The sequence below is a fragment of the Sedimentibacter sp. B4 genome, assembly GCF_000309315.1.
Lineage (GTDB): Bacteria > Bacillota > Clostridia > Tissierellales > Sedimentibacteraceae > Sedimentibacter > Sedimentibacter saalensis.
Map to the genome: position 1 here is coordinate 1 of NZ_CANG01000018.1, position 57614 is coordinate 57614.

Annotated in this window: 46 protein-coding genes and 2 pseudogenes; 8 read left to right on the forward strand and 40 right to left on the reverse strand. The window is 31.3% G+C overall.

What is annotated here, in order from left to right; translation table 11 throughout:
- A partial coding sequence (locus BN358_RS03180; RefSeq protein WP_019227886.1) for a hypothetical protein occupies window positions 1-200 on the reverse strand: 200 nt, incomplete at its 3' end.
- A 345-nt stretch (window positions 201-545) separates the two neighbouring features.
- On the opposite strand from BN358_RS03180, the gene BN358_RS03185 reads away from it, so the two are divergent.
- On the forward strand, window positions 546-746 hold the full coding sequence (locus tag BN358_RS03185) for a cold-shock protein (protein ID WP_019227174.1): 201 nt from the start codon (window positions 546-548) through the stop codon (window positions 744-746).
- 42 nt (window positions 747-788) lie between these two features.
- Here BN358_RS03185 and BN358_RS03190 read toward each other — a convergent pair whose 3' ends face one another.
- Both BN358_RS03190 and polC read right to left on the reverse strand, forming a co-directional pair.
- Window positions 789-1277, reverse strand: a complete 489-nt coding sequence (locus BN358_RS03190) for a dCMP deaminase family protein (protein ID WP_019227175.1) — start codon at window positions 1275-1277, stop codon at window positions 789-791.
- 85 nt (window positions 1278-1362) lie between these two features.
- A complete protein-coding gene (gene polC / locus BN358_RS03195) occupies window positions 1363-5709 on the reverse strand; it encodes a DNA polymerase III subunit alpha (RefSeq protein WP_019227176.1) in 4347 nt (1448 codons plus the stop codon).
- A 237-nt stretch (window positions 5710-5946) separates the two neighbouring features.
- Here polC and BN358_RS03200 point away from each other — a divergent pair, with 237 nt between their 5' ends.
- Entirely contained in the window at window positions 5947-7626 is a 1680-nt protein-coding gene (locus tag BN358_RS03200) for an NAD(P)/FAD-dependent oxidoreductase (RefSeq protein WP_019227177.1), read from the forward strand.
- A gap of 110 nt (window positions 7627-7736) precedes the next feature.
- Here the strand turns inward: BN358_RS03200 and BN358_RS03205 are convergent, their stop codons facing one another.
- Window positions 7737-8012, reverse strand: coding sequence for a hypothetical protein (locus BN358_RS03205; protein ID WP_019227178.1), 276 nt, complete (start codon window positions 8010-8012; stop codon window positions 7737-7739).
- A 137-nt stretch (window positions 8013-8149) separates the two neighbouring features.
- Here BN358_RS03205 and BN358_RS03210 point away from each other — a divergent pair, with 137 nt between their 5' ends.
- Window positions 8150-9010 carry a LysR family transcriptional regulator gene (locus BN358_RS03210; protein WP_019227179.1) on the forward strand — a complete coding sequence of 287 codons (861 nt, stop codon included), beginning with the start codon at window positions 8150-8152 and terminating at the stop codon, window positions 9008-9010.
- Window positions 9011-9389: 379 nt separating this feature from the next.
- On the opposite strand, the gene BN358_RS03215 is transcribed toward BN358_RS03210, so the two are convergent.
- The gene (locus tag BN358_RS03215; RefSeq protein WP_019227180.1) at window positions 9390-12341 is read right to left on the reverse strand and encodes a stalk domain-containing protein; all 2952 of its coding nucleotides are present in this window, start codon (window positions 12339-12341) and stop codon (window positions 9390-9392) included.
- A 370-nt stretch (window positions 12342-12711) separates the two neighbouring features.
- Here BN358_RS03215 and BN358_RS03220 point away from each other — a divergent pair, with 370 nt between their 5' ends.
- A complete protein-coding gene (locus BN358_RS03220; protein ID WP_019227181.1) occupies window positions 12712-13143 on the forward strand; it encodes a DMT family transporter in 432 nt (143 codons plus the stop codon).
- Between the two features lie 73 nt (window positions 13144-13216).
- On the opposite strand, the gene BN358_RS03225 is transcribed toward BN358_RS03220, so the two are convergent.
- The 23 genes and pseudogenes from BN358_RS03225 to BN358_RS03335 all read right to left on the reverse strand — a co-directional run bounded on the left by BN358_RS03225 (window position 13217) and on the right by BN358_RS03335 (window position 36902).
- Window positions 13217-15127 (reverse strand): OPT family oligopeptide transporter, encoded by a 1911-nt coding sequence (locus BN358_RS03225; RefSeq protein WP_019227182.1) that lies wholly within the window; start codon window positions 15125-15127, stop codon window positions 13217-13219.
- A gap of 28 nt (window positions 15128-15155) precedes the next feature.
- Window positions 15156-16613 carry an aminoacyl-histidine dipeptidase gene (locus BN358_RS03230; RefSeq protein ID WP_019227183.1) on the reverse strand — a complete coding sequence of 486 codons (1458 nt, stop codon included), beginning with the start codon at window positions 16611-16613 and terminating at the stop codon, window positions 15156-15158.
- A gap of 331 nt (window positions 16614-16944) precedes the next feature.
- Window positions 16945-18405, reverse strand: coding sequence for a PLP-dependent aminotransferase family protein (locus BN358_RS03235; protein WP_019227184.1), 1461 nt, complete (start codon window positions 18403-18405; stop codon window positions 16945-16947).
- A 187-nt stretch (window positions 18406-18592) separates the two neighbouring features.
- Entirely contained in the window at window positions 18593-19579 is a 987-nt protein-coding gene (locus BN358_RS03240) for an ornithine cyclodeaminase family protein (protein ID WP_019227185.1), read from the reverse strand.
- A gap of 61 nt (window positions 19580-19640) precedes the next feature.
- Window positions 19641-20765: an aminotransferase class I/II-fold pyridoxal phosphate-dependent enzyme gene (locus BN358_RS03245; RefSeq protein WP_019227186.1), complete on the reverse strand. Its 1125-nt coding sequence runs from the start codon at window positions 20763-20765 to the stop codon at window positions 19641-19643.
- Between the two features lie 775 nt (window positions 20766-21540).
- Entirely contained in the window at window positions 21541-22719 is a 1179-nt protein-coding gene (locus tag BN358_RS03250; protein WP_019227187.1) for a macrolide family glycosyltransferase, read from the reverse strand.
- A complete protein-coding gene (locus BN358_RS03255; RefSeq protein ID WP_019227188.1) occupies window positions 22712-22939 on the reverse strand; it encodes an AbrB/MazE/SpoVT family DNA-binding domain-containing protein in 228 nt (75 codons plus the stop codon). The genes BN358_RS03250 and BN358_RS03255 overlap by 8 nt, the downstream gene beginning before the upstream one ends.
- Before the next feature lie 499 nt (window positions 22940-23438).
- Window positions 23439-24440, reverse strand: a complete 1002-nt coding sequence (gene hypE / locus BN358_RS03260) for a hydrogenase expression/formation protein HypE (RefSeq protein ID WP_019227189.1) — start codon at window positions 24438-24440, stop codon at window positions 23439-23441.
- Window positions 24441-25517, reverse strand: a complete 1077-nt coding sequence (gene hypD / locus BN358_RS03265) for a hydrogenase formation protein HypD (RefSeq protein ID WP_019227190.1) — start codon at window positions 25515-25517, stop codon at window positions 24441-24443. It lies immediately after the preceding gene.
- A 22-nt stretch (window positions 25518-25539) separates the two neighbouring features.
- Window positions 25540-25752 carry a HypC/HybG/HupF family hydrogenase formation chaperone gene (locus BN358_RS03270; protein WP_019227191.1) on the reverse strand — a complete coding sequence of 71 codons (213 nt, stop codon included), beginning with the start codon at window positions 25750-25752 and terminating at the stop codon, window positions 25540-25542.
- Between the two features lies 1 nt (window position 25753).
- Window positions 25754-27091 (reverse strand): Sua5/YciO/YrdC/YwlC family protein, encoded by a 1338-nt coding sequence (locus tag BN358_RS27400; protein WP_232233020.1) that lies wholly within the window; start codon window positions 27089-27091, stop codon window positions 25754-25756.
- A gap of 34 nt (window positions 27092-27125) precedes the next feature.
- Window positions 27126-28028, reverse strand: coding sequence for a Sua5/YciO/YrdC/YwlC family protein (locus BN358_RS27405; protein ID WP_232233021.1), 903 nt, complete (start codon window positions 28026-28028; stop codon window positions 27126-27128).
- The gene (locus BN358_RS03280) at window positions 28018-28278 is read right to left on the reverse strand and encodes a hypothetical protein (protein WP_019227192.1); all 261 of its coding nucleotides are present in this window, start codon (window positions 28276-28278) and stop codon (window positions 28018-28020) included. The genes BN358_RS27405 and BN358_RS03280 overlap by 11 nt, the downstream gene beginning before the upstream one ends.
- A 54-nt stretch (window positions 28279-28332) precedes the next feature.
- A complete protein-coding gene (locus BN358_RS03285; RefSeq protein WP_019227193.1) occupies window positions 28333-28779 on the reverse strand; it encodes a hydrogenase maturation protease in 447 nt (148 codons plus the stop codon).
- Window position 28780: 1 nt separating this feature from the next.
- On the reverse strand, window positions 28781-30190 hold the full coding sequence (locus tag BN358_RS03290) for a nickel-dependent hydrogenase large subunit (RefSeq protein WP_019227194.1): 1410 nt from the start codon (window positions 30188-30190) through the stop codon (window positions 28781-28783).
- Between the two features lie 14 nt (window positions 30191-30204).
- Entirely contained in the window at window positions 30205-31023 is an 819-nt protein-coding gene (locus BN358_RS03295) for a hydrogenase small subunit (protein ID WP_051008315.1), read from the reverse strand.
- 71 nt (window positions 31024-31094) lie between these two features.
- Window positions 31095-31538, reverse strand: coding sequence for a cytochrome b5 domain-containing protein (locus BN358_RS03300; protein ID WP_019227196.1), 444 nt, complete (start codon window positions 31536-31538; stop codon window positions 31095-31097).
- A gap of 542 nt (window positions 31539-32080) precedes the next feature.
- Window positions 32081-32872: a bifunctional 2-polyprenyl-6-hydroxyphenol methylase/3-demethylubiquinol 3-O-methyltransferase UbiG gene (locus BN358_RS03305; protein ID WP_019227197.1), complete on the reverse strand. Its 792-nt coding sequence runs from the start codon at window positions 32870-32872 to the stop codon at window positions 32081-32083.
- 28 nt (window positions 32873-32900) lie between these two features.
- Window positions 32901-33245 carry a hypothetical protein gene (locus tag BN358_RS03310; RefSeq protein WP_019227198.1) on the reverse strand — a complete coding sequence of 115 codons (345 nt, stop codon included), beginning with the start codon at window positions 33243-33245 and terminating at the stop codon, window positions 32901-32903.
- Between the two features lie 92 nt (window positions 33246-33337).
- Entirely contained in the window at window positions 33338-33970 is a 633-nt protein-coding gene (locus tag BN358_RS03315; RefSeq protein ID WP_019227888.1) for a CPBP family intramembrane glutamic endopeptidase, read from the reverse strand.
- Window positions 33971-34079: 109 nt separating this feature from the next.
- On the reverse strand, window positions 34080-34778 hold the full coding sequence (locus BN358_RS03320; RefSeq protein ID WP_019227200.1) for an aspartate/glutamate racemase family protein: 699 nt from the start codon (window positions 34776-34778) through the stop codon (window positions 34080-34082).
- Between the two features lie 188 nt (window positions 34779-34966).
- Window positions 34967-35667: pseudogene (locus BN358_RS27410) on the reverse strand (IS1595 family transposase).
- A 449-nt stretch (window positions 35668-36116) separates the two neighbouring features.
- Entirely contained in the window at window positions 36117-36902 is a 786-nt protein-coding gene (locus BN358_RS03335) for an EFR1 family ferrodoxin (RefSeq protein ID WP_019227201.1), read from the reverse strand.
- A 141-nt stretch (window positions 36903-37043) separates the two neighbouring features.
- Between BN358_RS03335 and BN358_RS03340 the strand changes: the two genes are divergently transcribed.
- Window positions 37044-37409 carry a helix-turn-helix domain-containing protein gene (locus tag BN358_RS03340; RefSeq protein ID WP_019227202.1) on the forward strand — a complete coding sequence of 122 codons (366 nt, stop codon included), beginning with the start codon at window positions 37044-37046 and terminating at the stop codon, window positions 37407-37409.
- Window positions 37410-38294: 885 nt separating this feature from the next.
- Here the strand turns inward: BN358_RS03340 and BN358_RS03345 are convergent.
- From BN358_RS03345 to BN358_RS03355, 3 genes are all read right to left on the reverse strand, one after another.
- Complete coding sequence (locus BN358_RS03345; RefSeq protein WP_019227203.1) at window positions 38295-38840, reverse strand: aminotransferase class I/II-fold pyridoxal phosphate-dependent enzyme; 546 nt, start codon at window positions 38838-38840, stop codon at window positions 38295-38297.
- Between the two features lie 782 nt (window positions 38841-39622).
- Window positions 39623-42703, reverse strand: a complete 3081-nt coding sequence (locus BN358_RS03350) for an ATP-binding protein (RefSeq protein ID WP_019227204.1) — start codon at window positions 42701-42703, stop codon at window positions 39623-39625.
- Between the two features lie 166 nt (window positions 42704-42869).
- Window positions 42870-43655 carry a hypothetical protein gene (locus BN358_RS03355; RefSeq protein WP_019227205.1) on the reverse strand — a complete coding sequence of 262 codons (786 nt, stop codon included), beginning with the start codon at window positions 43653-43655 and terminating at the stop codon, window positions 42870-42872.
- Between the two features lie 1077 nt (window positions 43656-44732).
- Between BN358_RS03355 and BN358_RS03360 the strand changes: the two genes are divergently transcribed.
- On the forward strand, window positions 44733-45515 hold the full coding sequence (locus BN358_RS03360; RefSeq protein WP_019227206.1) for a sugar phosphate isomerase/epimerase: 783 nt from the start codon (window positions 44733-44735) through the stop codon (window positions 45513-45515).
- A gap of 402 nt (window positions 45516-45917) precedes the next feature.
- Here BN358_RS03360 and BN358_RS03370 read toward each other — a convergent pair whose 3' ends face one another.
- Genes BN358_RS03370 through BN358_RS03385 form a run of 4 tightly spaced genes read right to left on the reverse strand, consistent with a single transcriptional unit; the run spans window position 45918 to window position 53830 of the window.
- The gene (locus BN358_RS03370) at window positions 45918-50381 is read right to left on the reverse strand and encodes a hypothetical protein (protein ID WP_019227208.1); all 4464 of its coding nucleotides are present in this window, start codon (window positions 50379-50381) and stop codon (window positions 45918-45920) included.
- A gap of 12 nt (window positions 50382-50393) precedes the next feature.
- Window positions 50394-51101: a DUF6063 family protein gene (locus BN358_RS03375; protein WP_019227209.1), complete on the reverse strand. Its 708-nt coding sequence runs from the start codon at window positions 51099-51101 to the stop codon at window positions 50394-50396.
- The gene (locus BN358_RS03380; protein WP_019227210.1) at window positions 51091-52722 is read right to left on the reverse strand and encodes a hypothetical protein; all 1632 of its coding nucleotides are present in this window, start codon (window positions 52720-52722) and stop codon (window positions 51091-51093) included. The genes BN358_RS03375 and BN358_RS03380 overlap by 11 nt, the downstream gene beginning before the upstream one ends.
- Window positions 52709-53830 carry a Wadjet anti-phage system protein JetD domain-containing protein gene (locus BN358_RS03385; RefSeq protein WP_019227211.1) on the reverse strand — a complete coding sequence of 374 codons (1122 nt, stop codon included), beginning with the start codon at window positions 53828-53830 and terminating at the stop codon, window positions 52709-52711. Before BN358_RS03385 ends, BN358_RS03380 begins: the two co-directional genes overlap by 14 nt.
- A 282-nt stretch (window positions 53831-54112) precedes the next feature.
- Here BN358_RS03385 and BN358_RS22745 point away from each other — a divergent pair, with 282 nt between their 5' ends.
- The gene (locus tag BN358_RS22745; protein WP_019227212.1) at window positions 54113-54277 is read left to right on the forward strand and encodes a DUF4258 domain-containing protein; all 165 of its coding nucleotides are present in this window, start codon (window positions 54113-54115) and stop codon (window positions 54275-54277) included.
- A gap of 90 nt (window positions 54278-54367) precedes the next feature.
- Window positions 54368-54598: a type II toxin-antitoxin system MqsA family antitoxin gene (locus BN358_RS03390; protein ID WP_019227213.1), complete on the forward strand. Its 231-nt coding sequence runs from the start codon at window positions 54368-54370 to the stop codon at window positions 54596-54598.
- A 245-nt stretch (window positions 54599-54843) separates the two neighbouring features.
- Here the strand turns inward: BN358_RS03390 and BN358_RS27415 are convergent.
- The 5 genes and pseudogenes from BN358_RS27415 to BN358_RS03410 all read right to left on the reverse strand — a co-directional run.
- A pseudogene (locus BN358_RS27415) lies at window positions 54844-55028 on the reverse strand (IS256 family transposase); the annotation flags it as partial.
- 60 nt (window positions 55029-55088) lie between these two features.
- Window positions 55089-56153, reverse strand: coding sequence for a hypothetical protein (locus tag BN358_RS03395; protein WP_019227214.1), 1065 nt, complete (start codon window positions 56151-56153; stop codon window positions 55089-55091).
- 1 nt (window position 56154) lies between these two features.
- Window positions 56155-56922, reverse strand: a complete 768-nt coding sequence (locus tag BN358_RS03400; protein WP_019227215.1) for a hypothetical protein — start codon at window positions 56920-56922, stop codon at window positions 56155-56157.
- Window positions 56923-56975: 53 nt separating this feature from the next.
- On the reverse strand, window positions 56976-57179 hold the full coding sequence (locus BN358_RS03405; RefSeq protein WP_019227216.1) for a hypothetical protein: 204 nt from the start codon (window positions 57177-57179) through the stop codon (window positions 56976-56978).
- Window positions 57180-57293: 114 nt separating this feature from the next.
- Window positions 57294-57560 carry a hypothetical protein gene (locus BN358_RS03410; RefSeq protein ID WP_019227217.1) on the reverse strand — a complete coding sequence of 89 codons (267 nt, stop codon included), beginning with the start codon at window positions 57558-57560 and terminating at the stop codon, window positions 57294-57296.
- Window positions 57561-57614: the final 54 nt, after the last annotated feature.

Below are 57614 nucleotides of genomic sequence, written 5' to 3' on the forward strand. Positions count from 1 at the left end.
CCGCCAAAACCTCCACCGAATGATCCTCCGCTGTGTCCTCCAAAAGAACCTCCGCTTCTTCCGCCGAATGAGCCACCTCCAAATGACCCTCCGCTTCTTCCAATGCTTCCAAAACCTCCGCCGCTTCGGCCTCCACTGGACCTGCTTCCTCCAAAGGAGCCTCCTCCGCTTCTTCCGCCAGAACCACCACTTCTACCCAAAAAATTACCTCCTCAAGAAATTACCTAACTATTAATTATAATATAACTCTATTTAAATTATACTATAAATATAGATGATTACAAGTATTTTCCTATTATTCATAATTATGAATAATAAGGAAGACCTGTAACTGAAACAGCTTTTACTTATTAAATATTTTGAGTAAAATATTTTTTGAACTATTGACAAACAAAAATATTAATGTTATATTAAATAAGTATTACAGATGTAATTATAGATTTCACATGTTTTTAGAGATTATATATAGCATTGTATATAATTTGTGAAAATATGTGAATTTTTTAAATTTACAATGGAGTATAATAAAAATTAGGAGGTACCTCATGAATAAAGGTACAGTAAAATGGTTTAACGCAGAAAAAGGATTTGGATTTATAACTGAAGAAAGCGGAAAAGATGTATTTGTTCATTTTTCAGCTATCAAAGGTGACGGATTCAAGACTTTAGAAGAAGGTCAAAAAGTTAACTTTGACATCGTTAAAGGTGACAAAGGCGAACAAGCTGCTAACGTTACTAGAGCATAGTAAATATGCAAAATAAAATCAGGAATTTAATTCCTGATTTTTTTATTTAAAGTTTAAATTTAAACAGTCAATGTCTGTTTCAAACCTATAAAATTCTACTCCAGCACTGGTTAGCATCCTCTTTGAAGCTTTTACTATGTCTGTATCTGAGTATTTGTCACTTAAATAAACAATTTGTTTTATCCCTGACTGTATAATGGCCTTGGCACATTCATTGCACGGGAACAATGTTGTGTAAAGCCTACTCTCTTCCAGATTTGCACCTCTGCAGTTTAGTATTGCATTCAGTTCAGCATGGACTACATAAAAATATTTTGTTTCCATTGAGTCCCCTTCCCGAGTCCAAGGATATTCGTCATCAGAACAAAATCTTGGCAGTCCGTTGTATCCTACGCTTAAAATCCTGTTTGATCTGCTGTCAACTATGCATGCTCCAACCTGTGATGAAGGATCCTTGCTTCTTTTTGCTGAAAGAAGGGCTAAACCCATAAAATAATCATCCCAGCTTATATAATCATTTCTTTTAGTCATTTTTTTCTTCCTTTTTTTATTTGATAATATAATTTTATTATTATTGTATAAATATAGCGCAGTTATTGCCTGCGCTACATTTATTTTATATTACATCCAAAAAGCTTAACTGATCGCTTTCAGGAAGTCCTTTCAGACAGCCAAACTTTTTAAGAAGTTCTATGGCAGCATTTCCTATTTTCGCACTTTTTCTTAAATCATCAATTGACTTTAACTCTTCTTCTCCATGAGCAGCATTGAAAATTCCTTCTGCTGCAACTGTTCCCATACCAGATATGCTGTTTAGGGGAGGTCTTATGCCTCCTTCTTCAAGCTGAAATTGAGTTGCATGAGATTTGTACAGATCAATTGGTAGAAATTTGTACCCTCTCTCGTACATTTCCAGGACCAACTCCAGGTCATCATACATATCCTTATCTTTATTAGATGCATCATTGCCGAGAGCATCAATTTCCTTTAATTTTTCTTTAACAACCTCTTTGCCGTTTATCATGAACTCTGCATCAAAAGCTTTAGCCCTTATGGAAAAATAAGCTGCATAATAAGCCTCAGGTATGTGCACCTTAAACCAGGCGATTCTGAAGGCCATCATTACATATGCTGCTGCATGTGCCTTAGGGAACATGTATTTAATTTTCTTGCATGAATCAATGTACCATTCAGGAACTTCATGTTCTCTCATGAGCGATTCATATTCAGGCCATTTGGGTTCCTTGAGAGCTTTACCTTTACGCACGGTTTCCATGATTTTAAATGCTGCATTAGGCGGCAGTCCTTTTTTGATAAGGTAGACCATTATATCATCTCTGGTACAAACTGCCTCACTTATGGTCGTGACGGTTCCAGAATCTATGAGATCCTTGGCATTTCCAAGCCACACGTCTGTACCGTGTGACAGACCTGATATACATATTAAATCCATGAACGTCTTAGGCATTGTGTCAAGAAGCATACCTCGTACGAACCTTGTGCCGAACTCCGGTACTCCGAAAGTCCCCACCTTTGAATTAATTTGCTGAGGCGTAACTTTCAATGCTTGAGTTGATGAAAACAATGACATAGTTTCTTTGTCATCCATCGGTATGGTTTTAGGGTCTACTCCTGTAATATCCTGCAGCATTCTTATTACCGTAGGATCATCATGGCCAAGTATATCAAGCTTAAGAAGGTTCTGGTCAATTGAGTGATAATCAAAATGAGTTGTTATTATATCTGAATCAGGGTCATCGGCCGGATGCTGCACAGGGCAAAACTCAAATATTTCACGTCCCTTTGGTACAACTATTATGCCTCCCGGATGCTGGCCGCTGGTCCTTTTAATACCGGTACATCCCTTGGATATTCTTATGATTTCTGCCTTACTGACTGTTTTGTTTTTTTCTTCGAAATATTTCTTTACATATCCAAAGGCAGTTTTGTCTGCAATTGTTCCTATTGTTCCTGCCTTGAAAGTTGTGCCCTTTCCAAATATGACCTCCGTGTACTTGTGTGCTTTTGCCTGATACTCACCTGAAAAATTCAAGTCTATATCAGGCTCCTTGTCGCCGTTGAAGCCAAGGAATGTTTCAAATGGAATATCAATGCCGTCTTTTGAAAGCATTTCTCCACAAACAGGGCATACTTTGTCCGGAAGATCAAAACCAATTTTAATTCCTAAATCAGTGAAATCTGAGTGCTTGCACTTTGGGCATCTGTAATGAGGCGGAAGGGCATTTACTTCTGTAATACCCGTCATATATGCAACAACCGATGAACCGACAGACCCCCTTGAGCCAACCAGGTATCCATCTTCATTAGATTTCCATACAAGTTTCTGTGCAATTATATACATAACGGAAAATCCGTTTTTTATGATTGAATCAAGTTCCTTGTCAAGTCTTTGCTGAACTATTTCAGGCAGCGGGTCTCCATAAAGCTCATGAGCCTTTCCAAAAGCTATGTCCTTTATGGTCTGTTCGCAGCCTTCAATGTGAGGAGGACATTTCTCCGATGAAATAGGGCTTATATTCTCACACATATCTGCAACTATGTTTGTGTTCTTTACAACAACTTCATATGATTTTTCTTCTCCAAGGTAATAAAATTCCTTTAACATTTCCTCTGTTGTTTTCAGGTATAAAGGCGCCTGGTAATCAGCATCCTTGAATCCCTGTCCTGCTTCAAGTATACGCCTGTAAATTTCATCTTCAGGGTCCATGAAGTGAACATCTCCCGTAGCAACAACAGGCTTATTAAACTTTTCGCCTAAAGCAATTATTTTTCTGTTTATGTTTCTCAAATAATCTTTGTCAGGTACCTGTTCAGTCCTTATGAGGTAGTCATTGTTCCCTATTGGCTGTATTTCAAGATAATCATAAAATTTAGCTATCTTTTCTATTTCTTGTTCTGGTTTTCCTAATAATATGGCCTGATAAAGCTCTCCTTCGCTGCATGCACTGCCTATTATCAAACCTTCTGAGTGTTTTTCAAACATGCTTTTCAATATTCGAGGTTTCTTGTAAAAATAATCCAAATGCGAATAAGACACAAGCTTGTATAAGTTTTTCAGGCCAGTATAATTTTTTGCCAATATTATTGCATGATAAGTTTTAAGCTTTTTGTAAGATTCATTTCTTGATTGTTCATCAGAAGCATATTTGTCTATGTCATCCAGTGATTCTGCTCCTCTTTTAACAAGCATTTCAAGCATCACATTAAAAACCTTCACTGTTGTCTCCACGTCGTCAAGTGCCCTGTGAGCTACATCAACCTTTATTCCAAGATTTTTTGCAATCCTTCCAAGCTTGTATGTTTTGTAATCGGGAAACAGTTCATGCGCCAAAGATAATGTATCTAAATAAGTAAAATCAAAAGCGTATCCTAGTTCCTTGGCATTATGTTTTAGAAATCCAATATCAAATTCTGCGTTATGGGCTACAAGCACGCTTCCCTCAATAAAGTCAAGCATTTTTGGAAATACCTTATCTATAGTTTCTGCGTCACTTACCATGTCATCTGTTATGTTTGTAACCTCAACAACCCTTGCAGGAATAGGCTTTTGTGGATTTACAAAACAGCTGAATTCATCTACTACCTTTCCGCCTTGTATTTTCATGATACCTATTTCAGTTATTTTTTCTGTAACAGGAGAAAATCCTGTAGTTTCAAGGTCAAGCACACAGTATACAGTGTCGATTGATTGCCCCTTGCAATTAGTAACGGACGGCTTTTTGTCAGGAGCAAGATAAGCTTCCACCCCATATATTATTTTCATGTCAGGATTATCTCTTCCAAGGAGCTTATGAGCTTCTGGAAATGACTGAACAACACCATGGTCAGTTATGGCCATGGATTTCATCCCCCATTCCATTGCTCTTTTTATGAGATCAGCAGCATTTGTCATGGCATCCATCTGGCTCATCTGTGTATGCAGGTGAAGTTCAACCCTCTTCTGTTCAGAATTATCCATTCTCTTGACTTTTTTGATACCTTCAGTTTCAACAATTGTATTTGCAATGAGCTCAATTTCTCCTGAAAATTTACTGAATCCTGAATTACCGTAAATTTTTACTCCTTTAGCTTTTTTAAGCCTTGGCACAACTTCAGCATCTTCTCCGGGCTTCAAGAACATCTTGCACGTCATGGAACTTGATCCATCATACACATCAAAAGAAACAAGTATTTTTCCGCTTCTAAGTTCCTTTGCTTCAAGATTTGAAATTTCTCCTTCTATGGCAACTCTTCCTTCGTCAGGAGTAATATCGATTATTTTTACAATAGGATCTTTGAGGTTTATATTTCTTCCAAGTATGAGCTGCGGATTTGTCTTTTTCCCTGAAGTCTCAGCTTTTGCTTCCTGTTTAAATTCAGGAGTTTTTTTAGACTGTGCAGGAGCTGATACTGCGGGAGCAAATTGAGCTTCCCTCTGAAGTTCATACATTTCCTTTGCAAGAGCATCTTCCTGCTGCCTTATGAATTCCTCCTGACTTACTTTGTCCACAAAATTAATATGATATGGAGTGCCGTAAAGTTTTTTTATAGCTTCATGAATTTTTTTATCGTAACCTTTGGCTTTCAATATTTCGGACACAGCCGATTTAAATTTAAATATAATAGTATTATCAGCTATTTCATACTCACTGTCTTTAAGAACAGCCTTTAATGCAGGAAACTTGTCCGATATCATGAAAACAATATTTTTAAGCTCATCTTCAATGGGCTTTTTGTTTGTTTCATCAGAATAACTTACAATTATTTTAGAATCGCTAAGTGCAAATCTTCTTTTAATAAAGTCATTGAGTGATTCCAATTCTTTTACTTCAATATATTTATCAGATTTGATTTTCAATTCGAGGGATTTTGTTTTTTTGCTGAGAACAACCCCTTCAACCAGAGCAAAGCTCAAGTTGCCCACGGCTTCATAATCACCAAATATTTCTTTAATTTTTTTCATTATACAACCTTCTTAAAAGTTCAATATTTTATATTATATAACATAGATTAATGATTTGTACATAGAAAAAACGTCTCATATTTTCAAATATCGAACTGGTGTTTATAATTTTTGTTGATTTTATCCTGCTTTAGTTTTATCTAATACTGAATTTAATGGCATTAAACTTTTTTTATGCAATATATATAATATATGAAATTTGTTGAAATTTATATTGTTTTTAAGGGGGAAATTTTTATGTCTGTTCAAGATTCTTTTTTTAATCCAACTGATGAACAGCGACACCAGTTGTTTCAAAATTCCTTAAACCGTTCCGGCAGATCTGAAGACTTTCAAAATATTTTAAACCTTTTAAGACCTCCCCATGACATTTATCAATATGCAAGGCCATTGACTCTTAAAAATTTAAAAATTGGGATCATTGGCGCTGGGCTGTCAGGACTGGCAGCTGCATATGAACTGAGAAAGCTTGGTGCAAATATTACTATATTTGATGCAGAATCTAACAGGATAGGCGGAAGAATTTATACTTCTTATTTTAATGACTCCAAGAATTTTTATGCGGAATTAGGTGCCATGAGAATTCCTGTATCTCATGAAACAACCTGGCATTATATTAATTTGTTCAATTTGGAAACTGAATCACTGTCTTCGCCCCGATCAAACAACTTTATCTTTGTAGACAACACAAGGGTAAGACGGGATTTTTCAGGTCAAAGCATTACTGACAATATATATCCTTATTACAATTTGACTGAAAGTGAAAAAAATACACCATGGAATGAATTAAGCGATTATGCTGCAGAAACAATGCTGGACAGTCTCACCCCAGAAATGCGAACCGAAATACTAAAAATTCAACCTCAGTACTCTGTAGAATATTCAAGAATCACAAAGCTTAGCAACAGACAGGTTTATGAACAGCTGGGATTGAGTCAAAGTGCCATAAACTTAATATCAGCAGTTGAACCCTTCACAGCAGCTCTTTTAAACACAAGCCACGATGAAACAATGAGCAGCATATATTCCTTTGATTTTCTCAATACTTACAGAATAAAAGGGGGCATGGTAAATCTTCCCATGGCATTCTTCAATTCACTCAACAACACTAATCCTCCTGAATTTCAATATGACCCTGGTATTTTAGGAAATGTCGCCATAAAATTAGGGTATGTTGTAAATGGAATTATAAAATCTTCTGTTAACAAAAAAGTAAATATCATTTATGATGATCCAAACAATGTAGAATTAATGGATACCTTTGATTTTGTAATATGTGCGGTTCCTTTTTCTGTATTGAGAACATTTGAACTTTCACCATATTTCAGTGAATTGAAAATGCAGGCAATCAGAGAACTTAATTACATTGATGCTCATAAGACAGCTTTTTTATGCAGGAAAAGATTCTGGGAAGAAAATGCGCCCTACGGCAACATTAACGGTGGAATATCTTTTACAGATCTACCCATACAATCGGTTATCTACCCTCCTGACCACATAAGGTGCCTCAGTGAAGGATTGTGTTCTGCTGATTCCCCAGGAGTTTTAATAGCCTCTTATAACTTAGGTCAGGACGCTACAAGAATCGGCGGTCTTAATATTTACAGAAAACTTGAAACAATACAAAAGGATGTTGATAAGGTTCATGGTCTTCCAGATGGATTTTTAAATACGTTAATACAAAGTTACAGAACGGTTCACTGGAACGCAGAACCTTGGTTCAGAGGAGCTTTTGCAGTGGCATATCCCGGTCAGAAAGTAAATTTTCTATACAATATGCTGCAGCCTGAATATGACAGCAGGGTATTTTTTGCAGGAGATCATGTTTCTGTAAAACCCGGATGGATACAGGGAGCATTATATTCAGGTAAGTTTGTTGCCAATCAAATTGCAACACAAAGCCGTCTTACAGATTAAACCATATCAATAATGTGGCATATACACTACAAATTTCATAAAATTTTAAAGGACGTTAGTTTTTTATACACAAGTAGCGTCCTTTTATTTTTAAAATTATTTTATAATTACTAACCACCACATCTAAGAAAGTTCAGCTGAAAGGCAGCAATAAAACCATCAAACTTATCCTCTTCTACTGCAATTGATACTAATACATTCTGAATTTTTAAGGCTTTATATTCAGAATGTGTATGAGGTCCAACTGTCGCTTCCCAAAATGGTCCTTTGATTTTTTCATCATCTTCTAAAGTGCCTCCTATTTTGAGAAAGTAATCTATAAACTCATTTCGGTTTATTCCGCCAAATTTAACGGATAGAGTTTTTATCTTAACACGTCCTTTCAATAATTTAATTAATATTAATTATACACATGCTTTCTTGCTGTGTAAAGCCGGATGCTTTATTAATTGATTAATCTAAAGTAAAATAGTATAATTTCATCAGTATTCATAACTAAAAGTTATTGTTAGGAGATTATTAAATGGATGAAAAAGATTATGAAATTCTTCTTGAATTATATGAAACTAAAAATATTACTAAAGTAGCACAAAGGCTATTCTTATCTCAGCCTGCTTTGACAAAAAGATTAATAAAGATGGAAGCTGAGTTAAATTGCAATTTGCTTGTACGTTCAAAAAAAGGTGTTATATTTACGCCCATTGGCGAAACTATTATATCTTACATAAAAACTATTTACAAAACTACTGTTGAAATGAAAAATCATGTAAATATTAATAAAGGTTTCATAGGCGGAACGTTGAACTTGGGATGTTCAGTGAATTTTTCTCATTACAGATTACCAGGGGTATTAAAAGCATATACTCAGCTATATCCTATGGTAAATATTAATATAACAACAGACCAAAGCAAAAACTTATACAAAATGTTGATGAATGATGAAATTCCAATTGCCATTGTCCGAGGAGATTTTAAGTGGGATGAAGGAAAAAATCTATTGTTTAAAGAACCCATGCTAGTGGTGTGCAACGAAGAAAATAAAGATAAACCGCTTGATTCATATCCATATATTAACCGAAGCACTGATGCAAGATTGAGTCTGGAGCTTCACAAATGGCTTGAGGAAAATAATCTTCCAGGCAATACTTCAAAGATTTGTCTTGATAATTTAATATGCTGCATGCAAATGGTACGAAACGGTATAGGATGGTGCATACTTCCTCAAATTTGTTTAGATGAATTTGAAGGACACACTGAAAAACTATGTTTTAAAGATGGAGCACCTTTAGAAAGAAACACATACGTATTCTATAAAAATTCATATTACGAACTTCCGCAAGTTCAGCTTTTCATTAAACATTTGACAGACAACTGTAGTCACTAAAATCTAGATTTTTATGCTGAAGCGTATGTAACAAAAAAATTTAAAAAATTTTTATATTTTATGTTTAAACCAAAAATCATCGGGTATATATATTATACAACATCGGTTACTATAATTCTAACAGAGTCAATACAATTACCAGTTGTAATGGTTAAATCGTGGTCTAGCCCGTTAACAGTTAGATTATATAAAGCGGCTAAACCTTACAAGAGTAAAGATATTGGTAGGGTAGTAATTAAGTAAATTGCATGTTGAATATTTACCGAGAGGTATTGAATGGGTATCCAAGAAAATAAGTAGCGCCTGGTATCTAGTACAAGATATTCAGGCGCTGCTTAATTTTTTGTTGATTATTTATTTTCTAATGCTTTAATAAAGGCTACCTTATAATGGTTATTATCTTATTTATTTCATCATAGTCAACTGTTGCTCCCAATGTCTCACTGACAAAGCGTAAAGGAACAAACGTCCTGCCAGGTGGCTGTATGATTGATTTACCGTCAAGTGTAACTCTTTGACCATTAACTTTAGCTTCTTTTTCTCCAATAGTAAGTACCAATTCTTTATCTTTGTCTTTTATATTAACCTGACGTGACGCGTTTAGCCATTCAACGTTAGCACCTAGAGCCTCGCTTACAAAACGTATACCAATATGGGTACGGTTTGTGCTCGTATCAATATAAGGTGCTGCATCCAGCACGTATGGCTGACCGTCAATAGTAGCCTGTGTGCTGTCTATAGTGAGAGTAATAATCTTCTGTTTTGGGCCTAATTTGACAATGTTTGTAAATTCTCGGCTGGAGGTTCTTCCTTTATTATCTGTAACAGTAATCGTGAATGTGAAATTCCCCGGCAGTATTGGTGTGCCGCTAAATGTACCGTCCTTCTCTAAGCTCAATCCCTTAGGCAGTGAACCTTTAGTTACATTAAATTTGTATGGACTGCTTCCTCCTGTGGCTGAGAACTTATGTAAAAATGGTTTTCCGGGAGTCCCATCAGGTATTTTAGACCAAGTAACACCTAATGGTCTGTAATGACTGCCTCCCCCGCCGCTGGAAGAAGGGGTGCTGTCATTAATTGTTATAACCATGTCTTGGTCTGTTCCTTCGCTAAAGTCGAAAGTTAAAGTCATGTATCCGTTTGCCTGCAGCTCCAGATATGATTTATTAATGTTTACTTTGCTTTCGTTGACAGAATAATCTGTTCCTTCTGCAAGAATAATGGCGCCGTTTTTAATAGCACTTATGGTAGTACTTTGTGAAGTTATGGTTACTACAATATCCTTATAATTTTCTGAACTGCTATATTTGTCAAAAATAGCAGATGTAGGAGAAATAGTTGAATCTGTTGGTTTTTTTACCCATTTTGCATAAACGGTTATGTCGTCAAGAACTGCTGTATTAGCTAAAAATACTGTTCCCCATCCTTCTCCACCATCCACACCTATTCCGTCATCAGCAATACCGTTACCGGTCCACCATCCAGAAAAAGTATACTCTTCTTTTGTAGGTTCATTTGGCAGACTGCCTACAGATGTAGCAGGTTCTTTGACATTTATTGTTGCTGGATTAGCTTCAGTATCTCCGCCGTTTTTATCAAATATGACTGTATAAGTATCAGGTATATTGGATGCGCCTGAATTATTGATAAGAACTATAACATTTCCATCATCACAATTTGTCATAGCAATGTCTAACATGCTATCATCATTAAAATCGCCAGTAGTGAGACAAAGTGGCTGCTTACCAATGTTAAAATCCTGTTTAGATAAAAATGAGTAGTTCCAGCTATTAGCAAGAACTGAAATGTTATTACTATACCTGTTGCTTGCTGCTAAATCCAGATAACCGTCTTTATTGAAATCGCCTGCAACGGAATCTATTGGTCCAAGATTCAGCGGGAATTTAACCCAATTTTGATTAGTTGCAAAATTGCCTGTGCCATCGCCAAGCAGTACTGATGCATATTCATCGTAATCAGAGAAATCTAACATATCATCAAAATATAAGAATGCTATATCAATATTTCCATCTTTGTTGAAATCTGCAGCTGTTGCACCGCCAGCTGAATAACGCTTACCCCCGCTTATAATTTCACCGATGTCTGATATTGTCTTTGATGGACTATCAGGATAGAGTCCGGTACCGTCACCAAAACGAATCTGCATAGAACTAACTACGAAGCGATCACCAAAAACCACAGCCAAATCCTGTTTTCCATCATTATTAAAGTCTGCTGCAATGATTTCTTCTGGATGTCCAGGTGCGTATATTACCTGCGGTTCAGTGAAACCTGCAGCTCCGTTGTTTAAGTAAATAAATATTTTGCTTTGGTTCCAGTCGGTAGTTGCAACATCAGTATCGCCGTCATTATCAAAATCTCCCACAGCAGAATTATATCCTGAGCCGCAGGTAATCCGTTCTGAAAACTTACAGTTTCCAACAGCCACAAATGCGTATGTTCCTTGACTGCTGCTGATGATAAGATCATCTAAATTATCTCCATTTAAATTACATGCAATAACAGAAGTCGGCGCATAACCGGCAGGTGAGACAACGCGAGCTGCAAAAGTACCATCACCGTTACTTGGCAAAACAGATAAATTGCTCTCATTGGAGTTGACAGCAACTATATCAAGAAAATTGTCATTATTAAAATGACCTGTAGCAATGCCAGTAGGTATACCGCCTGAATAATACAATTTAGGTTCTTTAAAACTTACAGGAATAGGTGCAGCCATTGTTCCATAAGCAGAAAAAGCAATTTGAATGTTGTTTTGATCATTAGCCAATTCAATCTCGCTTAATGGAATCTTCAGTTCGTATACCTTGTGATCATAATTAGCCCGTTCAGTAGTTATAAAGGCCGGAGTACCCCAAACAGTATCTAAAAGAGAAACTTTAAACACTTTAACACCATCTTTAGTTTTTATATAGGCTTTAACATAATCTTCATTGCCATCCATTGTATTGTCAGGAGTCACATCAAAAGTTATGTAAAGGTTTTCCGAATCGTTCATCAACCATGTATAAATAGTTCCGGCAGGATGTCCGCTGGCAGGGACTATATACTCAGACAAAAATGTTTCTTTATCAGAAACTTCAGTTATATTACCATCAACGTTTATACTGCCATATGAAGTATTTAGCATGTATGTGTAAAATTCTGACTCATTTGTTATTTCGTGATACATATTGGTTAATGGAAAGTGAAAAGGTGTTCGATTTACATCAGATGAATCGACTGCTTCCGCAATTGATGAATACGCAAAAATTACTAAAAAAAGTGTAATAGCAAAAATCTTAAACCACGATTTTTTTGGTTGATTCATTTTTTATACCCCCCATTTTATTACTAAATTTTTTTGAAATTATAATCTGTTACAATGAATACTTCTAGTCTTAAACCTCCTTTCCATTAATATCTTGATAAAACAAAAATAAACAGCCGGTGACGCTGTTAGCTCACAAATGAAAAACGTACAAATAATTTCATTTGGTCATTGCTTTCAAAATATTTATAAATTGATTAAATCATTTTATAATAACAACACAATATAATATTGCTGAATCTTGTATAATATTAAAATTATTATTTGACTATTTTCGATATTGATAAAGTAATGTAGAGAAAGAATTTGTTTTTGTTTAAACTAACTTTTTGTGGAATACTAAACAATATCATTTATTAAGGAGATTAGTATGGTTGGTATTTTAATTGCTTTGCTGGCTGGATTATTAATGAGTGTTCAAGGTGTTTTTAATACTCGTGTAATGGATTCATCAAATATGTGGGCTACAAACAGTTGGGTGCATTTAACAGCCTTTGCTGCAAGTATAAGTATATGGTTCTTCGCAGGCCGCGAAAACTTGTTTTCAGTGTTTAATGTCAGCAACAAATTATATTTATTTGGCGGTGTCATCGGAGCATTTATTACATTCACTGTCATTAAAAGCATATCGAGTTTGGGACCGGCATATGCAACAATGTTAATTTTATTGGCTCAACTTGTTATATCTTGTTTAATAGAAAGTTTTGGATTGTTCGGTACTGAAAAGATGTGTTTTGAATGGAGCAAATTAATTGGTGTAGGTTTAATGATTGCAGGCATTGTTGTATTTAATAAACTTTAAGAAATTTCTTAATGTAAATAAAAATAAAAACTCCTCAATTTGAAGAGCTTTTATTTTTATTTGCTCAAATTTATTAACTTGCTTTGCTTTTTATTATAGGAAGTATTGTCGATATTACAAGGACTGCTAATAATAAAAATGCCATACCATTAGTTTCAGCGAAGCCACTTGGTGCAGTGCCTTTTATAACACCAGATACTTGAAGTATTATCCCCACAAGGCCTATTATGGAACCGCCTGCAACAAGCCCGGAAGATAAACTTATGCCATTTGAAATTTTAACATCTTTTTCTTTTTCTGATTTTGAAGTTCTTTCTATTAATAAGCGAACAATAGCACCAATTAAAATTATAGAAGTGGTGGATATTGGCAGATAGAAACCTATGGCAATTGTCATTATAGGAAGATTTAATAAAAACAACACAATTCCCATAACAGTACCTACAATTATCATAACCCAAGGCAGCTCACCAGATATAATACCGGCAGTTAAAGTTGCCATTAAGTTAGCTTGAGGCAGAGCAAAGGTGACATCATCACCAGTCAATGAAAGTTGGCTTGACAACAACAGTATAGTACCAATAACCACTGCAACACCAACTATTGATGCTATTGAAAAGTACTTTTGCATTTCATTTTTATCTCCTCCTAATATAAAAGAAACTTTTTGTGATTGACAGTAGCCACCTGCAATAGCAATTGCAGTAACTATGAATGTACCAAATAAAAGTAAAGATTTGTTATTTTCAGGACTTACCCATCCCAATGCAACAAACAATAAAGTTACAAGAACTAAAGAAGCTATGGTCATACCTGAAACAGGAAGATTTGAAGTTCCAATAGTACCTGTTAAACGACCGGAAACAATGACAAATAGCAATGATAAAAATAATGATAAAATTGAAGCAACTATTGCCATTAATATATTTCCGTCAGAAATTAAGAAACCTGCTAAAAATCCAACTATTATACCACCTAATAATATCAGTGTTCCAATAAATGAACTATCAGCATTATTTGTAGATTTAGCACTGAGGGTTTCTTTTATGGAAGAAATTATAGTTGGTATCAGCCTTATAGCCCCTATTAAACCACCAGAAAGCATCATACCTGCACCAATATATTTTACATAACTGCCGGATATATTTGAAACGTTCATAGCATTAATTGCAGTACCTGGATCATTCCATACAAATGCATTGCTTTGACCAAGGGCAGTAAAATAACCTATTAAAGGTAAAATGCCGAAGTTAGCTAATATTGAACCAGCAAACATAGTTAGAGAAACTTCTAATCCAACTATGAATCCTATACCTAATAACAGAGGGTTAACTTCAATTTGAAATTTCCACTTATAGAAAGATTCATTTACATAGTTTATAACATTGTTAGCCACATTTAAAAAGGAACTTGTTACGGCAGTTATAATACCACCAATTCCAAATCCTATTCCCATGAACTTTATTGACTCACCGGCACCTTCAGAAGCAACAAGTGTTTCTGATATAGCCATTGACTCAGGGTACATTAATTTTCCATGTTCTTCTACGATTAAATATTTATGAACAATTGAAGCAATTCCAATACCAAATAGAACTCCACCTGTTCCAACTACAAAACCTTCTAAAAAAGAAACATTTGAACCTATTAAAAGAACTGCCGGCAATACAAATATTATACCGCTGGCAACGGATTCTCCGCCGCTAGCCATACCTTGTATTAAATTTTTCCCAAGGAGCCCCTTCTTTTTAGAAAATGCTGATATAAAAGCTGAGCCTATAATAGAACCCGGTATACCAGCAGCAACTGTAAGACCCGATTTCATACCGGAATATGCAGTAGATGCTGCAAATAATACAGCTAAGATTATCCCTATTATTAAAACTGCAGCATTCCCACCTATTTTGGAACCGCTGGATATATAAGGCACATAATCTTTGCCGGGCACATTTCCATATGCATCTTTAGACAATTTTTTATCCATTAAATACCTCCGTTATTTAGTTTTGAGTTTATTTTATATTTTTTAATACTTCCAACAAATATTCCCACGTTCTTCGAACTGAAGAAATGCTCATATTTTCATTTGGAGTATGAACATCATATAGATTTGGTCCAAAGGAAATTGCATCTAATTCGCCAAATTTTTCTGCAAAAAGCCCGCATTCAAGACCGGCATGTATTGCTGAAATGTGAGGCTTTTTACCGTACATTTTTTCATATACATTTTCAAAGACTGTTCTAATTTTTGAATCTGGATTATATGCCCATTCAGGATAATTGGATTCGCCGATTACACTACCGCCGTTAATTTTAGCAGTTACTGATAATCTGTTATATAATTCATTTTTTAAACTTCTGACAGAACTTCTGATTGAGCTTATGAATTCTACTCCGTCTTTATAAGTTGTAACAACTCCAAGATTTAAGGAACTTTCCACTAAACCTTTAATATCCATGCTCATTGAAGTAACGCCGTTAATAATTAAGTATAAATAGCTAACTACATTTTTAGTTGATTCTTTTGAAAACATTTGTGAAGGGGAATTTTGTAAAACTTCAAATTTTATTCTTATATCTGGATCTGAAGTTCTCAATTCATTTTTAAATATTTCTTCACACTCAGATATTTTCTTCTCGACTATGACTCTATCTTCATTCCTTACTAAAATAACTGCATCAGTCTCACGTGGAATTGCATTGTGCTTTGACCCCCCGTTCAATGAACTAAGCCTAATATCTATTTCAGATAAAATACTCATAAGTACTCGACCCATTAATTTATTGGAGTTTCCTCTTTCCTTGTCTATTTCCATTCCGGAATGACCACCCTTAAGGCCTATAACCCTAATTGAATAAGGTACAAGATTTTCATTTACTGATTCAAACTTAACAGGAATTGATGCTTTAGCCGTAACCCCGCCGGCACAACTCACTAATAATGTACCTTCTTCTTCAGAATCAATATTAATCAGCGTCCTGCCTTTTATGTTTTTAGGATCTAGCGCCATAGCTCCATCCATTCCTGTTTCTTCAGAAGTGGTTACAAGTAATTCTATTGCCGGGTGTTGATATTCATTAGAAGCCAGGATTGCTAACCCCATTGCTACTGCAATTCCATTATCAGCTCCTAAAGTAGTACCGGTAGCATATACTCTATCCTCTACTATTCTTAATTTAAGCGGATCCTTTGTAAAATCATGTTCTACATCAGAATTTTTTTCATTTACCATATCCATATGTCCCTGCAAAACAACTATAGGACTGTTCTCATATCCTTGTGATGCTTTCTTTCTGATAACAACGTTTAATGCAGCATCTTGAACATATTCCAGATTATTATCCTTAGCGAATGATACTAAGTAATCACTGACTTCTTTTTCATTTCCTGAACCTCTAGGAATTTGTGAAAGCTTTTCAAAATATTTAAATACATCAACAGGTTGTAAATCTTTAAGTACTTCAGTCATAGATATTATCCTTTCTAACTATTGTTGTTTCAAAATTAATTCATATATATATTTACCATAAATCTAATTACTAACCATATTAATAGGAATTTTCAAATATAAATTCCCAATTATCATTCTAATCTCATAATAAATTGCTTGATAAGGCTGAAATAAAACCTTTATAGTTCTTATTAAAATAAAAGCAAAACATTTTTATATGAGTATGAGAAATTGTAATGCTATGGTTCTTATGTCCACATAAAAAACTCCTCAAATTTGAGGAGTTTTTTATATCCATAACTTTGTATGGGGGTGGATTGTACCGATTTATTATTTTACTGCAATAAGACTATTGCTTTGTTAAATTCCTAACCAAAATGGATAACTTTTTTATGTTACCCATAATATCTTTTTCATCTATATATGAGTATGATAGCCTAAGTGCGTTGTTTTTATTAAAATCATAGCTGCTGCCTATATTTAAAAGTATTCCTTCTTTTATAGCTGCTTGAAATAATTTTTCCATAGAAATCTCTCGTTTCAAAACAAGCCAAATATAGAATCCTCCCTTTGGGGTTTCCCATACCGCTAATTCTTTAAAGTACTTATCAAGGGCTGATATCATTAAATCTCTTCTATTCTTTAATGCAATTTTAGTTTCCTTTAAATATTGGTAGTAATTAGCATTGGATAAAATCTCTTTTAATATCCATTGAGATACAGAACTTGCTCCATAGTCTGTCTGCATCTTAACATCACCTAAACGATTGACTATTGATTCAGATCCAACCAACCAACCAATTCTAAGTCCAGGTGCTAAAACTTTAGATATAGTTCCCAAATAAATAATCATTCCATGTTCATCCATACTTTTTAATGGTTTAGGAGGTTCATTTTCTAACCAAATATCGCCATAAGCATCATCTTCAATGACCGGAATCCTGTTATCTATACAGAATTTAAATAATTCTCTCCTTCTTTCCACAGACATAACAATGCCAGTTGGGTTATGAAATGTTGGAATAGTATATAAAATCGCATCTTCTATGTTTTTTCTTTCCTTGGCAATTTTCCAATATTGAATCCCATCATGATCCATATTTATACCCAAAAGTCTCATTCCTACTGATTGAAAAACCTGCAGTGATTTTATATAGGAAGGTGACTCGGTATATATGGTTAATCCTTGTTTAAGTATACTAACTGAGATTAATTGAAGAGCTTGCAAAGACCCTGATGTAATAAGAATGTTGGATGGCTTACATTGAATACCTTTATCCCTTAACTTCTCAGATAAAATTTCTCTTAATTCCAGTAATCCTAAGGGTTCCAAATAGTTCAAGGATGTGATTGACTGAGATAATCTTACAAAAATATCCTTCATCATTTTTGTAGGGTATAATTTAGGAGACAATTCTCCGGTTCCCAATCTAACTATGCCCTCCTGAAACTCCATATGATTGATCTCTTGAATTGTAGGGAGGTTCTCCTTAAAGTATCCAGATTTCACGTAACTTCCCCAATTGCCTTCGCTTGATGAAATCATTAGTGACCAGGTATTACTTGCGATAACGGTACCCATACGACCTTTTCCGTCAATTATACCATAGCTCTTCAATATGTCTAATGCTACTGATATTGTACTTCTATTTACCTTGAATTTTTCAGCGAGTATTCTTTCAGATGGTAAATAATATCCAATTGCCCAATCTCCATTTGATATCTTCCTTGATATATAGTCCACTATTTGTTGGTACACAGGTTCTTTAGACCCTTTATCTGGAATCCAATCCACAATAACTTTTTTCATCCTTACACCTTTTTACACCTAAATATAATTTACTCTTGCTGTAATAACAATCATTAATCTCGATACCTCTACCCTTTTATATCCTTTAGCTAAATTTTTTGATAAAATTATGTTTTACAATATAAATTAAAAACATAATAATTAATACCACTATTTTGTTCTATTCCACTTTGCGTATAATTTTTGTTTAAATAAATTCAAAATATTCTCCTAAACCATTTTTCTTAGCAATTTCATATACTTTTACTGCTGTAACATTATCTTGAATTCCCATTCCTGTAGTGTCAAAGATTGTGATTTCATCATCACTTTCCCTTAATGGCTTTTCTCCAGCAATAAGCTGTCCTATTTCTGCATAAATATCGGTTTCTTTAATTACCCCAGATATAATTGCATTTCTGGTTTCACCCCTACTAACACATTGTGCGATACTGTCATTTACAATTTTCGCTCCTTTAAATATTTTAGGATCCCATTCATTTTTTCCAGCCATATCTGCACCTACCGCTACAATATGCATTCCAGGTTTAACCAAAGATTTATGTACTATATATTTTCTTGTTGGTGTTGTAGATATTGCTATATCAGCATTTTTTATAGCCTCTTCCGGGGTAGCACATATGATTACTTTTACATTAGTATTCTCTTCTACGTCCGCCTTATATTTAATGAGTTCATTTTGATACTCACTGTAAACTCTTACTTCCTGAATATCCATTACCTGGCATAATGCATAGATTTGCATTCTTGCCTGACCACCGCCACCGAAAACTGCTACCGTCTTAGAGTTTTTTCTTGCTAATAATTTTGATGAAATCGCTCCTGCAGCACCTGTTCTAATCCCCGTAATCAGGCTACCATCCATAACGCAAAGTGGAACGCCGGTTTTACCATCAAATAATAGTATAGTACCTATCATCGTAGGTAGATTGTTGTTTTTTCCGTTATTATAAAATCCTGAAGCAATCTTAACCGATATGCTTTCATTTAATTTATTATAGCATGATTTTATATCAGTTTCACCGTTATTTTCCGGAATTTCTATGGATACAATTTCAGGTTGTTGCACTTGCCCTGCGTTATATGCTATGTATCCTTCTTCAACTGCAATGATAACCTCTTTTAGAGATAATACCTCTTTTACATCTTTTATACCAAGCAATAAAGTCTTCATGTTTCCTCCTTTAATGCATAAATAAGCTTGACGCCAAGCTTATTTATGTATTGAATTAATATTAAACAAATTTTTCTTCAATTAAAAATTCTTCAAATTTTGCTAAACTTTCAGGAACACCCATACGTCCGTATCCCATTCTAAAGTATTGATCATCCATATCATAGATGTCCGAAGGTAACAACAGTACTCCCTTCTTGTCAACAGCGAGCTGGCAGAAATCCTTAACAGGCATATCAATCAAGAGCTTATGATAAGCAACAGGTCCACATGTTATTGGCTTTTTCTCAAATATATTTGGATATCTGTCGAAGAATTCATCTACTAATTTTAAATTATTTCTAATGATTTTGATGCTTCTTTCTAATAGTTCGTCGCTATGCTTAAGCGCAACTTTAGATAAAAACTCAGATGGAGCTGAATCACAAATACTCATATAGTGTTTAAATTTAACTACCTTTTCTAATGTTTCATGATCTTTTGATACAAGCCAGCCTACTCTAAGTCCAGCAAGACCGTAAGCCTTAGACATTACACCAAGTGAAGCACATTTATCATAATTTTCAGCCATCCACTCTCTCTTGTTTCCATACAATTCAAGTCCTTTGTATACTTCGTCCGAGAATAGATAAATGTCATGTTTCCTACAAATTTCACATAACTGTTTTATTTCAGCATTAGTAAAAGTATATCCTGTAGGATTATTTGGTGAGCAAACTGCAATTACTTTAGTATTCGGTCTTATTAACGCTTCAAGCTCATCAAAATCCACTGTCCATTTTGTACCATCATCTTTTATATACCACTTTGAAAATTCACAGTTTGGATTTGAATTAGCAACTTCAAAAGCAGACTGATAGTTAGGATACATAGCAATCATATGATCACCTTCATTGAGCAATACATTCATATACCCAAAAATAGCCTCCTGAGCTCCGTGAAAAACTAACACATCATCTGCTGTCATATCCTTATATAATGTAGCAATTAATCTTCTTAACTCTGGATCGCCCCATGTTTCAGTATATCCCAACCATTGATTTAGATATTCTTCTTCAGCACCAGGTTCCATAGAAAGTAATTCTTTTGTTGTCATGGATTCACAATCAGATTGAGTTAGCAAATATGGTGCAGTAAATTCATAACGTCCAAAATAACATTCAAGTTTAAAATCATTAATTTTCATTTTCTATACCTCCATTAAATTATTCTTAATACTAGGGGCTTCCCCTTACTATATTGTGAATTGTATCATACTATTTATATAGAACAAACAGCCAACTAAATAAAATAAAACCAGCCAATTGATATGAGAAAATTCAAAAATTAGCAAGCAATAAAGAGGGCAAAATTAAAGAGTGCAAAATTTAGTAAAATTTCACACTCAAAAACATCTTTATTACATAATTCTCAAACCTTGTTTTTACATGAACACTAAAAACAATAGAAACCAACATATAAATGAGTATAAAAATGGAATTAATACAAGATTTTAAAAGAATAATGGATGAAACTTATAAAATTACTTTAGCAACAAGTGTGAATAATATCCCTAATGTTAGAGTTGTGAATTTTTGCGATATTCCTGAAAATTAAAGGGGTTATTGGCTGGGGAAATATTGGATGTTTATGAAATTAGTTTTAAAGAATCATCTGTAATTTTAGACCTAGGTAGAGGTGGTAACATAACTCTATAAGATATCAACGCAACAGCCCTCTATTTCAAGCCCCAATAATTGAATAAGAACCGCCTAAAAAAACTCTTCAAATTTGAAGAGTTTTTGATGTTTTCTTTATTTTGGTATGGATGTGGACCGTACCAGTTTATGTCCACAATTGATATTAAGACTTATAGGCATAAAGTTACAAAATAGGTTGCTAAGTTTCTTCAAGAAAGCACTTATAGTACCTATTTTCTTTACTTCTGAAAGCCTGTTTACCAATGCGGTTTGACAACAAAACTACCGTCTTACCATACCTCTAAGTATCGCCTGTGCTGCCACTTTGGCTCCGCCGCACTTATGGAAGCTGTCCGAAATGGCTGCCGCATTATTACGGTAATTCTCATCGTCAAGCACAGTCTGCACTGCAGCCTTAATAGAACTACTGTCGGATTTATCTAAGAATAATCCCGCACCCAATTCGGCAATACGTCGTGCCACACCTACCTGCTCCGCTGTCTGAGGAAACATCACCAAGGGAACCTTATGATACAAGCTTTCATTTGCGCTGTTCATGCCACAGTGTGAAAGGAAAATATCAGCCTTCTGTAGCACCGCAATCTGGTCAACAGAATTATATACGTGAATATTGGCCGGAATTGATCCAAGCGACGAAACATCCGTACTCTTGCCCACCGACATGATTACCTCATACTCGCTGTCAGCAAACGCTTTAATGCAATTATTGTAAAAGTCCGCAAGCTTGTTATTTACTGTTCCAAGAGAAATATAAATTAGCTTCTCGGCTGTCTTTTCAATTATTGTACTTGCCTCTCGAATGCATGGACCTACGAATGAATATTTCTCCGAAAAAGTATCGGAACACGGTTGAAACTCAGGAGATGTATATACGATTGTATTTGTCTCATTATCATTCTGAACGATGCTTAAAATATTGTCTGCCGGGTATCCTTTATCTCTAAGTGGTTGTAAGATTTTTTTCGTCTTAGGCATTTGAAACAACATCTTGATTAAATCCCCAAAGGACTTTTTCATAATTTTCGATGAAAATTGATTAAATGCAAATGTCGTTGTTGAGGATACAAATGGAATCCCCAGCTTCATGGCGGCCAGTTTTCCCCAGTATGCAACAGAATCACTGATGATTACATCCGGCTTAAGTTTCGCCATTTCATTCGTAACAATATCATCAAAAGCAAGAGTAGACTTTACAATCAATTCCGTTGAAAAAACAATATCCTTGCCAACTCTGTCTGCACCATTTCCATCATCTTCCATGCCAATATCAATGTGATCACATCCTATAAAATAGGCACCCGTGGCTTCAATCTTTTCCTTAAATTCCTGAAAACTATAGTAATATACCTCGTGTCCTAAGCTGACCAGTTCACGGATCACAGGCAAAGTCGGATTTGTATGTCCATGTGCCGGAATACAAAAATATACAATCTTACTCATTAAGTCCACCATCTCTTTCACCCGATCTGAAAATAAGTGAAAAATATTCATTAAAGGATTCCTTCGGAGGAATCGCAATTCCCTGCCTCTCGTCCGCCAATAAAATCAAGGTATCTCCCGAATTTATGTTAAAAACCTTACGTGCCTCTTTCGGAATTACAATCTGTCCCTTTATTCCAACTGTAACTGTCCACGCATATTTTCCTTCTCTATCTTGCATAAGTGCCTCCAGGCAGTATGTTTTGTTAAACAAATTATACTCCAAAAAAAGAAATATGCAAGCCTTTCTCAAAAGTTTTCTCATTCTAAAAGCATCACTTGTATCTGCAACTATCGAGGAGCAGAAGTTCTTTCCTTATAAGGAAAATTACCTTTAACAATAAGCTTAGGTAATTGTAGTATATCTTCTAAACTTTCTAATTTATTTTTGATTTCTGTCCCAAATTTTTTAACTGCTTCTAAATCATTATTATCACAATAAAAAACTCCTCAAATCTGAAGAGTTTTTAAATATTTTCCATATATTGGTATGGAGGGCGGACCGTACCAGTTTATATCCACAATTAATATTTATAATTATAGACATAAAACAAAAAATTACATATAACCAAATTATTATTATCATTATATATATTAGAAAAATAGAACAGGAATATAACTTTTAAAATGTATTCCTGTTTTATTTCATATAATATAATCATTGCAATATATCACAACCTTTAACAAATTCTTGGCAGCAAATTTTCTTCTAATGGCCCTATAATTCTCTTGCCGCCTATAACAGTCTCCATTAAAACTTTGCTTTTAATATCACATGTAAAATTTCCTATAATCGTAGAATTTTCACAACCGGTTATACATTTTATCTCCTCTAACAAATCTTTGCTTTTCTGTTTTTCTGCTACAATAATCATTCTTCCTTCACATGCAAGATAAAGAGGATCAAGTCCTAACATTTCATTTACAGATTTAATTTCTTTTTCAATTGGAATTGATTCTTCATTTAATATAACTCCCATGTTGGATTTTTCTGCTATCTCATTTAATGCTGTTGCAACTCCTCCTCTTGTTGGATCTTTCATTATTTTAATATATTTCAAATTCTTTTGTAACTTTTCTATGATGTTATTTAAAGGCATGCAATCACTTTGAATTTTTCCTTCTATGTTAATATTATATCTTTCAACAGCTATTGTTGTCCCATGTTCTGCAATACCCCCGGTTATTATTATGCAGTCTCCATCTATAATTGGTTTTGAATTGTATTCTTCTAATACAACTCCTATACCAGAAGTGTTAATAAATATTCCATCTACTGAACCTTTTTCAACCACCTTTGTATCTCCTGTTATTATCTTTACTCCTGTTTTTTTACAAGCATCTCCTATTGATTCAGCTATTTTAGTCAATGTTTTTATATCAAAACCTTCTTCGATTATGACTGAGCAACTTAAATATAAAGGTTTTGCACCTGACACAGACAAATCATTTATTGTACCACAAACTGCTAATTTTCCGATGTCTCCTCCTGGGAAAAAAAGCGGTTTTACAACAAAAGAATCTGTTGTAAAAGCTAATCTTTCCTTATTTAAATCAAAAACAGCTGCATCCATGGAATTAGTAAGCAATTCATTTCCAAAATGTCTATAAAAAACATCCTTAATTAATGAGTTGGTATATTTACCACCATCTCCACATCTAAGTGTTACAGCATTTTCCAATTAAACTTCCTCCTTATATCTATATGCGATAAAACAAGTGCCTTCCGAGGATACCATACATGGTCCATATGGTTTAAAAGGATTACATATCTTACCAAAAAGATTGCATTCTTTTGGAATTTTATTACCAAGCAAGACTTCCTTACATTGGCAGTTAGTATTAATTTTAAATGATTTATTTTCTATCTTAAAAGCATTCAAAGCATCGTATTTCTTATAATTTTCATTTATATTTAGAGAAGAACCTTTAACTATTCCAATTCCCCTCCATTCTCCATCAGAAACCTTAAAAACCTCATTTATTAACTTTTTTGCAATAGGATTACCATTAGATTTTACACAACGTGTATATAAATTATTTAATTTCTTATTTTCTTTTTGTGTAATCTGTTTTACTAAATTATGTATACCAATTAAAATATCCTCTGCTTCAAATCCGCACACAGCTGCAGGTAGATAATATTCTTCTTCTATAAATCTAAAGTATTCAGAGCCTGTTACACTTGCCACATGACCGGGACAAATAAATCCATCGATATTATTTATAGTCTGTCCCATGATATAATGTAATATAGGAGGCATAAGTTTAAGTGATGTTAGGAAAAACAGATTATTAATTTTTCTTTCAGCAGCCTTTTTGATAGTAAGTGCGATAACAGGAGCAGTAGTTTCAAAACCAACTCCTAAAAAAACAATATTCTTGTTTTTTATTTGTTCAGCCATTTCAATTAATTCTAATGGAGAATAAATTATTCTTATATCTTCTCCCTTTGCTTTCTCATCTAACAAGTTTCCATTAGTTCCACTTACTCTAATCATGTCTCCAAATGAAGCAATAATGACATTATATTTTCTTAATATTTCAATTGCATTATCAATATAGCTTTCTTCTGATACACATACAGGACAGCCTGGACCTGATATAAGTTTAATATTAGGAGGCAGTAAAGACTTAATTCCTGACATTGCAATGTTCTTCGTATGTGTACCACATACTTCCATGATCTTAATTTCCTGTGTTTGTGTTGTCATAAAGTTAATTTCATCAATTAGACGTTTGATTATTTTTTTATCCATGTTTATCCTCGTCTGCTTCTACTTAATCACATAATGGTTTAATCATGTCAAAATAAATATCGGAATAATTTTTATCGACCTTTTCTATAGCACATCCTGCATGAATTAATACGAAATCTCCAACTTTAGGATTATCAATCAATTGTATATTAACTATGGTTTTTACCCCCATAATTGTTACTTTTGCTTTAGTGTTTGTTAATTCTATTATTTCACAAGGTATTGCTATACACATCTTATTTTCCCTCCATTGCTTCTGCTATTGCCAATTGTCCCACACTTATTCCACCGTCATTGGTAGGAATCTGTTGATTATAATAAACTAAAAAGTTTGCTTTTTCCAATTTATTTATTACAGAAACAAGCAAATGACAGTTTTCAAAAACTCCACCGCTTAACACCACTTTTTTTAAATTATATTTTTCGCTGATTTTTATAACTAAATCTGTTGTTGCACTTGCTATGGTATTATGAAATTTTGTAGAAATAAACGAGGTTGACTTTTTCGTTTTTATATCACTTATTACAGATAATAAAATATCTTTATATTCAATTATATAAACCTCATTTTCATCAACAACCGTGAACTGATATTCATCTTTTACAGAAGGATCAATAATATTTTCAAGTTCTATTGCTGCCTGTGCATCATAGGTTATATATTGGCGAATATTTAAGAGCGAAGCAATACAATCAAAAAATCTTCCTACAGAGGATGTTTCATAACAGTTCAGTTCGCTATCTATTGCTTGATTTACAGCATCGATGCTTTTTTCATCTATTACATTTACAATATCATTAAATTCATAATTAATCGAACGAAGGTAGCTCACTGCAATTCTCCAAGGTTCTTTAATTGATTTATCTCCTCCCTGAATAGTTACATTCCTAAAATGGCCCGCTCTTATAAAATTCATTCTTGTTCCTATTAAAAATTCCCCTCCCCAAATATTTCCGTCCTTGCCTAATCCTGTGCCGTCAAAAATAACACCTATTACAGGGCAAAATAGATTATGTTCAACCATACAACTTACCATGTGAGCATGATGATGTTGAACTGGGATTTTTCTCGTTGTATGACTTAGTGCATATTTAGACGACTGATAAGTAGTATACATGTCATGTACAATTAACTCAGGCTTAAAGCTCAATAGCGACCTCATGCTATCAATGGCTTTTTCAAAATTGATATATGTATCGTAGTTCTTCAAATCACCTATGTATTGACTCATATATAAATACTTATTTTGAGATAAACAAAAAGTACTTTTTTCTTCAGCTCCTAATGCTAAAATTTCAATATTATATTTCATAGGAAATATAAATGGTGTGTAACCTCTCGAAATACGAACTACAATTTCCTTATTGCATACTGTTTTCACAACAGAATCTTCAACAGGTATATTTATATCTCTATTATGTATTAAAAAATAATCAGCAATTGCCCTCAAGTTTTCAATTGCTTTTTCATTTTCAAACTGTATAGGAGAATTGCTTTTATTACCGCTTGTCATAACAAGACATGTTATATCATTTTGAAACAATAAATAATGAAGAGGTGTATACGGTAGCATAATCCCCAGTTTTTTCATATATGGAGCAACTACGTCAGGCAAGTTTGATTTTTTCTTTTTTTTTCAAAATTACAATAGGTCTTTTATTGCTAAAAAGAATTTTTTCTTCAAATTCGTTTATATAACACAGCTTCTTAGCAATTTCTATATCTTTAACCATAATTGCAAATGGTTTATGAAGTCTTTTTTTTCGTTGACGTAAAATATTAACAGACTCTTCATTATAAGCATCACAAGCTAAATGAAAACCTCCAATTCCTTTAATAGCAACTATTTTCCCATCCTTTAAAATATTAATTGCACTTAAAATCACATTACTGCAAATTATTTCTTCTCCCATATTATTTAATAGACTTAATTTTGGACCGCAGTTGGGACAGCAATTGGTCTGTGCATGAAATCTTCTATTAGTTGGGTCGTTGTATTCCATCTCACAATCATGGCACATTTTAAACTTCTCCATAGTTATATTTTCTCTGTCATAGGGTAATTTCTTTATTAAAGAATAACGAGGTCCACAGTTTGTACAATTTGTAAATGCATAATTGTAACGGTTATTAGTAGTATCTGAAATATCATTTAAACACTCTGGACAAATGGATACATCTGCACCTATAAATTTTATACCAGCTTCTTCAACCGAACTTGGTTTAATTTTAAAATTATTACACCCTTTCAATACGTGTAAATAAGCTTCGACTTTTTCAATTTTGGCTAAAGAAGGAGGATTTTTAATTATGGATAATAAGAATTCTTTTATATTTTTTCTATCTCCTTCTACATACATTAAAACAGCACTTCCCTGATTGCTAACCCACCCTTTAATGTTATATTTTATTGCTTGATTATAAATATATGGTCTAAAGCCTACGCCTTGAACAATACCATATATTTTTATTTCATAACTTCTTTTATCTTTATTTTCATCAATCTTCAAAAGTTTCACCTTGTATGCTGTGAATTATAGCAGTCTGGTCCTCCATGTCTTCTCTTTGCATTATGATTTTAAACCCATCAGCAAGAAGTTCCTTATTGTGTTCCTTTAAATGTTCTTGAAGATTATTTTCATTGACATGGCTGTTGTAACTTACAACTATGGTAAGCTGAGTGATAATGCGGATATTATTTTTTTCACATAATTCTTTTAATGATTTTGAAATTTTGTTTAATAAAAATGTATCGTGCATTGGAATACTCCTTTATATATAAATTTTTATTTTGTTTATCTATGGAATAAAAATTCACTTATTTTTGTTAGCCACAATAAATTCATATACTTCTTGACATATGTTATGAAATTTCAATTTTAAAGTATTGCTTAATTCTGAACTAAATTCAATTGTATCTACTTCAATTCCAATTACAAATCCATTGATATTTTTTCCGTACAATTTTATAAGATGGATTAAACTGGGCTGATGCTGTGAAGTAAGGTTATTTTTTAGTGACAAATCATTTATAGAAGTAACAGTTACTGTTCCCGGCATTAAATCAAGGTATGTTGAATCTATTATAAACAATAAATCACCGTCTTTGATTTTGCTTAAAGCATACTCATTGTCTGTTTCTCCATATATGATCACTATGTCTTCTTTTATTAACTTTGTCGTAAGTTCTTCTGTAACCTTTATCCCTATTGCATCATCTCCCATTATTCTGTTACCTATTGCAATACACTTAACAGCCATATTACACCACCCTAATTTCTACTGGAGAATATCTATCAGTAAATACATGAGTAGCACAGGAAACACAAGGATCAAAAGACCTAACTATTCTGCCAATTTCTACCGGATTTTTAATATCTTGAATAAATGTTCCTATCAAAGCTTTTTCTACTACTCCTTTTAAACCTTTTGAATCTTTTGGCGAGAGATTCCATGAACTTGGAGTAATTATATCGTAATTTTGAATAGCTTTATTTTGTACAGAAGTCCAGTGGCCTAAAGCACCTCTTGTGGTGTCTACTAATCCTTTGCCATAAGCTTCTTGATTAAATTCATAACTCCCTTGACTTGGTGGAATCATCGTAATTTTTTCTAAAAATACTTCCATTATTTCGATGATTTTCTTTACTTCTAAAACCCTTGCAATTGTTCGGTCCATAGTTGAGATTCCTCTGTTATAGTTGCCACTTAACCACATTCTTGCCAGAGGCCCAACCTCCATAGCATACCCTTCATATCTTGGAGCTTTTATCCAGCTGTAAGCATTTTCTTTATGAATATTTTCATTAGCAGTATTAACCATTGGACTTTCTTCATCTCTCACTGATTCATACCATGCGTTTTGTATATTTTCTGTTATTTTATCTGAATTGAATGTACTATATTGTCCATTTATAATGACACCCGGAGACACATAAAAAGTTCTGTTATCTGTATAGCTGTCAAATATTCCATATGACATTAAATTTTTGTATCCTATACCATTACTAAAATAATCAGGATAATATTCTGCAATTTTATATACATCAGGTATCAGCATATCTTCCACAAATCTATTTATATCTGATAATATGGATTTAACTTTAATCCACTTTGCTGAATCTATATTAACTGTAACTCCTCCCACAAAAATGCCGTGATTGTGAGGAGCCTTGCCGCCAAACACAGCTATCATCTCATGGGCTAATCTGCTGTATCTTAGGGATTCTACATAATGTTCTGATAACTCTTTGTCTATTTTTTCAGGAAGACGATAATCATTATGAGATGCTATAAATGATGATTCCATCCGTGCTCCCTTTACAAAGTCAGGAATAGTATATTGATAGAAATGTCTTAAGTGATTTTGGATGAATTCACAGCCATGCATAAATTCTCTTATCATTTTATCGTTTTCGTTTGGATGAATTTTAAGAACATCCTCCAAAGCTAATGTTGAAGCCATGGAATGTGCAGTAGAACAAATTCCGCAGATTCTTTCCGTAAAATATATTGCATCTAAAGGAGGTCTTCCTTTTAGAATCTTTTCAAAACCTCTAAAAAATAAACCGCTGCTTTTAGCATTTAATATTTTATTTTTTTCTACTTCAACTTCAATTTCCAGAAAACCGCTTATTCGTGTAACAGGGTTTATAGTAATTTTATTAGACATAGCTCCTCCAGATACTAAAATCTTACAAAAGGCTCCATGCCATCAGGAAACCTCTCACCGGCACAGCCTATGCAAGGTGTATTGTCTTCAACAGGCCAGTTCACATATCCGTTCCATTGCCTTATTGGGCAATCCGTTCTTGTTACCGGTCCTCTGCACCCAAGTTTAAACATGCATTCATGTTCAGCTAACTTTGTTGCAAAAATACCTTTATCAAAATATGATCTCCTTGTACAACGATCATGTATTGTTATTCCATAAAACATTATAGGTCTCCCTAATTCATCAAGCTCAGGAATTCCAAATGCTACTAAGTTTGCTATAGTACCTGTAACCCAGTCTGGATGACTTGGGCAACCTGGAACTCTAATAACTTCCCTATTTAAAAACTGCGGTACACTTACACATTGAGATGGATTAGGGGCTGCTGCTGATATTCCTCCGAAAGAAGCACAGGTTCCAACTGATAAAACATATTTTGCTTTTTCACCTGCAGATTTAACAGCTTCCATGGCTGTTATTGGTTTGCCTTGATAACGTGCAATAATATTGTATTGACCGTTATCCTTAGTGGCTACAGCACCTTCTACAACTAAAATGAATTCTGTTTCTAATGTATCTAAAAACTGCTGAAATGCCGCATCACCTTCAGCAAACATCAGACTGTTGCTGTATTTTAAGCTTGTGATTTCTTTTAATAAAAATTCTGCATTTGGATTTTCTGCATTTAGTAAAGATATTATGTTTCCTGAACAACCGGTTACTTCTAACCAAATTAAATTTATTTTATTTATAATTTTGCTTTTTATTTCATCTACAACTAAATCCATCATTTTACGAGCTGTAACATCCTTTGAATCAAGTATTGGACAGCGTCCTTTTATCTTTAACAATCCTGTGCCTCCTACCTACTTATTAATAAACCTATTTGAGGCAAATTTCTCAAAATTTCTGTTCTTCCTCCATGACATCCGTTAAACTGAGCGGTCAAATCCTGTCCTGCATACATACTAAAATGTGTTCCTCCGCCCCAGGTTGCTTCTAAGCTTACATCACACACAATTCCATTCACTGCAACATAGGCAGGCCTGCCATTAGAACCGTCATATTGAGATAATTCTTCTATGGTAAATTGTCTTATATCAGATTTGTAAATTCCATTTTCTTCTTTATCGCTTATATTATTTTTTAATTGATTGTATATATGATAATGCCTGTTTTTTTCTACATTCAGCATATTTTCATATAATATTCTTTGACAAGGATTACTGCTTGTTTCCATCATTTGCTGATAATATCTTATATTATTTTCACATATCAACAACATTTGATAATCATTATAATTCAAAGCATCTCCCCCCAAAATTTTCAATTATTAAATAATATGCTTAATGAGAATATATAATGTTTAAATTTTATATTAAATCAAATAGTCAATATTGATCATAGGATATCAAACATTACAAGAAATTGGTTGAGCCAGATTCGTTTTTAGTAAGTATAACATATAACTAAAAATTCTATTTAAATTCATCCACAATAAAAAAACTCCTCAAATTTGAAGAGTTTTAATGTTTTTCCATAAATAAAACAATAATGCCCTCATTTTAAGGGCGTATTTTTCTTGTTCTTTAAAACTATATCATTTAAGAATTCACTTATTTTAAGTTTTAAAAATATTGTTCTTAAATTTACCTTATGTTGAATAATCCAACTTAAAATATCATCGTAACCTGCATTTCTATCAGCAATTTATGTATGTCATAAGAAGCAAAAAAACTATATAAAACAGATAACTTCAAAATTCTACTGTTGCGCATAATTTGAATATTCGTAGTAGGTCAGCTACAAATTGGAATTTGTAGCGTCCCGCCTGCACTTTTAAATTTATTAACATTTTTCGGCAATCAAAATAAAAGACAATGGAAAACCTTTTTTATCATATGTTTCTGTCAGCCCAATATCATAATCATATTCATTAAGTTTAATCGTTTTCATGTCATTTATGGACAATGAATTGATTATGACAGCCATGGTGTGAGAAAAACTGGTGAATGTTTTAGACTCATAGTTTTTAGACATATACCTTTGCCCATTGTTTTCAATCCATGGCTCTTTTCGAAAATATGAAAAAGCAAACTGGTTCAAGTTCTCTGGATCAAAGCAATCATCACTAGGTAAAGGAAGCATATTCATAAGCGGATGGAAATCGTTAATCAGTAACATTCCTCCCTTCTTCAAGCATTTCGAAACCTTATTGAAAAGCAAAGAGAGGTCCTCAAACCAAGTTATTGCCCCGATTGTGAAAAAAGCAAAATCAAATTGATTATAATAGTTTTCGGGTATTTCCAAAATGTTACATGCAACAAAATCGCAATTTTTCATGTTTAATTTTTTAGCGGTATCTCTTGCCTGCTCAATAATGTTTTCAGCAATATCAAAACCAACACCAGCATTTGCCCCACAATCCATAAGAGATAATAGTTCACGTCCGTTGTTGCAACAAAATTGAGCAATAGTTTTATTTTGAAAATCAATTTGTTCAAGTTCTTTTTTCATGTCAGAGTTAAAAAACGCAAGTCTTTCACTTCTTATTTTTATATGGTTTTCTTCTCCCCAATTCGGTTTTCGATTGTCAAAGGCTTCTTCCCAAGCCGCTTTATTACCAGAAATATAATTCATAATATTCCTCCCATTATTCTTTTTAGAATCAAAATAGCACTTTGATTCTGATAATTTTCTTAATTAATCTTCCACTTATCACCCCCAGAGATAGTATGAATACAACAACTCCAACACCTTCCATACTTGAATCTATTTTATCTGTATATGTCCCAGAACTACGCATTATAATTAAACCCAAAAACAATATTACATATGATAAAAAGAAGCCTACAATTACATTTCTCCAATTATTAATTTTAGCGGGTTTTAATCCAATACAAGATAAAAAACCTTTTAATCTTCTTCTACTTATAATATATGTTAGTAACGGTAGAAGGCTGAAAATAATTAGTTGTAACACAGATTGTGTAAGATGATTTAATAATAACATTATTCCACTCCCTATGAATGCATAAAATAATGACACAAAGTATTCTACTATTGTGATGTAATATATGAAAAATGTGTACTAATAACTTTTATCTATCTGCCAAATATATTCATTGCGCCGTGCAGGAGAATAGTTGAATAGCAATTTTTAGTTTTACATCTAATTGCACCTAACACAATCCCAAAACATAATCCTGTGATAATTTTCATCAGCATTGTAAATGGCACATTATTTGAGGCCACCCTTAATGCGATTGAATCTATATATCCAATATGCCAAACCGCAAATAACAGCGTCGTAATAATATAAACAGTAAGTCTTCTGGTAAACTTTTCTTCAAGCTTATTCCACACATACCCTCTGAATATCAATTCTTCAAATATCGGTGTTATCAATGTTGAATATATCAGTGAAAATACAATAAAGAGTGATTTTTCTCCTGTGATAAACGGAGTTGAAATAAGCAATACCAAGGCAACAACAGTAGCTATAGCATAGATTATTTTGTGCCTGTTTGGGAACACAGAAAGTGAGACGCCTTTCTTTTTTACAGTCATAATACCAATGAGTGCCAACACAGTCATAATCAGAGCAGATGCAATAGTATCTATAAACAGTGTTTTTTCAACAAAGCAAAACACAATAAATTTCAAAATAATTCTGATACCTTGTATCAATATTAATCCAATTATTATTTTTGCTAATATCTTAATCTTTTCGTTCACCAATAACCCCATCTTACAAAATATAAATAATCCTTGCTTCATAATAATTTACTTTTCTGATGTAATATTTTACTGTTGCGACACATTATTTGAATATAACGAATTAACTTTATTTAACCAATTCTAAATATTTACTAACAACTGTTTTAGCTAAACATTTTGATGAGTCAATAATATTAATTGGAGGATTTGCCTTTTCTAATACCACATTTAAATCAGTACAAGCTATTACTATATTTTCAATATATTCCTTTTTTACATCTTCAATAAGTTCATTCCAAATATCAATATTCTGTGTATTCTCTTTATCTATTTTTATGTTTCGAATAAGATTATTTAACTTTAGTTGCCATTCATCTTTAAATATAAATTCATGACTACCATTTATTATACATTTTTGATAAATTGTAGATTCAAATGTTGAATTTGTTGAAAATAGAGTTACCTTTTGTGAAACTGTAGGCAATTTTTTAACAGTCTCTTCTACAATATTTAGCAAAGGAATATTAATTGATTCATTCAATTCTTTAAAATATACATGCGCTGAATTACATGGCATTGCAATAAAACTTACACCAATTGATTCAAGCTTTTGTAATCCTTTAATTATAATTTTTTTCATAAGTTCATGATTTATTGGACGGTCAATATAAAATGGAGTAGGTAAGGAGTATATCATCATTTTGGGGAATTCTTCATCATATTTTGCTCCATATTGAAATTGACATTCATCAATAACTAAATCAATAAATGGTGCTGTTGACCTTGGACCCATTCCAGCCAAAATTCCAATTAATTTTTCACTCATAGAAACTATCTCCTTTTAAGATAAATTTACTGAACTATAGAAACACTAAATAATTGTATAGGTTTCGTTGTAAATATTACTGTTTTATCGTAATTTTCTACTTATACGTCGTAATATATTACAAATGTATATTAACTATATTATAATTATATAACTGTCACGGCGAAATTGATATCAAATTTTCATCATTAAATAAAGATTGGCTGTCTGCCTCTGTACTGTTGCTGCCTTGTATCAATTGGTTCTATAACACTATCTAAAAGTAAAGTTCTACTTTTAACAGCATCCTTATCTTGTTTAGTTTTTTCAAGCCATTTAAACCAATATAGATAATTTGTTAAATATTTGGTTGAAACACTTTTAAAATGACGAATCCAATTTTTCAAATTACTATGTAGTGCATTTATGTGGTTTATATGGTAAATTCCATTTTTGTGCTGACCGGTTTTTATTTGTTTATGTTCCAATGAAAAGTCCTCGGCGAATTGTATGTATGATTTATGACTGTCTGTACATATAATAGATTTTTCTTTTATACGTTTATCATAAACTCTTTCAAGATTAGCCGTGCTGATTCTTCCTTTACAATAACATTTCCGTTTCTTTCTATTGCCGATGCTACACAAACCTGCTCTTTACTAATTCCTTTTTTTATTTCCTTTCCTCTTTTTCGTGGTTTTCTTGGCATAGTAAATGCTTTGTCTTTTTTATGATTTCCTTTAAATGACTCTGCAAAAAAAGTTTCATCCATTTCAACAACACCTTCAACTGAACCAACGCCCTGATGCAGCCTAATAGCATCTAGAATTTTATGTATCATATAAAAAGAAGTTTTTACACTCACGCCAGCTACAATAGCACATTTTCTAATTGAATAGCCTACTATCATTGCTTTAGCATATTCGAACCAAATCTCTACTGGCAACTTCGTGCTTGAAATGGCGGAATGTGTTAAAACTCCAAATTCCTATTTATCGGTATGATAAACAATTGTTAGTCCGTAATTCTTACTGTTGAACATAATAATACTTATACATCGTAATATTTTACAATTCCGAATCACTATTTAATTATAACTTAGTAATAACTAAACGGCAAACTTTAGAAACAAAAATTCATCCACAATAAAAAAACTCCTCTAATTTGAGGAGCTTTCAACGTTTTTCCATAATTTTCTATGGAGGCGGTCCGTACCAGTTTATATCCACAATCGATATTAAAAGTTATAGACATAAGGCTTAAATAATAAAAAGGCCCAATATAAAATTGGAGGACATAAATCGTCCTCCAATTTTGAGTAGGCACCCTGCCAAAAATTTTAATGTCTAACTTTATGATTTATAAAAAGCATTCAGGTTCATTCCTAAGTATACTAAAGTTATCAATTAATCCTTTAGTGATTTTGTTAAATACTTCATGATTAATAGATTTAGCTTTTACAGGGCATCTTTTAATACAACTGCAACAACGCACACACTTTGCAGAGTCTATATCTTTGAAATTATTAAAGTTAATTGCACCCATTGGACAATGCTTTGCACAGATGCCACAATTTATACAAGCATCACTTGTATCTGGAACTATCGGAGGAGCTGAAGTTCTCTCCTTGTAAGGAAAATTACCTTTAACCATAAGCTTAGTTAATTGTAGTATATCTTCTAAACTTTCTAATTTATTTTTGATTTCAGCCCCAAATTTTTTAGCTGTTTCTAAATCATTATTATCAGGTCTGTTGGTTCCCACTTTTGTAGTGTTTGAATGTTCTGCAATAAAGGCTCCTGCAGATACTCCAATAAAACCATTACTTTCAAAAGTATCTTTTAATTCAATAAGTGCATCGTCATAATTACGATTCCCATATACAGTGATAAAAACGGCTGGTGTATTATTCCCTTTTACATTTAAAAAATAATCATTTAAGAACTTTGGTACTCTACCGGCATATACAGGCACCCCAATTATTACTAAATCATTAGAATCAAAAGTAATTGCATCCTGCCTGTTGTTTGGTAAAGTAATATTATATTCTTTATAGTTATCACTAATTCCTTCTGCAACCCCTTTAACAACTTTTGCTGTGCCATCAGTTGCACTAAAATAAAGCACATTTAATTTCTTGTTCATAGAACCTCCACAGTAAATAAATATTTGAATTCATAACTTTATTGCTATATAATATATAATAGCTGAAATTTATTCAAGTACTGCTTTTTGGTTAATTACTAACCAAAAGGTAACTATTATTCTAATTAAGGAGCTACAATTATGGAAAAACAAAATATAAACTATCCGGTTGAACTTACTCTTGCTTTATTAGGTGATAAGTGGAAGATACTTATTCTTTGTCAGCTGTTTAAAGAAACAAAACGGTTTAATGAAATATTTCGTTCGATAAATAATATAAATCAAAAAATGCTTGCTCAACAACTCCGTTCCTTGGAAAGCGATGGATTTATTACCAGAAAAGTATATCCTGAAGTTCCACCAAGGGTTGAATATTCACTAACTGCACTTGGACGCAGTTTAAATCCTGTTATAGAAGCTATGTTTGATTGGGCTATGGAAAATAAAGAAAGCTTTACTTTTAAGTATAATATAAATATTGATCCTAATCTTAAATTACCTCATTAAAAATAGCTTTTATAAGCACAAATTGAATTTTTTTAAAAATATTAAATTGAATTAATATTTTATTATATCAATACCATATCAATTTTTAATATAGAATATATATATCTGAAAATTCAATTTTTATGTTTTTTCAATTTTATTACTAAAAGTATTAACTTATTCTCTTAATTCTTTTAAAATTCGTATAAGTTTACTTATCCGAACTAAAATTAGACATAATCATTGAATAATAAAATTTATATTCAACTAATTTTTCCATATTTTAAAATTTGTCCACAATTGATATATCAGTATATAGGCGTAAAATCACAAAATAGTTAATCCCTCATTTTGAGGGATTATATTCAATAAACTTTATTATTTATACGTTATTAAATAATTGTTAGTAAAATAAGAAGTATTCCAAAACATAATAATCCTATTACTTCAATGTTATTAAAAATAAATGGAAGTTTATTAAATTTAATTTTATATTCATATTTAGATATTTCTTTAATTAATATAAAAAAAGCAATAATAATTATTAAAACACCAGATCCAACTAATCCAGTAATATTTTTATATTCATTTTATCAGGAAAATCCACTTTCTTACATCCGTATCTGAACTGCTTTCTAATAAATGAAATTATTATATTTATCTTTATTAAGCATTATAGAGATTCCGCAAAGAAGCACCGAAATCATTAGAACTAATTTAAAATTAGTAGATGAATTCTTCGATAGATATCCAAATATATTTGAGAAAAAGCCAATAACATGTGGACCTGTTGCATATCATAAGCTCTTGATTGATATGCCTGTTAAGGATTTCTGTCAGCTTGCTGTTGACAAGAAGGGAGTAATGTTGTTACCTTCAGATATCTATGGTATGGTGATCAATATTTTAGAATGGGATACGGACATAAGGGTGTTCCTGAAAGTTTGTAAAAGTATATCCCGTTGGGTTATTAGGAGAACAAACTGCGATTACTTTAGTATTCGGTTTTATTAATGCTTCAAGTTCGTCGAAATCTACTGTCCATTTTGTTCCATCATCTTTTATATACCACTTTGAAAATTCACAGTTTGGAATTGAATTAGCCACTTCAAAAACGGACTGGTAGTTAGGGTACATAGCAATCATATGATCCCCTTCATCGAGCAATACATTCATATATCCAAAAATAGCCTCCTGAGCTCCGTGAAAAACTAACACATCATCTGCTGTCATATCATTATATAATGTGGAAATTAATCTTCTTAACTCTGGATCACCCCATGTTTCAGTATATCCCAACCATTGATTTAAATATTCTTCTTCAGCACCAGGTTCCATAGAAAGTGATTCTTTTGTTGTCATGGATTCACAATCAGATTGAGTCAGCAAATACGGTGCAGTAAATTCATACCGTCCAAAATAACATTCAAGTTTAAAATCATTAATTTTCATTTTCAATACCTCTATTTAAATTATTCTTATTAATATTAGGTTTATTCCCCTTACTATAGAGTGAATTGTATCATACAATTTTAATAGAACAAACAGCCAACTAAATAAAACAAAACCAGCCAATTGATATGTGACTATTTCAAAATTAGCAAGGAATAAAATAGGGCAAAATTAAAGAGTGCAAAATTTAGTAAAATCTCACACTCAAAAACATCTTTATTACAATAATTCTCAAACCTTGTTTTATTATAAAATTTTACACATATTATTAATTAGTTAATATTATTTGAAATGGTTAAATAATGAAAAACAAGACTATAAAAATTTTATCTAGACAAGAAATCGTCCATAATAAAAAAACTCTTCAAATTTGAAGAGTTTTTAATGCTTTTCCATATTTAGGTATGGAGGCGGACCGTACCAGTTTATATCCACAATTTATATTAAAACTTATAGACATGAAGTTTCAAAATAATAATGCACTCAATTTAAAGGCGTTATATTTAAACCGATGGTAATAACGTCTTTATATAACTGCGAAAAATACTATAACTTTGTTAAATTACGAATCAAATCAGTTAACTTTTTTATGTTATCTATAATATCTTTTTCATCTATATGTAGCTGGTTTCCCTTTAAATATAACACCAAATTTTCAATCATTTTTTAATTACGATATTGTACCAAATATATGAATAAGTTTATTAGAAATTATTTTATTCTAAATATCTTTTAATAATGCTTATAAGTATCACTGGTTTAATTTTTTCAATTTCAAAATATTATTCTTTAAGAGGACTCGTTTTAGCCCAATGTTCTAACTCTTTTGAACTAATCTCTATGCTTCCTTTACCATCTACCCACACCTTATATGGAGGTGCAAGTTCGTCTTCATATTCAGCCCAATTGATTGAGTTATATAGATGTCCTAAACGATGCATCAAATATCCAACTTGTGTATTTTCACTATTCAGGAATTTTAATGTATCCGAATCACTTAAACATAAAACAGCACTTTTTGCAAATTCATCTATCTCTCTTGCTCCAGTTTCATACTGAGTTTTATAAGCAAGTTCTGTTAGAGGATGATTTCTATTAATACATCTAAATGGTAATTGAACCGAAACATAACTATTTATTTCCCCACTAAAAGGTATCAATGGTATACATCCAATTGATAAATGAAGAGTATGTTCCCATGGGACAATTTCACAATCAAATGGTTTATTTATGTCTAATAAAATCTTTTTATCAATTAGTTTTACTGTAGACATTCCAATAATTGTATAATTTATGTTAGAAGTAATATCCCGGCCGTAGCTTTTCGAATTCCACTTAATCAAATTATCATATGGAGTAATTTTAGAATTATTTTGATCAATAAACTCAAAAGCCTTATTGTTTTCTATCGGGATGACTGTACCCAATTCTGAGATCTTTTTCCACTGAATAATATAATTTTCTGATACAATTGGTAATGAAATATTATTCCATATCGTATCTGCTTTCAACCAAGGAACCCAGAAATCATAAATTGAAGTCAATTGCCAAAACAATTCTAAATCAATCTGCTTATTAAATTTGAACAAAACTTTTTCCCACAACTTACCTTGAGCTATATTTACAATTTTTTGTATTCTTCTCCAGGACTTATCTTCTCTCCCCCGTTCTGGTGGTATTCTTGCAGGTGTAATTATTGGCTTTATCTGACCTCTAATATCTAATACAAATGATTCTTCACCTATATCTATTACATTTGCACGCCAACTCAAATGTCTACACTCTTTTTCTTTTCCAGGGCAACCACATACTAATATTCCATCAAGGCATGTTTGTCCTAAATCAGAATGGAAATAATGTTCAATCTTTTGCCCAATTGCTGACATAAGTATTGGTTTATTATATTTTTCCGGAAGCGACCATGAAGCTTCAGAATTTGAAAGAGTTAATTCTCCATTTTCATTTGTTAAAAAGCTTGCCCTTATAGAGCCATTTAAATATGGATTTACCTCAGAAAATTTTTGTTCTATGGTTGAATAATTTATTAAATTATTTATCTCCATTGCTGTTTTAGGAATTGCAATATTAGATTGAATTGCAACTGAAGACTCAATTTCACGAATACTGCAATATGCTTCTATTGGAAATTCACATGCTATTGCATACCCCCCTAACACTTCAACAAGTTGCACATTATCATTCCATTTATCCAAGTAATTAGGTTTTTTCCGTCCTTTTATTTCTATATTTGTCCCTACAGGCTGATCGTCGTTACCTTCTCGTATAACTACAATTCCGTTTAGTCCATTAATTTCAACTATTAATGGCTTCCCAATTCCTCTTTCTTGACTATAATATTTTCGTGTTTGTATTTTAATATTATCACCTATCATAAAGCAAGACATAAAGCCAATACCAAATTGAGAGCAAGGCTCAAAATCAACGTCTAATGATGAAAATGTTACTCTTTCTTTTATAAATTCTGGTGAACGATAATAACTTTTACCTACATTTGTTAAGAAACGAATTATGATATCTTCATCCATGCCAACACCATTGTCAATACAAGAGACAATCTCATAACCGTATTCATCTAAGTAATGCTTAAATATTACTTTTCCTTTAGCCCAATCAACACAAAGATCACGTTTTAATAATGCTTTATAATGTCTTAAAGCATCTAAAGAATTTTGAAGTAATTCCCTAATACATAGCGAAGGTGTTTGATATAAATTATTGGTCATAAGAAGTTTAACTACCTCATCTCTTGAAAGAGAAAACTCCAAATCATGGTATATGTAATTATTATCTTTTGCTTCAATTCTTGATCGATCAACTGTTAATGGTAATTTTATATTCGAATTTAACTTATATGATGGAAACATACGAAATAAAGCATTAGCACTTGACAGCTCATCATCTATCCAATCCATAAACTGCCTTGCCACACGCTCATATATAGGATGCTCACATTTCATAGTAAATCTTATTAAGTCACTTTGAATAATCCAACCATCAACTGACCTATGCTTAGCCCATTCAAGGAAACTAATATCATTTTTAAAGTGTATAGTTCGATATAATGTATCTGGTGTACGGTCACGATCAAAATCTAATATATCTGCAAGTCTAAGGATTACAGCTAAAAATGGCATATTAACCAAGTAATTTCCAACAGATTCATCAAAATTAAATCCATTTAAGGCTGTTAGATACGTTGTAGGTAAAGTATGAGATAAGCAAAGTAATGCTGTTAAATTATAAAGATTCACTCCCGAAACAACCCATCGCTTATCATCATGATAATTATTTCTAATATAGTTTGCTGATCTATCACCATGTTTTATTCTTATATAATCCGTTAACAAGGCATCCAGCATTTCATTTTCTGCTTGTCTGATTTTTTCTTTTTCTGTAATACTTAAACTATTATCTAATAAAAGTTTTCTTATTTCAATCAAGTTCGGATGTTCAACAATCCAGTTATTCTTAAATAATTGAAAATCCGGATTGACATTTAAACATTTAATCTCTTCATTATCTAATATCATACCTTGATCGTGAAAAAAAGCTGATAAAATTAACAATGCTACTTCTACCGGATTTAATTCTTCGATAATCTTTTCAGATATCAATTGCGCCATTAACTCTGTAACTCGTAATAAGTGAACTTCATCATGAAGAGTATATTGATTATGAAGTGAGGGAAAACTTTTCATTCGATTAGATGCCTCTTCACAAATGCTAATAAGATTTGAAGCTAAAATTTTAGCAACTAATCCATCTTTATCAGTATAATAAGTATTTAAATGTTTCCATAGCGTAGTATCTTGAATAGAATTCAAGTAAAGAACAGGAGCCATAAAGTAATACTTCCTTCCATATATAATCATTGTATTTTAATTATTTTTTATCACAACATATCATGTAACATAAAGTATTAATCTTATATATATGTGTCTACTATACCCAAAGTATAAGAATTATCAAGCATTAAGTCGAAGTCAAAACACCCCTTTTGTTAGCGTTTTATTTCTTTACAGTATAATTTGTAAAATTTTCAATCTTATATATAATATTTGGTTTATCATGAATATTAATTATAGAAAATTCTTTAGTAATATATTTATTTATTTTATCAACTTTACTACAAATTAAAAAATCCCCATATTTACAGAGTGCAATAGTATCTGGTTTATTGGATATTGTAATAAAATCCTGTTTGTTCATAGCGTTTGCTACACCAGTATTATAAGAAAAATTAAAAGCTATAATTAAAGTTATTACAAGCAGCATACCACTTCTACCTATTAATTTATAAAGAATTGAAGATATATCTATTATTTCCCTTTCCATTTTTGCCTGTGCTTCAAGTTTTTCTCTATATGTCAATTTACTTCGTTGAGTTAATAACGGTAATACAAAAGTTAAAAGTACAACAAAAACAAAAATAAATACTGATGGTAAGGCAATCTTCCAATTACTTCTTCCATATATAGCTGCTGTCATGATACAAATCAAAGCCATTGGTATATGCGATTTTATTTCTCGTACTATATAATTATCAACTCCATGAAAAAGTATTATCAATAAATTTATAAAGAAAAATAAAAAAACAATTACACTCCATGATCCTCCTAAAATCAAAAGAAATTTTGAAATATCAATTGAAATAAACTCAATCGGTATTCCAAAATATCTTGTATATCCAATTTCGTATACATATTGAAGTAAATATGCTATTATAGGGCTTATAAATACTATAATAGAATCAGACAATGATTCTATCCTTTTTACTTTAATATTATCATCCATTTCAACAACCTTTATAATATTATTCTATCGAATGATTTATTGCATGTAGATTTAACACATTAATTTTGTCATACAGTAAATGTAAATATTACCATCTATTTCTTAATTATAGCACTAAACAAACATATATTCAATAATGTAAAAGACAAATTATATATTCCAATAATCGGGCGCTGTTTATATATGTTGCAATTTAATCATTTCACGTACAATGTTGAAATTTTAGCCGTAAATATTACGAACTACATTTAGCATGTAGAACGATAAAATTGAGCACTCCTCCGCAACAGTTGAGCAACGATAATTTTGCTCTGTTTTATAGTTTATTTTAATGATTATCAAGTTTTGCAATCTATATCTGCAATACTATAATAAACTGAATCTAAGCCTCCGGCTTATTGGTGCTTTGCCCCAAGCCCTAAGGTTTATCGCTTTGGTTTTCCAAAGGTGACATAGCTGAACTTGCTCAATATAATGCGGTAACATTTCAATCGAAACGGAAACAATGCTCAACCATGAACGGTTTGGGTGCTCAATTTAAACGGTATATACAGCCGTTTTCTCTTCGAGAACATACTATACTTTTATGGTATATTTTTCGCTATAATACATTTGTATACAATCTATAGTGTTTTTCCATCAGCACCCTAAAAAAATCGTCCACAATTAAAAAACTCTTCAAATATGATAACGGGTTTACTTTAAGGGTGCAAACAACAAAATTATAAATGTTTTTGAGTGCAAAATTACAATAAGTTTTGCACTCTTTAATTTTGTCTAAATTTCAATATTTACGTTGCCTTTAAATATAAAATACATTGATTTTTGCATAGGTTTTTACATACGAAAAAACAGTTGTAATAAATTTATTACATGTGCAAAATTGATTGTAAAAATGACTGCAAAAATATGTGTAAATAGTTATGTAAAAATTCGACTTAAACTTTATTTCTGTTGAAAATAAACATAAGTGTTTTGGAAAAATTTACAATTCATGTTATAATATTAATATAGTATCAGTTCGCATAAGTAAAATTTTACGTCAGAAAGTGGAATATTGAGAATTGGGTGATATGAATGATTAAAACAGGTATATATTTCTGGTTTGGATACCAAATAGACAATAAAGAAAGATTTAAATTAATAAAGGAAGCTGGTTTTGATTATGTATTTATTTGGTGGGGAGATGAATTTATTGATTGTGATGGAGATAAAATTCTTTTACCAAGAATGGCAAGAGCTGTAGGGTTAGAAGTAGAGAATATACATGCACCATTTGAAAAAACTAATTTTATTTGGGCGGAAAATATAAATGCTGAAGATATTGTTAAGAGGTATTCTCAATGTATTTTAGATTGCTATCACCATAACATTCCTACTGTAGTAATTCATCTTACAAATGGAGATTCACCACCACCTCCAACGTTACTTGGCTTAGATAGGATTAAATATCTTGTTGAATTAGCAGAACAGTATGGTGTAAATATTGCATTCGAGAATTTGGAAAAACCTGAATATCTCCAATTTGTATTTTCAAATATTCAGTCAAGACGACTTGGATTTTGCTATGATAGTGGACATGAAAACTGTTATTCAAAAGAGATGGATTTGTTAGGTATGTATGGAGATAAACTAATGGCTTTACATTTACATGATAATGATGGGACTAATGACCAACACAGAATTCCAGGTGAGGGCACAATAAACTGGGCTTCTGTTGCACGAAAAATTAAATCAACGAGGTATTCTGGTACTATTTCGCTTGAAGTAACTAATGAGTTTTCAAAGCAATATTCTGGAATCTCTGCGTATCAATTTTTAACGGAAGCAAACAAAAAAGTTAATAATATATTTTTATAAAAAGGACAACTATATCTTGTGACGCAATGTTAGAATTATGCGAAACAAAATTACGCAAAAAAGCATGCAATTCAATAAAAATTACATGCTTTTTTTGTTGCAAATATTATTAAAAAACTCGTTGCAAAAGTGACTGTAAAAATCGATTTTGCACCTCTGAAGTAAACCCGTTACAAATATGAGGAGTTTTTAATGTTTTCAGGTTTTAGTATGAAGACAGCCCTTGATATTTCAGTTTATAGACATATAGCCAAATTAATAATACATCTATTTAATGATATAGTCATACTTATCATTCAAGTTTTAGAAACTAAATTTAAGCAAAAAAACACATGCAAAATGATATATATACTTTTTCAACTTAAAACCTAACAATTTTAAAAGTTTTCGCTTTTAAATATGTTATAAACCCTCTAATTTTAATTGTAATCCTGAGAAAAGATAATCATAATTATCAGATTGCTTTCTGCCTTCGAGAGTTTTAGTAACTAACAATAGTTTATTATTAGGCAACAATTTTTGATCTAAAACATAATTTACTTTAAATAATCCAAGTAAACTTGCAGGTATATTAAAACCAGGACATATAAATTGAATATTATTTACTTCAAGTAGCTGCATTAATGGCTCATATAGATACGTTGCACCGCTTGAACCAAAGGGATTGTCACATAAGATTACTTTTCTTGTATCATTGGAATTTCTATTGTACAACTTCCTAATATATGAAATTAAGCAAATTGCAATCATTAAGTAGGTAGTATTAATTTGGCCGGTTGACCCAACAATTTCTTTCCATTTCTGAGGTCTGCTATTATCTGCTAAGTCCTCGAACTTATACACATCAATATCCCATCTTCTTAATTCATTAAAACTTTTACTAAATAGATTTGAGAGAGATAACTTTTCTTTTAGATACTTTTCTTTATCTTCATTTTTTTCATAGCTCTCAATCTCCTCTATAAGTTTATCTATATAGTCGCTTAAACATTGTTTTCTATATTCTGGTTCAGGAACATTATTTGTATTTAATCTTATAATTTCCTTTTGATTACCTTTAATATCAATTTTCGATAATATAGAAAACTTCTTAATGTCATTTAAAACTTCATTACATCTTTGAGAACATAATTCTACAAATTCTTCTTTCAATCTTCTTAAATCTTCTATACTTTTTTCTATTTCGCTCTTTTCTTTTTCTATAATAGCAATATAACCCTCTTCCCCTATCATAGAATTAATTTGAAACTCAACATCTTTCAATGTTTTTGGAATATTAATATCATTTAACTCAGTAGTAAAATTACTAATATTTGCAACTTTGAATTTTTCTTTTGCCTTATTAACAGTAATAATGATATTTTCGCTGATTGAATCAATATCCTTTTTATATTTTTTTATGTTACCACCGAATCCGTCAATTACATTAACATCTTCACTTAACTCATCGGTTTTAAATTTAATGTCATATGATTCTTTTTGAGTTTTAGCACTATCTAATTTTTTAGAAAAAGCGTCTATTTTTTCAGTACACTCCGCATAAGACTTTTTATACTCTTCAATTTGTTTCATTATCTTTCTGAATTCAATATTTAAGCTCTCTTCATATTTGTCCAGATCATTAATGTTGTTAAAAAGCTCATCATCATAATATGAATCACATATTTCTTTAAATTTATCCTTTAACTCATTAATACTGGCATTTAAATTATCAATATCAGCCTCAAGCTTATATTTTTTCCCTTTAATTGGCTCAATTAATTTTTCAGCTTCATCTTTTTCAATATCAAGAGCCTTCAGTTTCTCAAATGAAGTAGACGATATAGCTGCTGAGTTATCTTTATCGACCAAAAAGTCTAAAGTATATCCATGATAATTCATAACTTCAACAGCTTTTCCACATACATCTTCTTTCTGTTGCATTTGCTTAACTAAGTCGATTAATCCACCGTCTTTTTCCTGAATAGATTTTTGAATAGATTGATATTGTTCCCTTGCTTCATCTATCTTTACTTTTAAATAATCCAAATGATTTATTTCAACATTTGTTATGTTTGTATTAACATCCTGCAATAATTCTTTTAATTTAGAACTTTCGTTTTCTTTATCTCTAATTGTATCTTTCATACTTACTAAAGATTTGTCATTTATTTTATATTCTTCATTCTTTTTGGTTAGGATGTTATTTAATTTTTCTTCTTTTTCCTCAAGAGTTTCAAATTTTGGTATTTCAACAGATAACTCATTATCAAGTTTTATAAAACTATCAAGAGCAATAACTATTTCCCTTTCATCTATTATTTGTAGTCTTAATTTATCTAAAGCTTCTTTCTTTGACTGATGCAATGAAATTAAATTCTTTATTTTTTCTTCAAGCAAACTTATATTTTCTTTTACTTTTGTGATTTCAGATTTAATTTGAGCTATCTCATCATTTATAGTTTTCTCGAAATCTTCAACATAAGAAAATTCAAATCTTGTAGCTATTTTCAAATGACCATCCAATACTGAAATAGAAGTTTTCAGTATATTTTCTTCATTTCTTCTTTCTTCTAATTCTTTTTTCTTTTTCTCTATTTCTCTTTTTATTAGATCTTCATCAATAAATAAATCAACTGGTTTTGTAGAAAATTGTACTGAACTAAGATTTAATTTGTCTCGACTTCTAACCGTGGAACGACTAATTACTGGAACTGCTAAATCACCAAAAGACAATCTTAAATCATTATTGTTGCTAAAATCATCAAAATGTTCATCTGATAATATTATTGAATAAGGAACCAAGATATTTTTTTCAAGGATGTCCTTTTTATCATCCGACTCAAGTCCCTCAATATCATCAATACCTAACTGAGCAGAGCTATATATTTTACTCATCCTATCAAAAACATAGCGTAACTCTTGATGAACACCTAAAGGCTTCTGTTCATTAAGATTTTTAATCAAGGAAGAAAGTGCGTTACACTCATCTTCTTTCTTTTGCTTTTCAATCTTTAATTTGTCGATTTCTTTTGTTATTACAACACTAAGTTTTGATTGATATGGGACATCATAATCAGCAGCTATCTCTAAATATTTAGCTTTCTGGTTACTATATGCTTCAAGATTGGAAGCCTTTTGAGACAAACTATCATTTAAACGGCTATAGCTTTCCTCAGCATTTTGCTTATCATTTTCACGTTGAGTCCTCTCTATAGGTAGTTTAAACTGCACTTCTTGATTTAGATAATCCTCTTCATTTTCAAGCTTTGCAAGTCGCTCTTTACTTCTAACAAATGAATCTTCAGAAAAGTCCATTACACCTAAGCTTAAAAGCTTAGTTTTTAATTCTTCTATTGTCTTTTCCTTCTTATCGATTGTTTCTCCTAAAACATCAATATTCGCTTTCAAATCAGAATGCTCTTTCCCCAATGCTTCTTTTTCATCATAAAGGGAACTTTGCTTTTCAACCAATAAGTCTCTATCATTTTTAAGTTCACTTACTTTATCTTCGATATCATATATTTGTTTATTGATATGATGTCTATATATAGTGCCATAATGATTTCTTTGTTTTTTTAAATCAGTTACATTTTCTTCTCTTTTCTCTTTTAAAAGTTCAAGTTCCTTATATTCTGATTTAGCCTTTTTATATTCAATATATGCATTACCGGAATTTGCAAACTTTATAGATTCTTCTATTTTCTCTTTTTTTGCTATTTCAATGTTTAATTCATTTGTACGTTCTTTTAATTCTTCATTCTTTTCATCAACTATTATTAATTTCTTCTTAATTACTACAGACAGCTGTTTCTTTTCTGTATCCTTTCTATTTTGGTCGAGAGTTATTAATTCTGTTTTATATAACTCCTTATATTCTTCAAGTTCGTCAACTTGAGCAATTAAATAATTAATTACCATACATAATTTTTCTTCTAAATCGTTTTTGTTTTTAAATACAGTCTTTAACCGTTCTTCTATACTTACAAGTTCTGTTATTACTTTAATCATGTAATCATACTCGGCAAGAATACTTCTCTTTGTTGTCAGTTCTTTTAATTGATCTTTCATATCCAACAATGTATTAGCAAGCTTTTCTTTATCCTGATAATCCTTATTATGCTTCCACATATAACTTTTTTCAATTATTTCAGGAATTATGAACTTTAAAATAAACGCATCTGCAGTTTTGTAGTTTTTAAAGAACCCTTCTATTGGATTACCTTCTCCGGCATTTATTTGCCTAAGCATGCTCCATTCTGTATCAATAATATTATACTGAGCGAGGCTTTTTTTATAAGAAGTTAGGTCATTCGCTTCATTTGGACCATATATTTCAACACTAATATTTTTAAGTCCAATTTCTTTCTTAAATTTTTGAAGATTAGTTTTTAATCCTTCATAGTTTATTATAGTCTTTTCGTTTGCTTCATTTTCTTTACGTAAAGGAATATGTACTGCATCATACTCATGAGGAGAGTTATATGATATCAAGTAATTGAAATAGTCCATTGAAGCACTTTTATCAATACCATCATCTTCTTGATTTTCAGTATATTTATCTTCGCCGTTTTTCTTCTTCGCACAAAATCCTGTCAATAGATACTTGCTTGGATAACCTTCATCCAACTCCCATTCAACTACAACATGAGCTGCTTTAGTTGCATTGGAACCTTTAAATACTTTTTTAAAAGGATTCTTAGCAACCAAATATGAATTAGGAATGATTGTCTGTAATGCACAAAGTAAGATAAACGACTTACCTAATCCGTTTATAGCTTCATAAGTTGAATTTAAACCTTCAAAATCAAGCAACAAGTTATCCGCTATATTATTACCATCATTATAAGTAATTCCACAAATTCTAATTTTTCTAATAGCTGGCATTATCCAATCTCCTTATTCATTTATTAAGCTGTTTAATTCAGCTTTATTTTCTCTGTCTGAAAAGTAATTTTCCACTATAACTCTAAATCTTGAAGTTGGCGAATATGTTCTTTCTTCTACATTTTTTCTTAACAACCCTTCATCATTAAAAAAATTAAGCACCTTATTTATAAAACCTATTTTAGTTGAAGTATTGTTCTGCTCATGAATATCTTCTTCCTTGGACTTAATACTAATATCAGGAAGGACATTCCACACCGTATACATATAAGCAAAACCCTCCTCTTTCTTTTCATCATATTCTTTGTCTTCAGCCATAGATTTCAATTTATCATTCACAGCTTTAAGTAAATCTGTGTTAATAATATACAATTTTAAGGTATTAGCGGAACTGTCTTTATAACATGTAAGCATTAGCACATACATTATAAAATAACAAATATATAACTCTTTATTGTCCGTAATTTTTAATACACTTCTAAGTTTTTGGTTTGTATATCCGAATGTAATATTATCCTTTTTTACGGAAAGATATATGGCATCTCCTGAGTTAAAAAGATAAAAACCCAAACCATCAAGCATAGATTCTAAAGCTAATCTTATTTCCATATCATTTAAGTAATACCCATAAAGCAATGAATCATTTACCTCTGTCAATTGTCTTTTCCTAAGTAGAATACTAAACATTTCTGCAGCTATTTTAATTTTCTCACTGTTCATCTAAGCTCATTCTCCTTATTGTATAGTTAGTAATATTAGATTCTTGCCCTTCCTGATCATTAATCAATATTAACTCTTCGCCATTTTCTTTTGAGTAAAGCTCTAATATAGTTTTCTGTAAAGGTGCATATTCTTTTTTGTTTTTAACAACCTGTGCTACTAATGGTTCAAATTTTAATTGTTTTTCATTTGCATAATTAAGGTACTCACGAACATATTTATTTAAATCATGAAATCTCATTAATGACGCAACACATTTATTGTTGCTGGCCTGAAATGTCGCATAACTATAAAACTGAAAAAGAAAAGTATGAAAGTCTGGATTGTATAAGATTTCTAAATATTCTTTATCTTTTAAATAATCAACAAAATCTTTGATTGTTATCTCTTCTTTTGTTATTAAATAATCGAAAAGTACATTAAGAAACAATGTGTAATTAGCTATTACTCTTTTTTCGATTACATGAGTGAATCCAACATAATCTTCTCCATCTCCCTCATACATTGTGTGGTACTCTTCACTAATTCGTTTTTTCTCTTTAATCAATTCCATGTCTTCGATTTTCTCTTCTGAAAAAGTCAATTCGAAGTTTGTAGACAGCAACGGAAGTATAGCTTGTTCAAGTAATAAAGCATTATCATTTCTCGAAACACCCTGTAGATAGGTTTCAAAATCAAATTTTTCTTTAAAAGAGTTAGCTCTTTTTCCTAATAAAATTTCTTCTTTTTGTCTTCCAAGTTCAACAGTTTGGTTTATCAATAAATTATGAATTTCAATAGTAGCCTTTAATTCATCACCAATTTCCTGCAATTTAAATTGTGCGAGCTTTTGTTGATTTGTCATTGTATCCGGAGCTATTTCATTTAAATGTATTAGTAGGCCATTTATAGTGGTTTCTGTAGCTTGAAACAAATCCTTCTCTTCATCACATTTTGTTAATATTGATACTTTATAACTTTCGTACATGGGCAAAGCCTTGATCCCGTTAGTTATTAAAGCTTCAACTATATCTCGCTTTCTTAAAATAAGCTTTCTAACCTCTGCGTTTACGTTTATAATTTGATTTAAAGCACTTGAGTAGTCATTATTCTCAATCATTTTTTTAAGCAATAAAAGATGTATGGTTACTTTTGATTCTTCTGAGAATTCTTTAGTCTGTAAATAAAAATCAATGCCTTCTGTCGTTATACTGTAACAGTTTTTATCTACAGCCTCATTATATGAAAATGTTATATATCTTACATAATGTTCTTCCATTTTCTGTTTTTCTACATTTAATACATCATAAATAAATGGAGAACCATCATTTTGCATTTTATTTAATACATAATCTGTAAAATCTCTAATTTCTTCAATTTCCCATGTCTTATTAAAAATGACCTTTGTATATTTCAATAAGAAATCTTGAATGTCGCTATATATTATATTCTTTTGCTTAATTTCTACTTCATAAAGCAGGTAACCCAACAATCCTAACACTATACTGCACATATCAATATCAGGATATTTTTTGTTAGAACGTTTCAACATGAAATATGGATCATACTTTTTAAGGTTAATCATGCGCAAATGAATTTCTGATGCGATTTTATCTACAATTTCATTTTTATTGTCCATCATAAGATGTCCACCTTTCTTTTAAAATTGAATAATTTAGAGCCTCTTGAGGAATATAAGTTTGTTTTTCTATCATATCTCTAATAACAGTTTTGTGGTTAGCTTCATGAAACATTTCAAGTATTTCGTTTAATTCTTCATCTTTCAATTTCTCTTGAAACTCACCTCTATTTGGCAGCTTGTCTTTATCCATAGTAGAATCTATCATCATTTCATAAGCTTTTTTCAATAATTTAAAGTTTAATTGTGGGAATCCCTTTTTTAATCTTAGAAAAAAACAAAGGCCAGAAGAATCAATATCTCCAAAATACAAGATTTCATCATAACCTGTGATTTCATATTGCTCATAAGTTTTAAAACCTCCAGTAATTTTATTTCCATGTCCGTAAATAAGCATATCAATATCAGAAATTATTTTATCTTTAAATATGATTTTTTGAAAAGTCCAAAAAGTATCTAAGTTTTCTATAATTAATATTTTTCTTGCAGGTTTAGAATAAAATGAGCTGCTTAATATAACGAGTAAAGGGTCATAATTGCTTTTACAATGCAAATCTACTTCGTTTATACCAATCGTATTTAATATATCTAATTTTTCCGAGAACTTATCCTGGTCTTTTAATAATTTTTCATCTCCAAAAAGTTCATAGCTCCTTTCATTTATGCTTATAAATTCATTTGGTTTATCCTTGTGCTCCCTGAGATAATTGCTAATTATCTTTATATATTTGCGATATTTTACGTATAAATCAGGTTTTTTAAATACTGGCTTTTCAAAATTCATTCCGTACAATAAATTAATTTCTTTTATATATTCCATAGGCATTTCTTTACAGTCCGGCTTCATAATATTGTATTTAAGTGGAAGCTTATAATAATTATCAACTTTATTATTTTTCATTTTGCCAGTTTTTTTATCTTTTCCTTGAGGAATAATAATTTCATTTTCAATAAGGTTATTAACAATATCAATAAATTCATTATATTTAAATCCAGTAAATTCTTTTAATTTTTCGATATTGCCTCCGGATATAATAAACTTCAAATTATCAAGATTTATTGTTTTATTATCATAATTTATAATATCGTTTTTAATTTTTTCTAATCTCATAACGATTTCCTTCCTGCTTATCATATACTTAGTTTACCTAATTATACCATATTTATTATATACTGCTATAAATTAAAAGTATTATCACAATAATTTGTACCATTTGAACAAAAACAAATGTATTTTTGAAATATGAAACTCTTACAATAAACCAAAAATATGATATAATGAAATTAAAGATTAAGGTATTAAATAATAAAAGAAAGGATGTTTGCTTAGTGCAAGAAGTCTTACTAAATATAAAGGAACTATGCAAAGAAAGCTCTATAATATGGAGTCAACATGTTTTGCTACAAGATGCTTGCAAAGGGTATAAAAACTGCCGAAATTGAAAATTGTATTTTAAGCGGCGAGATAATTGAAGAATATCCGGATGATTATCCTTATTGTAGTTATTTAATATTAGGATTAAAAATAAATAATCAATTTTTACTCTATGATTGTTGAATTGGATATAATAAGTTTTGGATAATAACTGTATACTTTCCAAGTATAAATAAATGGGAACCTGGCTAAAAAAAGAAAGGAGCAATAAATATGAAGTGTTTTTTGTGCAAAGGTGATAAGATAAATAAAAATACTAACTACTTTTTGAATTTAGACGGAAGTATTATAATTATAAAAAATGTTCCTTCTTTAGTTTGTGATCAATGTGGAGAAGTATTTTACGAAAATGAAGTAATGAAACGAATCGAAAAAATTATAGACTTATTTAAAAATGCTTTAACCGAAATTGCTATTGTTAATTACGACGACAAAGTAGCATAATATTTAAATTGCGATAATATAGATGTCACAACACCCTGAGTGTGTGAAAGAATCTCTGTAAAATGACTTTCTATGATAAATTTCTAAACATACATGATAAAAATTAGATCAGATATGCTTAGAAACAGTATAAATAATGTTAAATTGTATGTCAACAACACCCTTGAAATGGGTGTTGTTTTTTGATTAGTGAGCTATTTAAGTCTGCCTTCAAACATTATTGAGAGCTCACCGTAGACTTTACCCTAATTTCTAAGAGGCATACTCTACTTTTTAGTAGCATCAAAAGTTGCCAGGTATAAAGCCTTCAAGAGAGCTGTATCAATTAAAAATATGCTTCTCTGGTGGTTTAGCCTTCAGTATGTACTATTCATTTCTATGCGTTGGTTTTGTAAATCACCTTTCTGACATCAGCTAAAAATTTAAAAATATGATAAATTTTCATACTACCTACGTTATTTACTATTATAAGTATAAAAATTTCTAACAATTACATCTTTTCTTCATTTATTATTTTAGGTTCATCAGCATAAACTCCTAAATAACATCCTTGATCAAAAACTGTTTGCACGACAGTTAGCCAGAAGTCTTTAATAGCAACTTCATTATCATTAATTCCTGTAAAATTTTTATAGCATTGTAAAAAAGGTGTTTTGTCTTTCATTTTATCAGTAGGAGTATTAATATTTTGAAGTGATACATACAAGTATTCACCGTATTGTTCATTTGTAATCAACACCTTACCAAATGAGCAATTCGTCAAATCGTTTTCATATTTTTTGCATGGGAAGAAACTATACATTCCATTTATAGGGTTATCTATCGTAGCTCCTTTATATATTATAAATGTTTTTTCATCATTCTGGACATAAAAATTTCCAGTTCTTTTATTTTTTCTTTCAAATATTTTTTTAAGTACAACATTCTTAAAACATTCATACTTTTTGTCAGAAAACGTGCTAAAGTCTGGATTATCTTTTATATTTATTACAGTAACCTTTTCGTCCACAACAAAAACAGTATCTAATTCCATATACTTATTTTCGTTTGTGACTCTACCTGTTGTTCCAAATAAAACTATGTCACCTTTATTTAAATTTTTCATTACTTTTCTATATTGTTTACAATTAGTATAGAAAAAATTATCTCCAAAAACATAAGGATCTGTATTTTGCAGATATTCTCCAGATTCTTTTTTTAAATATTCAACAGTATGTAAATAATGTGGTTTATTACTATTTCTTATTTCCTCAACTTCACTCTTAGCACTTTTTAAATTCTTATTTTGTATAACGTTAAAAGAAGTAGCTGGTTCCCATTCACCCCAAAAAACTATATCTCCTGAATATGTATCTTCGTCTAATTTTGATATATATTTTCCCTTTGCTTTTATAAATTTTCTGTGATGATCACCATCATTCCAAGGCATATATTGATTATTAATAACTCTATCAAAATCATAGGTCGGACAATCTTTATCTTTCAAATTATTTTTGTCCAAATGTTCAGTTCCTGTATGACCAAACAGCACAATTTTAGGAATCGTATTATCCATATTAGGCCTCCATCCTATCTAATGAATTTTTTATAAAATCATATGTCATTGCACCAAATGGAGTACCTCGCATATTTCTACCATTAATTAAGTAAATATCATTATATTTATATTTTCTAATAAAACCGCCATTGTCATTTTCAATATTTTTTATGCAATCTTTTTTAGCGTTAATATTAAAATATTTATCTAAGTTATTTTCGCTTAAGGAAGATAAAATGATATCTGGATTTAAGTAATCAATAAAATCATTAAGAATATTTTTAAAATCAATTAGCAATTGGTTTTGAATATTTTCAGATAACTTTCCCCATTTATTAAAAGTTGAAAGTGGACAAAGATCTGTATGTATTGCATAATTTGAATATTTACCGCTTTGAATTACTTCACCATAACTTGAATTAATACAATTTAACGGTGTTTCCATTCTGTAAAACCAACTATATGGCTCGTCTTTGAAATAATTGTTTAATGTTCTAATAAAAACGTTCTTATCTACTATATTTAACTTGTCCTTAGTATAAATGTCTTGTCCCTTTTTAAATCTAATAAAATTATAATTATCTGTTTTTTTTAATCTAAACTCATCATTTGAAGGATTAATTGCTAAAGTGATTACCTTTTTAGAGCTTTCGTTCTGATACTTATTCAGATCACCGAACCAGAAAACAGGTATGCATGGATTAACTATCGGTGAGTTTTGCATATCTCTGTATTTGACGTAATAATCCCAGCACTTATCTATTAAAATGCTTAATTGATTGTCCAATTATTTAACACCTCCAATGTTACAATTCTTGTTTAACTAATTTCATTATTTTTTTATACTTGATTATTAAAAGATTCCCAATCGCTACATGATGATCCTTCACCCATATCGACACCTCTAAAACCACCTTTTGGCGCAGCACATTTACCATGTCCAATTAAAGATTCAAAAAAATAAGCCATAAAATCAACATCTCTTTTACCAAGCCAATATCTGCAGCTTGCACAAACCTTTTGATCACAACTCCAACTTGACATATGTTTTCCCCCTTAGATAAATTATTTATGTGATTGACTAATAAAATAGTTGCGAATAATATAAAATTTCCTTTATTATACTATTACAAGTATATAATTTTAGACTACTAATTTCTATAAGTTCTCCTCTTCTTCTAAGGAATCTTCCTCATATGGAATATGCAAAATATCATCTCTTTCATCAATACAATTCATAGTCCTACAATCAAAACATATTCCATCCATTGTTTCTTCCGGTTCAAATGCTTCTCCACATAAGTTACAAATAATCATATTATTTGCATATTCAAACTCGATACACTTTGGGCATAAAGATTTTGACAAAAGATTATCATCATTTTTAACGATAAATGATTCACCGCATCGAATACATTTTGGCATAAAAAATCCTCCATTTTTATATCATATATTTTTAATTTATTTGTAAAGTACAAG

Coding starts and splice junctions, on each gene's coding strand:
- BN358_RS03185 (WP_019227174.1), top strand. CDS start 546: ATGAATAAAGGTACAGTAAAATGGTTTAACGCAGAAAAAGGATTTGGA.
- BN358_RS03190 (WP_019227175.1), bottom strand. CDS start 1,277: ATGACTAAAAGAAATGATTATATAAGCTGGGATGATTATTTTATGGGT.
- polC (WP_019227176.1), bottom strand. CDS start 5,709: ATGAAAAAAATTAAAGAAATATTTGGTGATTATGAAGCCGTGGGCAAC.
- BN358_RS03200 (WP_019227177.1), top strand. CDS start 5,947: ATGTCTGTTCAAGATTCTTTTTTTAATCCAACTGATGAACAGCGACAC.
- BN358_RS03210 (WP_019227179.1), top strand. CDS start 8,150: ATGGATGAAAAAGATTATGAAATTCTTCTTGAATTATATGAAACTAAA.
- BN358_RS03215 (WP_019227180.1), bottom strand. CDS start 12,341: ATGAATCAACCAAAAAAATCGTGGTTTAAGATTTTTGCTATTACACTT.
- BN358_RS03220 (WP_019227181.1), top strand. CDS start 12,712: ATGGTTGGTATTTTAATTGCTTTGCTGGCTGGATTATTAATGAGTGTT.
- BN358_RS03225 (WP_019227182.1), bottom strand. CDS start 15,127: ATGGATAAAAAATTGTCTAAAGATGCATATGGAAATGTGCCCGGCAAA.
- BN358_RS03230 (WP_019227183.1), bottom strand. CDS start 16,613: ATGACTGAAGTACTTAAAGATTTACAACCTGTTGATGTATTTAAATAT.
- BN358_RS03235 (WP_019227184.1), bottom strand. CDS start 18,405: ATGAAAAAAGTTATTGTGGATTGGATTCCAGATAAAGGGTCTAAAGAA.
- BN358_RS03240 (WP_019227185.1), bottom strand. CDS start 19,579: ATGAAGACTTTATTGCTTGGTATAAAAGATGTAAAAGAGGTATTATCT.
- BN358_RS03245 (WP_019227186.1), bottom strand. CDS start 20,765: ATGAAAATTAATGATTTTAAACTTGAATGTTATTTTGGACGTTATGAA.
- BN358_RS03250 (WP_019227187.1), bottom strand. CDS start 22,719: ATGAGTAAGATTGTATATTTTTGTATTCCGGCACATGGACATACAAAT.
- BN358_RS03255 (WP_019227188.1), bottom strand. CDS start 22,939: ATGCAAGATAGAGAAGGAAAATATGCGTGGACAGTTACAGTTGGAATA.
- hypD (WP_019227190.1), bottom strand. CDS start 25,517: ATGGATAAAAAAATAATCAAACGTCTAATTGATGAAATTAACTTTATG.
- BN358_RS03270 (WP_019227191.1), bottom strand. CDS start 25,752: ATGTGTATAGCAATACCTTGTGAAATAATAGAATTAACAAACACTAAA.
- BN358_RS27400 (WP_232233020.1), bottom strand. CDS start 27,091: ATGCTACCGTATACACCTCTTCATTATTTATTGTTTCAAAATGATATA.
- BN358_RS03280 (WP_019227192.1), bottom strand. CDS start 28,278: ATGCACGATACATTTTTATTAAACAAAATTTCAAAATCATTAAAAGAA.
- BN358_RS03285 (WP_019227193.1), bottom strand. CDS start 28,779: ATGGCTGTTAAGTGTATTGCAATAGGTAACAGAATAATGGGAGATGAT.
- BN358_RS03290 (WP_019227194.1), bottom strand. CDS start 30,190: ATGTCTAATAAAATTACTATAAACCCTGTTACACGAATAAGCGGTTTT.
- BN358_RS03295 (WP_051008315.1), bottom strand. CDS start 31,023: ATGATGGATTTAGTTGTAGATGAAATAAAAAGCAAAATTATAAATAAA.
- BN358_RS03305 (WP_019227197.1), bottom strand. CDS start 32,872: ATGAATTATATTTCTGGTAATAAAGCGGCTTGGGAAGAAGCCTTTGAC.
- BN358_RS03310 (WP_019227198.1), bottom strand. CDS start 33,245: ATGTTATTATTAAATCATCTTACACAATCTGTGTTACAACTAATTATT.
- BN358_RS03320 (WP_019227200.1), bottom strand. CDS start 34,778: ATGAGTGAAAAATTAATTGGAATTTTGGCTGGAATGGGTCCAAGGTCA.
- BN358_RS03335 (WP_019227201.1), bottom strand. CDS start 36,902: ATGAACAAGAAATTAAATGTGCTTTATTTTAGTGCAACTGATGGCACA.
- BN358_RS03340 (WP_019227202.1), top strand. CDS start 37,044: ATGGAAAAACAAAATATAAACTATCCGGTTGAACTTACTCTTGCTTTA.
- BN358_RS03345 (WP_019227203.1), bottom strand. CDS start 38,840: ATGAAAATTAATGATTTTAAACTTGAATGTTATTTTGGACGGTATGAA.
- BN358_RS03350 (WP_019227204.1), bottom strand. CDS start 42,703: ATGGCTCCTGTTCTTTACTTGAATTCTATTCAAGATACTACGCTATGG.
- BN358_RS03355 (WP_019227205.1), bottom strand. CDS start 43,655: ATGGATGATAATATTAAAGTAAAAAGGATAGAATCATTGTCTGATTCT.
- BN358_RS03360 (WP_019227206.1), top strand. CDS start 44,733: ATGATTAAAACAGGTATATATTTCTGGTTTGGATACCAAATAGACAAT.
- BN358_RS03370 (WP_019227208.1), bottom strand. CDS start 50,381: ATGCCAGCTATTAGAAAAATTAGAATTTGTGGAATTACTTATAATGAT.
- BN358_RS03375 (WP_019227209.1), bottom strand. CDS start 51,101: ATGAACAGTGAGAAAATTAAAATAGCTGCAGAAATGTTTAGTATTCTA.
- BN358_RS03380 (WP_019227210.1), bottom strand. CDS start 52,722: ATGATGGACAATAAAAATGAAATTGTAGATAAAATCGCATCAGAAATT.
- BN358_RS03385 (WP_019227211.1), bottom strand. CDS start 53,830: ATGAGATTAGAAAAAATTAAAAACGATATTATAAATTATGATAATAAA.
- BN358_RS22745 (WP_019227212.1), top strand. CDS start 54,113: ATGTTTTGCTACAAGATGCTTGCAAAGGGTATAAAAACTGCCGAAATT.
- BN358_RS03390 (WP_019227213.1), top strand. CDS start 54,368: ATGAAGTGTTTTTTGTGCAAAGGTGATAAGATAAATAAAAATACTAAC.
- BN358_RS03395 (WP_019227214.1), bottom strand. CDS start 56,153: ATGGATAATACGATTCCTAAAATTGTGCTGTTTGGTCATACAGGAACT.
- BN358_RS03405 (WP_019227216.1), bottom strand. CDS start 57,179: ATGTCAAGTTGGAGTTGTGATCAAAAGGTTTGTGCAAGCTGCAGATAT.
- BN358_RS03410 (WP_019227217.1), bottom strand. CDS start 57,560: ATGCCAAAATGTATTCGATGCGGTGAATCATTTATCGTTAAAAATGAT.